Origin of the sequence: Methylobacterium terrae (assembly GCF_003173755.1) — a bacterium.
Taxonomy (GTDB): domain Bacteria; phylum Pseudomonadota; class Alphaproteobacteria; order Rhizobiales; family Beijerinckiaceae; genus Methylobacterium; species Methylobacterium terrae.
Window position 1 is genome coordinate 2,237,785 of the sequence record NZ_CP029553.1, and the last position, 56,767, is coordinate 2,294,551.

Annotated in this window: 47 protein-coding genes, 1 tRNA gene, 3 pseudogenes and 1 riboswitch (2 of these 52 running past the window's edge); of the genes and pseudogenes, 24 read left to right on the forward strand and 27 right to left on the reverse strand. The window is 71.6% G+C overall.

The window, feature by feature from the left end; all coding sequences use genetic code 11:
• Together fliK and DK419_RS10030 are read left to right on the forward strand one after the other, a co-directional pair.
• Nucleotides 1–1,623, forward strand: partial view of a flagellar hook-length control protein FliK gene (fliK, locus tag DK419_RS10025; RefSeq protein WP_109958952.1) — the 3' portion only. It extends 957 nt beyond the left edge of the window; the window shows 1,623 of its 2,580 coding nt (coding positions 958–2,580); its start codon lies beyond the left edge, outside the window; the stop codon is at nt 1,621–1,623.
• Nucleotides 1,577–2,179 (forward strand): transglycosylase SLT domain-containing protein, encoded by a 603-nt coding sequence (locus DK419_RS10030; protein ID WP_109958953.1) that lies wholly within the window; start codon nt 1,577–1,579, stop codon nt 2,177–2,179. The genes fliK and DK419_RS10030 overlap by 47 nt, the downstream gene beginning before the upstream one ends.
• A 234-nt stretch (nt 2,180–2,413) precedes the next feature.
• Here the strand turns inward: DK419_RS10030 and DK419_RS10035 are convergent, their stop codons facing one another.
• The 8 genes from DK419_RS10035 to motA form a co-directional block, all read right to left on the reverse strand.
• Entirely contained in the window at nt 2,414–3,133 is a 720-nt protein-coding gene (locus DK419_RS10035) for a response regulator transcription factor (RefSeq protein WP_109958954.1), read from the reverse strand.
• 435 nt (nt 3,134–3,568) lie between these two features.
• Complete coding sequence (locus DK419_RS10040) at nt 3,569–4,009, reverse strand: hypothetical protein (protein ID WP_109958955.1); 441 nt, start codon at nt 4,007–4,009, stop codon at nt 3,569–3,571.
• Complete coding sequence (gene flhB / locus DK419_RS10045; RefSeq protein WP_109958956.1) at nt 4,006–5,070, reverse strand: flagellar biosynthesis protein FlhB; 1,065 nt, start codon at nt 5,068–5,070, stop codon at nt 4,006–4,008. The genes DK419_RS10040 and flhB overlap by 4 nt, the downstream gene beginning before the upstream one ends.
• A gap of 77 nt (nt 5,071–5,147) precedes the next feature.
• Nucleotides 5,148–6,179, reverse strand: a complete 1,032-nt coding sequence (locus DK419_RS10050) for a flagellar motor switch protein FliG (protein ID WP_109958957.1) — start codon at nt 6,177–6,179, stop codon at nt 5,148–5,150.
• Nucleotides 6,180–6,189: 10 nt separating this feature from the next.
• The gene (fliN, locus tag DK419_RS10055; protein WP_109958958.1) at nt 6,190–6,543 is read right to left on the reverse strand and encodes a flagellar motor switch protein FliN; all 354 of its coding nucleotides are present in this window, start codon (nt 6,541–6,543) and stop codon (nt 6,190–6,192) included.
• 121 nt (nt 6,544–6,664) lie between these two features.
• Entirely contained in the window at nt 6,665–6,967 is a 303-nt protein-coding gene (locus tag DK419_RS10060) for a hypothetical protein (protein WP_109958959.1), read from the reverse strand.
• Nucleotides 6,951–7,886, reverse strand: a complete 936-nt coding sequence (locus tag DK419_RS10065; protein ID WP_109958960.1) for a flagellar motor switch protein FliM — start codon at nt 7,884–7,886, stop codon at nt 6,951–6,953. Before DK419_RS10065 ends, DK419_RS10060 begins: the two co-directional genes overlap by 17 nt.
• A gap of 71 nt (nt 7,887–7,957) precedes the next feature.
• Entirely contained in the window at nt 7,958–8,830 is an 873-nt protein-coding gene (motA, locus tag DK419_RS10070) for a flagellar motor stator protein MotA (protein ID WP_109958961.1), read from the reverse strand.
• A gap of 485 nt (nt 8,831–9,315) precedes the next feature.
• On the opposite strand from motA, the gene DK419_RS10075 reads away from it, so the two are divergent.
• On the forward strand, nt 9,316–11,094 hold the full coding sequence (locus tag DK419_RS10075) for a flagellin N-terminal helical domain-containing protein (RefSeq protein WP_109958962.1): 1,779 nt from the start codon (nt 9,316–9,318) through the stop codon (nt 11,092–11,094).
• A gap of 533 nt (nt 11,095–11,627) precedes the next feature.
• Nucleotides 11,628–13,403, forward strand: a complete 1,776-nt coding sequence (locus DK419_RS10080; RefSeq protein ID WP_109958963.1) for a flagellin N-terminal helical domain-containing protein — start codon at nt 11,628–11,630, stop codon at nt 13,401–13,403.
• A 106-nt stretch (nt 13,404–13,509) separates the two neighbouring features.
• On the opposite strand, the gene DK419_RS10085 is transcribed toward DK419_RS10080, so the two are convergent.
• From DK419_RS10085 to DK419_RS10105, 5 genes are all read right to left on the reverse strand, one after another.
• A complete protein-coding gene (locus DK419_RS10085; RefSeq protein ID WP_109958964.1) occupies nt 13,510–14,193 on the reverse strand; it encodes a response regulator transcription factor in 684 nt (227 codons plus the stop codon).
• Between the two features lie 442 nt (nt 14,194–14,635).
• The gene (locus tag DK419_RS10090) at nt 14,636–15,343 is read right to left on the reverse strand and encodes a glutathione S-transferase (RefSeq protein ID WP_109958965.1); all 708 of its coding nucleotides are present in this window, start codon (nt 15,341–15,343) and stop codon (nt 14,636–14,638) included.
• A 79-nt stretch (nt 15,344–15,422) separates the two neighbouring features.
• The gene (locus DK419_RS10095) at nt 15,423–16,139 is read right to left on the reverse strand and encodes a YidB family protein (protein ID WP_109958966.1); all 717 of its coding nucleotides are present in this window, start codon (nt 16,137–16,139) and stop codon (nt 15,423–15,425) included.
• 59 nt (nt 16,140–16,198) lie between these two features.
• Nucleotides 16,199–16,507, reverse strand: a complete 309-nt coding sequence (locus DK419_RS10100) for a hypothetical protein (RefSeq protein WP_109958967.1) — start codon at nt 16,505–16,507, stop codon at nt 16,199–16,201.
• A 285-nt stretch (nt 16,508–16,792) separates the two neighbouring features.
• Nucleotides 16,793–17,056, reverse strand: a complete 264-nt coding sequence (locus DK419_RS10105) for a hypothetical protein (RefSeq protein WP_109958968.1) — start codon at nt 17,054–17,056, stop codon at nt 16,793–16,795.
• A gap of 324 nt (nt 17,057–17,380) precedes the next feature.
• Between DK419_RS10105 and DK419_RS10110 the strand changes: the two genes are divergently transcribed.
• From DK419_RS10110 to DK419_RS10125, 4 genes are all read left to right on the forward strand, one after another.
• Nucleotides 17,381–17,776, forward strand: a complete 396-nt coding sequence (locus DK419_RS10110; protein ID WP_109958969.1) for a VOC family protein — start codon at nt 17,381–17,383, stop codon at nt 17,774–17,776.
• A gap of 92 nt (nt 17,777–17,868) precedes the next feature.
• Nucleotides 17,869–18,417 carry a Twin-arginine translocation pathway signal gene (locus tag DK419_RS10115; RefSeq protein ID WP_109958970.1) on the forward strand — a complete coding sequence of 183 codons (549 nt, stop codon included), beginning with the start codon at nt 17,869–17,871 and terminating at the stop codon, nt 18,415–18,417.
• Nucleotides 18,418–18,507: 90 nt separating this feature from the next.
• A complete protein-coding gene (locus DK419_RS10120; RefSeq protein WP_109958971.1) occupies nt 18,508–20,076 on the forward strand; it encodes a GMC family oxidoreductase in 1,569 nt (522 codons plus the stop codon).
• Nucleotides 20,076–20,456, forward strand: a complete 381-nt coding sequence (locus DK419_RS10125; RefSeq protein ID WP_109958972.1) for a hypothetical protein — start codon at nt 20,076–20,078, stop codon at nt 20,454–20,456. The genes DK419_RS10120 and DK419_RS10125 overlap by 1 nt, the downstream gene beginning before the upstream one ends.
• A gap of 186 nt (nt 20,457–20,642) precedes the next feature.
• Here the strand turns inward: DK419_RS10125 and DK419_RS10130 are convergent, their stop codons facing one another.
• A complete protein-coding gene (locus DK419_RS10130; RefSeq protein ID WP_425352646.1) occupies nt 20,643–20,993 on the reverse strand; it encodes a hypothetical protein in 351 nt (116 codons plus the stop codon).
• The gene (locus DK419_RS29800; protein ID WP_280953932.1) at nt 20,990–21,112 is read right to left on the reverse strand and encodes a hypothetical protein; all 123 of its coding nucleotides are present in this window, start codon (nt 21,110–21,112) and stop codon (nt 20,990–20,992) included. Before DK419_RS29800 ends, DK419_RS10130 begins: the two co-directional genes overlap by 4 nt.
• Nucleotides 21,113–21,343: 231 nt before the next feature.
• Between DK419_RS29800 and DK419_RS10135 the strand changes: the two genes are divergently transcribed.
• On the forward strand, nt 21,344–21,613 hold the full coding sequence (locus DK419_RS10135; RefSeq protein ID WP_109958973.1) for a DUF3297 family protein: 270 nt from the start codon (nt 21,344–21,346) through the stop codon (nt 21,611–21,613).
• Here the strand turns inward: DK419_RS10135 and DK419_RS10140 are convergent.
• Nucleotides 21,600–22,115, reverse strand: coding sequence for a VOC family protein (locus tag DK419_RS10140; RefSeq protein WP_425352647.1), 516 nt, complete (start codon nt 22,113–22,115; stop codon nt 21,600–21,602). The genes DK419_RS10135 and DK419_RS10140 overlap by 14 nt on opposite strands.
• Before the next feature lie 119 nt (nt 22,116–22,234).
• Between DK419_RS10140 and DK419_RS10145 the strand changes: the two genes are divergently transcribed.
• The 4 genes from DK419_RS10145 (at nt 22,235) to lexA (ending at nt 28,136) form a co-directional block, all read left to right on the forward strand.
• Nucleotides 22,235–23,278: a LysR family transcriptional regulator gene (locus tag DK419_RS10145; protein WP_109958974.1), complete on the forward strand. Its 1,044-nt coding sequence runs from the start codon at nt 22,235–22,237 to the stop codon at nt 23,276–23,278.
• The gene (locus DK419_RS10150; protein WP_109958975.1) at nt 23,275–24,327 is read left to right on the forward strand and encodes a PAS domain-containing protein; all 1,053 of its coding nucleotides are present in this window, start codon (nt 23,275–23,277) and stop codon (nt 24,325–24,327) included. Before DK419_RS10145 ends, DK419_RS10150 begins: the two co-directional genes overlap by 4 nt.
• A gap of 98 nt (nt 24,328–24,425) precedes the next feature.
• Nucleotides 24,426–27,236 carry an excinuclease ABC subunit UvrB gene (gene uvrB / locus DK419_RS10155; RefSeq protein ID WP_109958976.1) on the forward strand — a complete coding sequence of 937 codons (2,811 nt, stop codon included), beginning with the start codon at nt 24,426–24,428 and terminating at the stop codon, nt 27,234–27,236.
• A 162-nt stretch (nt 27,237–27,398) separates the two neighbouring features.
• Entirely contained in the window at nt 27,399–28,136 is a 738-nt protein-coding gene (gene lexA / locus DK419_RS10160) for a transcriptional repressor LexA (RefSeq protein WP_109958977.1), read from the forward strand.
• A 64-nt stretch (nt 28,137–28,200) separates the two neighbouring features.
• On the opposite strand, the gene DK419_RS10165 is transcribed toward lexA, so the two are convergent.
• Genes DK419_RS10165 through DK419_RS10175 form a run of 3 tightly spaced genes read right to left on the reverse strand, consistent with a single transcriptional unit; the run spans nt 28,201 to nt 33,130 of the window.
• Nucleotides 28,201–29,556 (reverse strand): NCS2 family permease, encoded by a 1,356-nt coding sequence (locus DK419_RS10165; RefSeq protein WP_109958978.1) that lies wholly within the window; start codon nt 29,554–29,556, stop codon nt 28,201–28,203.
• Entirely contained in the window at nt 29,547–32,309 is a 2,763-nt protein-coding gene (locus DK419_RS10170; RefSeq protein ID WP_109958979.1) for a molybdopterin-dependent oxidoreductase, read from the reverse strand. The genes DK419_RS10165 and DK419_RS10170 overlap by 10 nt, the downstream gene beginning before the upstream one ends.
• Entirely contained in the window at nt 32,306–33,130 is an 825-nt protein-coding gene (locus tag DK419_RS10175) for an FAD binding domain-containing protein (RefSeq protein WP_109958980.1), read from the reverse strand. The genes DK419_RS10170 and DK419_RS10175 overlap by 4 nt, the downstream gene beginning before the upstream one ends.
• Before the next feature lie 480 nt (nt 33,131–33,610).
• Here DK419_RS10175 and DK419_RS10180 point away from each other — a divergent pair, with 480 nt between their 5' ends.
• Both DK419_RS10180 and DK419_RS10185 read left to right on the forward strand, forming a co-directional pair.
• Complete coding sequence (locus tag DK419_RS10180; protein WP_109958981.1) at nt 33,611–34,396, forward strand: hypothetical protein; 786 nt, start codon at nt 33,611–33,613, stop codon at nt 34,394–34,396.
• A 25-nt stretch (nt 34,397–34,421) separates the two neighbouring features.
• Nucleotides 34,422–35,537, forward strand: coding sequence for a DMT family transporter (locus DK419_RS10185; protein WP_109958982.1), 1,116 nt, complete (start codon nt 34,422–34,424; stop codon nt 35,535–35,537).
• A gap of 336 nt (nt 35,538–35,873) precedes the next feature.
• Here DK419_RS10185 and DK419_RS10190 read toward each other — a convergent pair whose 3' ends face one another.
• The 3 genes and pseudogenes from DK419_RS10190 to DK419_RS10200 form a co-directional block, all read right to left on the reverse strand.
• Entirely contained in the window at nt 35,874–38,162 is a 2,289-nt protein-coding gene (locus DK419_RS10190; RefSeq protein ID WP_109958983.1) for a putative bifunctional diguanylate cyclase/phosphodiesterase, read from the reverse strand.
• A 650-nt stretch (nt 38,163–38,812) separates the two neighbouring features.
• Complete coding sequence (locus DK419_RS10195) at nt 38,813–40,237, reverse strand: PepSY domain-containing protein (protein ID WP_245442892.1); 1,425 nt, start codon at nt 40,235–40,237, stop codon at nt 38,813–38,815.
• A gap of 14 nt (nt 40,238–40,251) precedes the next feature.
• A pseudogene (locus DK419_RS10200) lies at nt 40,252–42,389 on the reverse strand (TonB-dependent receptor).
• Between the two features lie 264 nt (nt 42,390–42,653).
• Nucleotides 42,654–42,854: riboswitch (cobalamin riboswitch) on the reverse strand.
• A 239-nt stretch (nt 42,855–43,093) separates the two neighbouring features.
• Between DK419_RS10200 and DK419_RS10205 the strand changes: the two are divergent.
• From DK419_RS10205 to DK419_RS10215, 3 genes are all read left to right on the forward strand, one after another.
• Nucleotides 43,094–44,299, forward strand: coding sequence for an ABC transporter substrate-binding protein (locus DK419_RS10205; RefSeq protein WP_109958985.1), 1,206 nt, complete (start codon nt 43,094–43,096; stop codon nt 44,297–44,299).
• 65 nt (nt 44,300–44,364) lie between these two features.
• Nucleotides 44,365–45,192, forward strand: a complete 828-nt coding sequence (locus DK419_RS10210) for an aldo/keto reductase (RefSeq protein WP_109958986.1) — start codon at nt 44,365–44,367, stop codon at nt 45,190–45,192.
• A 72-nt stretch (nt 45,193–45,264) separates the two neighbouring features.
• On the forward strand, nt 45,265–45,708 hold the full coding sequence (locus tag DK419_RS10215; protein WP_109958987.1) for an acyl-CoA thioesterase: 444 nt from the start codon (nt 45,265–45,267) through the stop codon (nt 45,706–45,708).
• Nucleotides 45,709–45,727: 19 nt separating this feature from the next.
• Here the strand turns inward: DK419_RS10215 and otnK are convergent, their stop codons facing one another.
• From otnK to ltnD, 3 genes and pseudogenes are all read right to left on the reverse strand, one after another.
• Entirely contained in the window at nt 45,728–46,996 is a 1,269-nt protein-coding gene (gene otnK / locus DK419_RS10220; RefSeq protein WP_109958988.1) for a 3-oxo-tetronate kinase, read from the reverse strand.
• Nucleotides 46,993–47,774, reverse strand: a pseudogene (otnI, locus tag DK419_RS10225) (2-oxo-tetronate isomerase). Before otnI ends, otnK begins: the two are co-directional and overlap by 4 nt.
• Before the next feature lie 254 nt (nt 47,775–48,028).
• Entirely contained in the window at nt 48,029–48,940 is a 912-nt protein-coding gene (ltnD, locus tag DK419_RS10230) for an L-threonate dehydrogenase (RefSeq protein WP_109958989.1), read from the reverse strand.
• 194 nt (nt 48,941–49,134) lie between these two features.
• On the opposite strand from ltnD, the gene DK419_RS10235 reads away from it, so the two are divergent.
• The 3 genes from DK419_RS10235 to DK419_RS10245 are packed head-to-tail and all read left to right on the forward strand — an operon-like array spanning nt 49,135 to nt 51,374.
• Entirely contained in the window at nt 49,135–50,196 is a 1,062-nt protein-coding gene (locus tag DK419_RS10235; protein WP_109958990.1) for a LacI family DNA-binding transcriptional regulator, read from the forward strand.
• A 14-nt stretch (nt 50,197–50,210) separates the two neighbouring features.
• Nucleotides 50,211–50,873 (forward strand): 3-oxo-tetronate 4-phosphate decarboxylase, encoded by a 663-nt coding sequence (otnC, locus tag DK419_RS10240; RefSeq protein ID WP_109962227.1) that lies wholly within the window; start codon nt 50,211–50,213, stop codon nt 50,871–50,873.
• 33 nt (nt 50,874–50,906) lie between these two features.
• Nucleotides 50,907–51,374 carry a hypothetical protein gene (locus DK419_RS10245; protein ID WP_109958991.1) on the forward strand — a complete coding sequence of 156 codons (468 nt, stop codon included), beginning with the start codon at nt 50,907–50,909 and terminating at the stop codon, nt 51,372–51,374.
• A gap of 32 nt (nt 51,375–51,406) precedes the next feature.
• Here the strand turns inward: DK419_RS10245 and DK419_RS10250 are convergent.
• Nucleotides 51,407–51,482, reverse strand: a tRNA-Glu gene (locus DK419_RS10250).
• Between the two features lie 103 nt (nt 51,483–51,585).
• Between DK419_RS10250 and DK419_RS10255 the strand changes: the two genes are divergently transcribed.
• Together DK419_RS10255 and rpoH are read left to right on the forward strand one after the other, a co-directional pair.
• On the forward strand, nt 51,586–52,575 hold the full coding sequence (locus DK419_RS10255; RefSeq protein WP_245442893.1) for an RluA family pseudouridine synthase: 990 nt from the start codon (nt 51,586–51,588) through the stop codon (nt 52,573–52,575).
• A gap of 249 nt (nt 52,576–52,824) precedes the next feature.
• Nucleotides 52,825–53,715 carry an RNA polymerase sigma factor RpoH gene (gene rpoH / locus DK419_RS10260; protein ID WP_048447606.1) on the forward strand — a complete coding sequence of 297 codons (891 nt, stop codon included), beginning with the start codon at nt 52,825–52,827 and terminating at the stop codon, nt 53,713–53,715.
• A gap of 30 nt (nt 53,716–53,745) precedes the next feature.
• Here the strand turns inward: rpoH and DK419_RS10265 are convergent, their stop codons facing one another.
• Nucleotides 53,746–54,678 carry an AEC family transporter gene (locus DK419_RS10265; RefSeq protein WP_109958993.1) on the reverse strand — a complete coding sequence of 311 codons (933 nt, stop codon included), beginning with the start codon at nt 54,676–54,678 and terminating at the stop codon, nt 53,746–53,748.
• Between the two features lie 541 nt (nt 54,679–55,219).
• Between DK419_RS10265 and DK419_RS10270 the strand changes: the two are divergent.
• Nucleotides 55,220–56,767: pseudogene (locus DK419_RS10270) on the forward strand (methyl-accepting chemotaxis protein); it runs 139 nt beyond the window's last position.

A 56,767-nucleotide genomic window follows, 5' to 3' on the forward strand; every position in this document is an offset into this window, starting at 1 on the left:
GCCTCGTCGCTCGGCGTCTCCGGCCCCGCGGTGGCTGCCGGGCGCGCGACCCCGCCGGGGAATAGCCGTCTCGCGGCGGCGTCGAGTGCTGCCCCGCCGTCCCCGCTCGCCCCGAGCGAGGCCGACGGCGGCCCGGTTCGGCCCGGCGCGCAGCCCGCCGTACCGCTGCGGCAGCCTCTCCCCGCGCCGGCCCGCGTCGCGACGGCGTCCGGCCCCGCCGCTCCGGCAGGCGTCCCGTCATCCGGTCGCCCGGCCCCCGTCGATCCCGCGCCCTTGCCCGGGGACGCCCGGCTCCCGGCGGCGGCGGCCTCCGCCCGGCCGTCGCTGATCGCCTCGGGCGAGCCGGACGGCACCCCGGCCCCGGTCGTCGCGGCCCCTGCCGCACCGCTGCCGCAGCCTCTTGCCCGGCCGGCCTCCGCCGCCCCGGGAGCGGGCGCTGCTTCGCCGCTATCCCCGCCCGGTACGGGCGCGCCGGCACCAGGCCCGGCCATTCAGCACCTCTCGTCATCCGATCGCGCGGCCGCCCCCGAACGTCCATCCGGGGATGCAGGCTCGGCGGCCCCGGGCTCCGCCCCGCCATCCGCGATCGCCTCGGGCGAGCCGGACGGCGCCCCGGCTCGGGTCGCCGTGGTTCCCGCCGCGCCGGCGCCGCAGCCGCTTGCCCAGCAGCCGCTCGCCCAGCCGGCCCGCGCCACTCCGCTCCCGGCCGCCTCCCTATCCCAGCCGCCCGCCGCGGCGAGCGTGTCCCTGCCGGGCACGAGCCCGACGGCGTCGCCCCCCGCCGCTCCGGGTGAGCCCCCGTCTTCCGGTCGCGGCCCCGCCGTGACGCCGGACATCGCCGTCGACCGTCCGGCCCCCGCCGCGCCGGCACGCACGCCCGAGCCGCCGCACCGGAACGACGGCGAGCGCCCGGCCCCCTCGAACGCCAGGCTCCAGTCGGAGGCCAGGCTCCAGCCCGAGGCCAAGCCGGTCGCCCCCGGGGAACACCCGGCCGACGGGGCGGAGCCGGCCGCACCCGGGCCGGCCGCGACCGCCTCCGGGCTGGCCCCGGCGGCGCTGCCGCCCGCCACCCTGCGCCAGATCGCCGACGCGGTGACGGCCGGGGCCCCGCCGCCGCCGGATTCCGCCGCGATCCGGGCCGGAGCCTCCGCGGCGGCCCTCGCCGCCGCCGCCCAGGCGGAGGGGCCGGTGCGGCTCCTCACGCTGCAGCTGCGTCCGGCCGAGCTCGGCCAGGTACTGGTCCGGATGCGGCTCCAGGACGGTCGCCTCGAGATGAGCCTGCGCGCGGAGCGCGAGGAGACGGCCGAGCTCCTGCGGCGCGACGGCGGCCTCCTGACCGCTCTCGTGCGCGAGGCCGGCTACCAGCCCGACCTCGTCACGGTCCAGGTCGGCCGGGTGCCGGGCCAGGACGCGCCCGGCCAGACGTCGCCGGGACAGAGCGCCTCGCCGCAGGGCGGCCAATCCCCGTCGGCCTTCGCCGGCGGCCAGCAGCAGGGCGGCGCGACTCCGGATCAGCCGGCCCGCCGCACCCCCGACGCGCCTGAGGAAGGCGGGCGCCGGACCATGGAGCAGAGAGATGAAGCCCATCCTGGCGATCGCGACGGCGGCGGCCTGTACCTTTAGCGCCGTCGCCGGGGCCCACGCCGCTGCCACGGTCTCGGGCGCCGCCAAGGCGCCGCTGCCCGCGACCGGCAACGTCTGCGAGCAGCAGATGGCGCAGGCCGCCTCGCGCCACGGCGTGCCCCTCGGCATGCTCTACGCCGTCGGGCTGACCGAGAGCGGCAACCGCGGCTCGCTGCAGCCCTACGCGATGAACATCGGCGGCAAGGCCTATTTCGGCGCGAGCGCCGCCGACGTGGTGCGGCGCCTGGGCGAGGCGCAGGCCAGCGGCGTGCGCCTGGTCGATCTCGGCTGCATGCAGATCAACCATCACTACCACCGGGCGAAGTTCTCCTCGCTCGAGGCGATGATCGACCCGCGCCAGAACGTCGAGTACGCGACGACCTTCCTCAAGGAACTCAAGGCGCGTGAGGGCAGCTGGACCCTGGCGGTGGCGCGCTACCACGCCGGCCCGAACAACAACCCGGCGCAAAAGCAGTATGTCTGCCGGGTGATCGCCAACATGGTTGCCTCGGGCTTCGGCCAGTGGACGCCGGGAGCCAAGACGTTCTGCAAATGAGGACGTTCTGCAAGTGAAGCGCTGCGAGGCCCGCGAGGCGTTCCGGCCGGAGATCGGCCGCTGATCCGCCTGCGGGGCGCGACGGGGTCGTGTACGCGGCCTCGGATCTTCGGCCTCGCCGCATCGCCTGCGGCGAACCGGTCTCCGCGTCTGCGGACGATGCTCTACGCAGTCTGCTCGGATACGCGGCTAGACCGCGATCCGTTACGTCAGCCCGGCATGAAAACCGGTGGTTCAGCCCACGTAGGTGTAGCCGATGTAGCGCTTGGCCTCGATCGGGTCGTGGCCGAGCGCCTGTGCCAGCTTCTTGCGCAGCTTGCTGACGTGGCCCTCGACCACGCTCTCCTCGGCGCCGTCGCTGTAGACGCCGTAGACGCCGTTGAAGAGCTGGGTCTTGGTGACCCGCCGGCCGCGGTTGCGGACCAGGAATTCCAGGATGTGCCGCTCCCGCCGCGGCAGCGACAGGGGTACGCCGTCGATCTCGGGATCACGCCCGTCGAAGAACACCCTGAGCCGCTCGGGGACGGGGCCGGCCGGTGCGCCCGGCTGCTCCGCCGGCGGGGTGCCGGCCGGGTCGGCCGGGGCCGGCTCGCCGTTGACGCGGCGCCAGATCGCCTCGGCCCGGGCCAGGATCTCGCGGACGTGGACGGGCTTGGGCAGCACGTCGTCGATGCCGGCATCGAACAGCACCAGGGTCTGCTCGAGCGAGCGCGAATCGGCGAGCGCGATGATCGGGGCGCGGGATTGCCGGCGGATCGCGCTCGCGCAGCGGGCCCGCTCGTCGAAATCGCCGAGCAGGAAGCCCTGAACCGCGTCGAGGTCGCTGCGGGTCGCCGACTCGATCCAGCTCGTGAACTCTTCCGGCGAGAGCGGAAAGGAAGAAACTCCTTCCCGGTCGAACCCGGCCTTGAAGCCTGCATTCACCGATTTCCTGGCATCGACCAAGAAATACATCTGTCGTACCCTCATCGGGCGAGGCCGGATGGCGCCGCGAAGCACCGCCCGAACCTGCGTCCCGTCTTGCCCCGCCGGCGTGGAACCTTCGGCACTCCGCTGCGCGCAGTGCCCGGGCCGTTCCGAATTCCTGCGGTGTCCGATTTGCGCCGAAGGAAGTCATGTCCGGGTGATTGCGGCCGGTCAATGACGGCTGCACCGCAGCAAGCCCACGGTGCAGGACTTTTTTGCGAAACCGCCGAGGGTGTGTGCGCGGGGACGCGTTAGGCCGGGGTTAAGCGTGCCTCACGGACCATCCCGGGCACGGGCGCCGCTCGCGGCGGCGTCGGTGCGGGGAGCGTCTCGCGGGGTGCCCGGCCCCGCCGATTCGCCGGGAGGCGGAATTCGCCTGGGGTCGGGATTCGTCTGCGGCCGGGATTCGCCGGCCGCACCGGCTCAGGAGAGCCGGGCCTCCGAGAGGGCGCGGGCGAAGGCGTCGAGGCGCAGCGGCGGGCCGTCCTCGGCCAGGATGCGCTGGATCGCGACGCCGACGAAGCAGCCGTCGAGGACGAGCTTGAAGAACACCGTCACGGGCTTCGCGGCGAATTCCATGTCGAGCACCACCTGCATCGAGCGGCCCCAGTCGAGGCAGACGTCGGCGGCGTCGGCATAGGTCAGGGTGGCGTGCTTGAAGAACGGCTCGGCCGAGGAGGCGACGAGGTCGGCGATGTTGCCGTGGCGCTCGCCCCGCACCCAGCCGATCAGCACGCTGCCGTCGAGCAGGCAGAATTCCGAGATGAAGTCGCGGATCGCCGTCGCGAAGACCTCCTCGGCCGCCGCGATCACGTCGGCGGACACCATCCGGGCCTGCGCGAGATCGTGGTCGTGAGGGATCATCGTTGTCTCGCGAACAGGAAGAACAGGATCTGCGCGACCGCGCGGTAGAACTCCGCGGGAATCATCTGGTCGACCTGGACAGCATCGTACAGCGACCTTGCCAGAGGCTTGTCCTCGATGACGGCGATGCCGTTCTGCTCGGCGATCTCGCGGATGCGGAGCGCGATCAGGTCCTGGCCCTTGGCGAGCACGATCGGCGCCGGCCCCTCGGAGGGCTCGTAGCGGAGCGCCACCGCGAAGTGGGTCGGGTTGGCGATGACGACCGTGGCGCGGCTGACCTGGCCGAGCATGCGCTTGCGCGTGCGGTCCTGGGCGAGCGAGCGCAGGCGCGCCTTGACGCTCGGATCGCCCTCGACCTGCTTGTGCTCGTCCTTGATCTCCTGGCGCGACATCCGGAGCTGGCGCTGCCAGCGCAGGCGGGCCCAGACGAGGTCGCCCGCCACGATGACGATGGTGGCGATGCTCACGGCCGAGACCAGGCGGATCGCGGTCGTGAGGATCAGCTCGGGAAGCTGGCTCGGGTCGACGAACATGGCACTCACGGCTTTGCCCTGTTCCGAGCGCAGGAGCAGGAGGACGACGAGACTGACCGACGAGACTTTAAGGACGGCTTTCAGGAACTCGACCTGGCCGGAGCGGCCGAAGATCCGGCTCCAGCCCGAGGCCGGGGAGACGCGGTTCCACTTCGGGGCGATCCGGTCGGCGACGAGGCGCGGCACGTTCTGGCCGAGGGAGGCGACGAGCCCGAACCCCGCCAGCACCAGGAGGATCGGGGTCAGGAAGCGGGCGAGCGCGAACCCGGTGGCGTGCATCAGGGTCAGCGCGTCCTCTCCGCTCGCGAGCGAGAACCCGCCCGGATGGTCGAGGAACGAGGCGAGGTCGCGCGACAGGGCCGCCGCCTGCCCCCGCACCACCAGGCTGAGGCAGACCAGGAGGCCGAGGATCGAGGCGAAGACCGGCGCCTCGCGGGAGAACGGCACGTCGCCCTTCTCGATCGCGTCGCGCACCTTGCGCTCGGTGGCGGCCTCGGTCTTGCTCTCCTGGTCGGTCTCGTCAGACATGCGGGGCGGCGCGGGGCGCGCGCCCCGTCCAGGACGCGCCGCGGCCGGTCACCGCCCGGCTCCCGCCCCCGGCCGGCTCAGCGGATGAGCGCGTCATCCTCGCCTCCCGGGTTGATCTCGATCTCGCCGCGGCCGGCCATGTCCATGGCGAGGTCGGTGATGCTGCGGCGCGCCTCCATCACGTCGCGCTGGGCGGCCGGCTCGCCGCCGTTGAGCTCGTGCTCGACCATGCGGCGCACGCGCGCGGAGAGCGCGCTCAGCACCACGGTGCGGAACTCCGCGTCGGTGCCCTTGAGGGCCAGCACCAGGCGGTCGTTCGGCACCGCGTCGAACAAGGTGGTGCGCGCGCGCGGCTGCAGCTTGACGATGTCGTCGAAGGTGAAGAGCAGGCCCTTGAGGATCTCGACCGATTTCGGCCGCGCCTCGGCGAGGCTGGTCAGTGCCTCGTCCATCTGCTGGCGGTCCATCTTGTTGATGATGTCGGCCATCTTGGCGTGGGTGTCGGCGCCGGAATTGCGCGACCCGTTGATCAGGAAGTCCTCGTGCAGGGTGCGCTCGACCGCCTGCATCACCTCGTCGACCACCGGCTTGAAGGCGAGCATCCGCCGCATCACGGTGTTGCGCAGGGGAAGCGGCAGGTGCCCCATCACCTTGGCGGCGATGGCGGGCTTGACCCGCGACAGGATCAGGGCCGCGGTCTGCGGGTGCTCCTTGACGAGGTAGCTCGCCAGCACGCTCTCCTGCACGCCCGCCATCCGCTCCCAGACCGAGCGGTTGGCGTTGCCGCGGACCTCGGCCAGGATGTCGGCGACCTGGTCGGCCGGCAGCAGGCCGGTGAGGAGCTTCTCGACCTCCTGCACCGTGCCGACGAGGCTCGCGCCGCCGGCGAATTCCTCGGCGAAGCTCTCGACGACGCCGTCGACCTGGTCCGGGCTCACCGCCCCGAGCCGCGAGGCCGAGTGGGTGATCCGCTTGATCTCGTCCGGCTCGAAGTACTTCAGCAGGCGCCCGGCCGCGGGCTTGCCCATGGCCAGGAGCAGGGTCGCGACCTGGTCGACGGGCGCGAGCTGCCGGGAGGCGCCGCGCAGGGCCGGAGGGGGCGCCGCCATGTTCACGCGATCAGCCGTTCTGCGACGCGTCGGCCGGGCCGACCACCTCGGTCAGCGAGATGCCGAAGCGGGAATTGTCCTCCTCGACGATGACGATCTCGCCCCGGGCGATCACCCGGCCGTTGACCATCACGTCGACCGGCTCGCCGACCCGGTGGTCGAGGGGCACGATGGCGCCGCGGCCGAGCTTCATCAGGTTGGCGACCGGCATGGTGGCCGAGCCGAGCACCACCTGCACCAGGACCGGGATGCGCAGGATCGAATCGAGGTTGCGCCCGTCCTCGGCCGGCCGGGCCGCCTGCGCGGATCCCTGGCTCGGGAAGAGGGGGCCGGCCTCGGCGTCGGGAAAGGGGCTCGTGCTCATCGCGGGCTCGCGTGGAAGTCTCGAAATGTCCCTGGCGGTTCTAGGCGCTCAAGCTGATCCGAGGCTTGCGCCCGCCGATCCGGGGTTCGCGCAGCAGCGTCCCGGCCGCGCTCCCGGCGCCTCAGGCGCACGGGCCGCGGCCGGCGGCCCGCATCGCCTCGCGCCGGCCGGCCTCGAGGGCGTCGAGGGCGGCCTGCGCCTCCTCGATCTTGGCGCTCAGGGCCTCGAGCACCTGGCGGCCCTCGCCGGTGAAGCTGCGCACCGCCTCGCCGGCGCTGGCGAGCGCGTGGCCGGACGCCGCGACCGCCCGGCCGTACTCCGCCTGGGCGCGGTCGAGGCGCTTGAGCTTCAGGTAGAGCGGCAGCACGCAGGCATTGGTGCCGACCAGGGCGGCGAGCAGCACTCCGTCAACCAGCGACACCATGCTCCGTCCCTTCCTTGTCCTGGATGGCCTCGTCGATCCGCAGGACGTAGGCGCCCTGCGACTGCCCGGCACGGCACCAGAACAGCGGCTTGTCGTTGCCCTCGAGCTTGATCGGCGTCGCCGGCGTGGCGTCGAGGGGGATCACCTGGCCGACCGTGAGGCCGGCGATCTCGCCCAGCGTCAGGTGGCGCTCCTCGAGCACCGCGCGCAGGTGCACCGTGGTCTTCTGCACCTCGGCGGCGATCTGGCTCATCCAGCGCGGGTCGCGCCGGGCGCTGGTCTCGCCGGTCAGCACCTTGGCGAGGCTCGGCCGCAGCGGGTTGAGCACCGATTGCGGGATGACGATGAACATCTCGCCGCCGCGGTTGAGCGCCTGGAGCAGGAACTTGGCCTGAATCGCCTTGTTGCTGCGCCGGCCGATCACCGCGAACTCCATCCGGGTCTCGGTGCGCTCGAGGGTGAAGGCCGTCCTCGAGACGAGGCCGAACGAGGCTTCGAGCGCCCGGCCGACCTGCTCGAGGACCATCTGGGCGATGCGCAGCTCCATCGCCGAGAAGGCGCGCTCGTCGTCGACCGGCTGCTCCGAGCCGTCGCCGCCGAACAGCACCTCGACCATGGTGAAGATGAAGTCGCGGTCGAGGCCGACCAGGACGTGGCCGTCCCAGGCCGGGGCCTGGAAGATGCCCACCACCGCGTTCGCGTCGTAGGCGTCGAGGAACTCGCCGAAGCGCCCGCTCTCGACGCCGCTCAGCGAGTAGAGGACCGACGAGGCGGCGAGGTGCTTGAGGCCGTCGCCGCAGGCCGTGGCGAGCCGGTCGAAGATGAGCTGCAGCATCGGCAGCCGGTCCAGGGAGAGGCCGGCGGCCTCCTGGATGCGGGCGCGGATGTCGGCGGGGCTCGTGAGGATCGTCGGTTCCATCGTCTCGGATGCCAGGCCCTCAGGCCGCCTCGCGGGTGGTCGTGGTCATGCCGCTTCGCGGTTCGTCGCGGTCAGGCCGCCGCGCTGGCTTGGGCGCCCGGCACGGTGGCGGCCTCGACCTCGTCGATGGTCGGGCGGTCGGCGGCGGCGATGCCCTTGCGGCCGTGCTCGATCGCGACCTGCGGCAGGGCGCCGTTCATGTAGGCGATCAGGCTCTGCTTCACGATGGTGTAGACCGAGCACTGCTTCTCGCGCACCCCCTTCACCTTGATGGCGAGCGGCGCCAGCACGCCGTAGGAGGCGAACACCCCGAAGAAGGTGCCGACGAGCGCCGCGCCGATGAGGCCGCCGAGGATCTGCGGCGACTGGTCGAGCGCGCCCATCGCCTTCACGATGCCGAGCACCGCCGCGACGATCCCGAGCGCCGGCAGCGCCTCCGCCACCGTGTTGATCGCCGCGTAGGGCTTCAAGGCGTACTTCTTGTGCGTGCCGATCTCCTCCTCCATCAGCGCCTCGATCTCGTGCGAGCGGGCGCCGCCGATCAGGATCAGCCGGCAATAGTCGCAGATGAACAGGACCAGGCCCTGGTCCTTGGTCACGGTCGGGTAGTTCTTGAAGATCTCGGAATTCGCGGGATCGTCGAAATGGGTCTCGACCTCGTTGCGCGGCTTGGTCTTGATCTCGCGCAGGAGGGCGTGGAGCAGGCCGAGCAGCGACAGGAAGTCCTGCCGCTTCGGGCCCTTGCCGCTGAACGCCTCCATGGTCGCCTTGCCGGAATCGACCACGGTCTTCATCGGGTTGGCGATCACGAAGGTGCCGGCCGCCATGCCGCCGATGATGACGAACTCCCAGGGCTGCCAGATCACGATCAGGTGGCCGCCCATGGCCACGAAGCCGCCGAGCATGCAGCCGATGGCGATGACCAGGCCGACGATGATCCCCATGTCCCGCAACGCTCCGTCTTGACGGGGGATTGCTCTAAGGCCGGTGGCTTGCGCGGGGCTTTTTCGGCAGGCCCCCCGGCGCGGGTCCCGCTCCGGGGCGGGGCCGGGTCCGGCCGCGGGTTGTCCCGGGTTCGGCCTGCGGGGATTCCGGTTGGTTCTTCCGCGGGTTGCCCCGGGGTTGTCCCGCTTGTCCCCAGGGCATTCGGGCGCCGGAGGGCGGCTTAATCGCTTGATAAGGCGAGGATTGCGATAGTCCCTCCTGTCGACGGGGCCAGAAACGGCCGCCGAGGCAGGCGCAGCGGATGAGCTTTTGCAAGCTCAAGACATGATGTCGAACCGCTGACCCCGGTGAGAAGCCGGATGTGTAGTAACGCGCAGACGGACATGTGCTTTGCGGCTGCAGGCACAGGACCGTTCCTCTGCACCGGTGCGAGCCCGGAGACCATCGCACATTCCCGCCCACGCGCAAGACCGGAACGATCGCCGTGACCAGCCTGCTGACCAACAACGCCGCGATGACGGCCCTGACGACCCTCAAGTCGATCAACAGCCAGCTCGATACGACCAGCAACCGGGTCTCGACCGGCCAGCGCGTCTCGACCGCCTCCGACAACGCCGCCTACTGGTCGATCGCCACCACCGTGCGCACCGACAACGCCTCGCTCTCGGCGGTCAAGGACTCGCTCGGCCTCGGCTCCTCGGCCGTCGACACCGCCTATAACGGCCTCAACTCGATCATCACCGACCTCCAGAACATCCGCGGCAAGCTGCAGAGCGCGATGACCCCGGGCGTCGACCGCGCCAAGGTCCAGACCGAGATCGCCGCCATCCAGTCGAAGATGAAGGCCACCGCCGACTCGTCGAACTCGAGCGGCCAGAACTGGCTCTCGGTCGACTCGACCGCCACCAACACCAACTACCAGGCGACCCAGAAGGTCGTCGCCGGCTTCTCGCGCGGCTCGGACGGCACCATCACCTTCTCGATGGTCAACATCGACGTCAACTCGATCAAGCTCTACGACAAGAACGCCGGCTCCTCGGTGACGAAGCCCGCCACCGCGGCCCAGGTCGTCGGCTCGACCTCGCTCACCGGCACCGGCGCCTTCTCGCCCGGCGGCATCGCCGACTTCGCCACGCCGTCGGGCGGTCTGACCAAGCAGGTCAACTTCGTGATCGACCTCGGCGGCGGCGCCAGCGCGGCGATCCAGCTCGACAAGGACACCCTGAAGTCCACCGCCAAGGACCTGACCAAGGTCACCACCGACGAGATGCTGGCGGCGATCAACAACCAGATCGCGGCCTCGGGCGCGGCCAAGCTCACCGGAAAGGTCACCGCCGGCCTCGACACCTCCGGCCGCCTGAACTTCACCACCGTCGGCACCGGCACCGGCGCGACGCTCAAGATCGGCAACGCCAACACGACCGACACCACCAAGTTCGCCGCCTCCGACATCGGCTTCGGCACGACCTCGAACGCGCCGCTCCTGACCGCCGGCACGAACTACGCCGCGCTCGACATCTCGGGCGCCAACACCAAGGTGATCACCGTCAACGACGGCGGCGGCGTCAAGACCGTGACGCTGAACGCGGCGGCCTACACGGGGGCTGGCTCGGCGGTGAGCTCGGGCGCCGCCACGCTGAGCGGCGCGGACGCCGTGACCCTGATCAACTCCCAGCTCAAGACGCTCGGCAGCACCGCCACCGCGAGCTTTGCGGGCGGCAAGATCAGCTTCACGACCACGGGCGCCGGCACCGGCGCGGCGGTGACGGTCGCCGGCACCGACGTGACCAGCTTCGGCTTCACCTCCGGCCAGACGATCACCGGCACCAACGCCTCCGCCGGCGCCGGCACGGCCGCGACCACCACCACCGCCAAGGGCATCCTCGACACCAACACCGGCACCTACAACGCCTCGTTCGGCGGCGGCGGGTACTCGGTGACGAACTTCAACATCGCGAACCTCGTCGGCTCGGACGGCGACGCCGACGTGTCGAGCATCCTGACCATGGTCGACAAGGCGATCGCCAGCGTGACCGATGCCGGCACGAAGCTCGGCGCCAACAAGACGCAGATCGACGGGCAGAAGACCTTCGTCGACACGCTGATGAAGGCCAACGACCGCACCATCGGCATCCTGGTCGACGCCGACGTCGAGGAGGAGTCGACGAAGCTGAAGGCGCTGCAGACCCAGCAGCAGCTGGCGGTCCAGGCGCTCTCGATCGCCAACTCGGCCAGCCAGAACGTCCTCTCGCTCTTCCGCTGAGCGGGGGAGGGCGGTCCTCCCGGACCGCCTCTTGCATGGATCCACGAAGAAGGGCCGCGCTCGCTTCGAGCGCGGCCCTTCTCGCATTCCGGGTGTCCGCACCGGGATCGTCCGGTGCGGAAAGAACATGGTTAATACATCTTCACCGGTTTCCGCAATCGTCGAAGATCGGCCGGTCGCCTGTGCGTCGGCGTCGCGGATGGTTCCTGGCCGGTGATCGTCGCGATCGGGACAATTGCGACCCGGTTTGGTTAATCGCTTTGTAAGCCTACTCGGTCATTATCGCCGCATCGAGAAGCGCTTCCGGCAACCCTGCGGCGGCGCTTCCGGGAACAGGCCAGCGGGTGGGTCTCCGGCGAGATCCACGGACATGACGTCGGTCCGCTGATCCGGTGCGAGTCCGGAGGTGTGATGCGCGGCGGATGGATCCCTCCCGGGTTCGTCCCGGCCCCTCGGGGGCCGCCAGGCCGCGCCGGTGCGAGCCCGCTGACCCGGGCTCTCCTCTCGTCCCTCCTTTTTCGGAAGACAGATCCGTGACCAGCCTGCTGACCAACAACGCCGCGATGACGGCCCTGACGACCCTCAAGTCGATCAACACCCAGCTCGACATGACGAGCAACCGGGTCTCGACCGGCCAGCGCGTCTCGGCCGCCTCCGACAACGCCGCCTACTGGTCGATCGCCACCACCGTGCGCACCGACAACGCCTCGCTCTCGGCGGTCAAGGACTCGCTCGGCCTCGGCTCCTCGGCCGTCGACACCGCCTATAACGGCCTCAACTCGATCATCACCGACCTCCAGAACATCCGCGCCAAGCTGCAGAGCGCGCTGACCCCGGGCGTCGACCGCGCCAAGGTCCAGACCGAGATCGCCGCCATCCAGTCGAAGATGAAGGCCACCGCCGACTCGTCGAACGCCAGCGGCCAGAACTGGCTCTCGGTCGATTCGAGCCCGGCCAACACCAACTACCAGGCGAACCAGAAGGTCGTCGCCGGCTTCTCGCGCGGCTCGGACGGCACCATCACCTTCTCGATGGTCAACGTCGACGTCGCCTCGATCAAGCTCTACGACAAGAACGCCGGCACCACGGTGACGAAGCCCGCCACGGCGGCCCAGGTCGTCGGCTCGACCTCGCTCACCGGCACCGGCGCCTTCTCGGGCGGCACCGCCGACTTCGCCACCGCGACCGCCGGCAAGACCAACCAGGTCAACTTCGTGATCGACCTCGGCGGCGGCGCCAGCGCGGCGATCCAGCTCGACAAGGACACCCTGAAGTCCACCGCCAAGGACCTGACCAAGGTCACCACCGACGAGATGCTGGCGGCGATCAACAACCAGATCGCGGCCTCGGGTACGGCCAAGCTCGGCGGCAAGGTCACCGCCGGTCTCGACAATGCCGGCCGCCTGACCTTCGCCACCGTCGGCACCGGCACCGGCGCCACGCTCAAGATCGGCAACGCCAACCCGACCGACTCGACCAAGTTCGCCGCCGCCGACATCGGTTTCGGCGCGACCACGAACGCGCCGGTGCTCACCGCCGGCACGGCCTACGCGGCCCTCAACATCTCGGGCGCCAACACCAAGGTCCTGACCGTCGACGACGGCACCGGCAGCCCGGTCACCACCGTGACCCTGAACGCCGCCGCCTACACCAACGCCGGCTCGGCGGTGAGCTCGGGCGCCGCCACGCTGAGCGGCGCGGACGCCGTGACCCTGATCAACATCCAGCTCAAGGCCGCCGGCAGCACCGCCACCGCGAGCCTCACGGGCGGCAAGCTGGTGCTGACGAACACGGGGGCGGGCAGCAACGCCTCAGTGACGGCGAACGGCGCGGACGTGACCAGCTTCGGCTTCACCGCCAACCAGACGATCACCGGCACTAACGCCGCGGCCGGCGCCGGCACCGCCTCGACGACCACCACTGGCAAGGGCATCCTCGACACCACCTCCGGCACCTACACGGCGATCTCGGGCTCCTACTCGGTGGCGAACTTCAACATCGCGACGCTCGTCGGCTCGGCCGGCGACGCCGATGTGGCGAGCATCCTCAACATGGTCGACAAGGCGATCGCCAGCGTGACCGATGCCGGCACGAAGCTCGGCGCCAACAAGACGCAGATCGACGGGCAGAAGACCTTCGTCGACACGCTGATGAAGGCCAACGACCGCACCATCGGCATCCTGGTCGACGCCGATGTCGAGGAGGAGTCGACGAAGCTGAAGGCGCTGCAGACCCAGCAGCAGCTGGCGGTCCAGGCGCTCTCGATCGCCAACTCGGCCAGCCAGAACGTCCTCTCGCTCTTCCGCTAAGACGATCGACCGCCGCCGCCCCGGCGGCGGTCGCGCCGACGCGAGAAAGCCCCGGGCGGTGGACCGCCCGGGGCTTTCTTTCGTCTCGACCGGTCGGGGCGGGAACTCAGCCGACGAAGGTGTAGCCGGCCAGGCGCTTGGCCTCGATCGGGTCGTAGCCGAGGCGCATCCGCAGCTTCTTGCGCAGCTTGCTGATGTGGCCCTCGACCACGCTCTCGTCGACCGCCGTGTCGAGGTCGCCGTAGACCGCCTTGAAGATCTGGCCCTTGGTCACCGGCCGGCCGCGGTTGCGGGCAAGGTAGTCCAGGATGTCGCGCTCGCGCCGGGGCAGGAGCAGGCTCTGGCCGTCGATCTCGGGGTCGCGCCCGTCGGCGTGGACGGTGAGGCGCCCGCTGCGGTCGGGCGTGCTCGCGGGCTTGACCTCGCTGCGGTTGGTCCGGCGGCGGATCGCACCGGCCCGGGCGATGATCTCCCGCACGTGGACCGGCTTGCGCACCACGTCGTCGATGCCGGCGGTGAACAGGGCGAGGGTCTGCTCGAGGGAGCGGGTCTCGTTGAGGGCGATGATCGGCGCGCCCGACAGGCTGCGCAGCAGCCCGGTGAAGGCGGTGCGGTCGGCGCAGTCGCCGATCACGAAGCCCTGGATCGCCGCGAGATCCTGGGCCGGCGTCGTGTCGATCCAGGTCTGGACGTCCCGCACGTCCAGCCCCCGGGCCGCCACGCCTTCCGAATCGAAGCCCTCAACGTACTGAGCGGCCACGCTTTCCCGCTCGTCGACGACGATGTACACGCCAGCCCCCAAAGATTCTTGCAGAGATTTTTGGACGAGTTTCTTGGTTCCGCCGCCGGTCACGGCAGCGGGTCTGCTTATTTTCTGTATTTCAGAGAGGTGCCGGGACTTCGCGGTGGACTCGCGACATCTTTCGGCGCGCACGGTGAGGTGCGAGGTGGTGAACGATTTGTTAAAACGACTTTCGCGCCGAAATGGTTAATTTTTCGTTAACCGTGAGCCAAAGCTGTCCGTTTGCGGACACAGCCTGTGGCGCAGCGGCAACGCGTGAACCGCGAAACGCCGTTAGATCAATGGTTTGGCGGAACCGATCGCGGGCGATCGATCTGTTGCGGCCGAGCGACAGGTCGGCGCGCGCCGACGGCCTCCGCGCAACTGCATCTTCAAATTGTGTTCGCTCGAAAATGCACGCAAAAGCGCGGTCCCGCCGCGAGGCGCCGCCCTACCCGTCGAGCTCCGGGTAGCGCCGGAAGATCCCGTCCTCGTCGAAGGGGATGCGCCGCTCGCTCGCCAGGTAGGCGTTGATGCGCGGCCGGGCCGCCACGAGGCGATGCAGGGCGACGACCTTCGGGGTGGCGGCGAGCGCCCGCTCGGTCGCGAGCGGAAAGGCGTAGGCCAGGCCCTCGACGAGCTGGAACAGCGAGAGGTCGGCGTAGCTGAGGCGGTCGCCGACGAGGTGGCGCGGACCGGCAGGGTTCGTCGCCAGCACCCGTTCGAGCCAGCCGAGGAATTTCGGGATCCGGTTCTCGCGAAAATCCCGCGCCCGGCGGGCCGCCTCGGGCCTCTGCTCCTCGTAGTAGAGGCCGGAGGCGATCGGGTGGTGGCTGTCATGGGCCTCGGCCACCGCGTCCGCGATGGTGAGCTGGATCTGGTGGGTCCAGATCCGGTCGGCCTCGCTCTCGGCCACGAGGCCGAGGCGCGGCCCGAGATGGAGCAGGATCGCCGCGGTCTGGCCGATCACCAGGTCGCCGTCGCGCAGGTAGGGCGGCGCGAAGGGCGGGTGGGGCGGCCGGTCGAGGCCCGCCATCATTCCGTCGATGCCGTCCTCCCGGGCGACGTCGACGTAGTCGGCCCCGGCCTCCTCGAGGGCGAGGCGGACGAACTCGCCCCGTCCCTGGATCGCCGGCCAGTAATGGAGCTCGTAGGCCATCGGCGCGAAACCCCTGCTCGCGAAAGTCCTGCTCGCGACGCCGTCGCCCGGAAGAGAGGTCCGGGCGCCGGCGAAAGGCTCACCAGCCCCGCGTCTCGTCTCGGTTCGGGCGCCGCCCCTGCGGCGTCAGGCCGTCGATCACGCCGGGCAGAACCTGGGCGAGTTGGGCCAGCAGGTCGTCGCGGCCCAGGCCCGTCTGATGGCTGAGGGTGTCGATCGTGTCGGGCCCGAGGGCCTGGGCGAGCTGCTGCGGCTGGATCGGCCGGTTGTGGCCCGGGCCGATCCAGGATTCGATCAGCTCGCCGAGGCCGCCCTGGCGGAAGCGATCGATCAGGTGGTCGAGGCCGCCGCCGCCCGCGTCGTCGGGCTGCTCCCGGTCGAGGCGGGAATAGGGGCCGGCGCCCTGGTCGAACGGGTTCTGCGCCCCGCCGTCGCCGGGGGAGGGGGGCATGGTCCCGCCGCCGGGCCCGTCGAGCATGCCGGCGAGGTCGGAATACGGGTTGTCCGGATCCTCGCCGCGCCGGGAGCGGGGCGCCTCGTCGCGGGGATCGGGCGTGCCGTAGCCGTGCGGATCGGGGGCGTAGCCGTCCTCCGGCCCGCCCTGGGGCACCGGCCGGCGGCCGCCGCCGAAGATGTCGCCGAAGCCGCCGTTCATCGCCTTGGCGGCGAGCAGCATCAGCAGCGCCTTGACGAGGGGCGACATCGCGCCGGAGCCCCCTTGACCGCCCTCTCGGCGGCCCCCGCCCCCGAGGACGTTGCCGAGCACGGAACCGATGACCTGATCGAGCAGACCCATGGGGCGCCTCCCGTCGCGCGTGTGACGCCTGTTAACCGCGTGGCCCGGAAGCGGTTGCCTCAGCGGCGGTCGCCGGCCCCGTCGCCGCCGCCGGTGGCGCGGCGGTCCTTGGCGTCGAGTTGCTCGAGCGGGTTGGTGCGCGCGCGCGCGCCGCCGCTCAGGCCGGTATCGCCGGGCATCACCTTGGTGTCGGGCTTGATCGCCTGCGGCGGCGCGACGCCGGGGCTGGTGCCGCGCGCCTCGTCCGGCACGTCGGCCTGGGTCGGCTGGTCGCGGCGATCCGAGATCGCGAGGGCGGGCGCGGTGACGGCGGCCAGGACTAGGGCGGCGGGCAGGGTAGCGAGAACGAGGCGGGCGAGGGGGGCCATGGCGGTCTCCGACGAGTGTTGCTGCGGAGCAAATCGGCGGAAGCTCTGCGGTTCCGGCGCGTCTGCGACCGCGTCCACGACGGGAGAGGGACCGCCCGGGGGCGGTCCCTCTGGGTCGTTACAATCCCATCAGGGCGTTGGCGGTGCCGAACACCGTCATGGCGAGACCGCCGGCCAGGACACCGATCATGCCGTAGGACACGGCGCGCAGAAGTTTCATGTCGCTCATCGTCGAGATCTTCCGTATCGAAATCGTCACTTCAGGTTCGTCAGGATCTGCACCGGTCAGCAGCGGTGGCCGCCGGAGGTCTGTCCGTACTGCTTGACCGGGAAGTTCTGCTGGTTGGCGTTGCCTTCCGAGGCCGAGCTCATCGGGCAGGCGCCGTAGAACGGCACGCTGGTGTTGGCGGAGCCGATCGACCCTGTGGTCTCGACGTCGCGGGGAGAGAACGGGGCGGCGGAGGAGGTCGCGCTGAATGCCATGGCGGACGAGATCGGAGCGGCGCCAAGGACAATCGCGGTGACGACGGCGGCGATGCGGGTCTTCATCTGGTATTCAGGCTCCGTTGCGCTGTGCAGGCCGGGGTCGATGGCCTGCCTCTGTTGCGATGATCGGAATATAGGCGGCCGCGAACCGCCGCGATGTGCCCCCGCGCACGCGGCGGCGCGGAACAAGGATCGGTGCCGGGCCGTGGGCCGGACCTGCGCGCGCGGCCGTTTCGCTGCGTGAGGGGGGCGCGCGCCGCGGGCGCATCGGGGCGGGCGTCACATCCCGCTACCACCCGGGCCGCTTCCCTGGAGCTAGTCTAAGCGGCGACACCCGGGCGGCCGCGAGGCGCGGCGCCCCCGCACGCAACGAGGTTTCCGCTGCCGATGGCCAAGCCCGTCCACTCGATGATCCGCGTCCTCGACGAGGAGCGCTCCCGCGCCTACTACGCCCGCGCCTTCGGCCTGGAACTCGCCGAGCGCATCGGCTTCGACGGTTTCGCGCTCGTCTACCTGCGTCACCCCTCCTCGCCGTTCGAGCTGGAGCTGACGGTCAATTTCGACCGCACCGAGCCCTACGACCTCGGCAACGGCTACGGCCACCTCGCGGTGGTGGTCGACGACGTCGATGCCGAGCACGCCCGCTTCACCGAGGCGGGCCTGCCGGCGACCCCGGTCAAGGACTTCCAGCACCAGGGCAAGACGCTCGCCCGCTTCTTCTTCGCCACCGATCCGGACGGCTACAAGATCGAGGTGATCCAGAAGGGCGGCCGCTTCGGCTGACGCATCCCGGCCGGCCGGGAAGCGCGCGCAGACGCGCCCCGTGCCGGCGGCACGACGACCCCGACAAGAACCATGACCCGAGGAGACACCCGATGAGAGAAGTCGATCCGCGCACGCGGTTCAGCCGCCGCGGCTTCCTGCAGAGCGCCGCCGTCGCCGCGCCCGCCGCCGCCCTCGCCACCGGCGCCGGGCTCCCGATCTCCGAGGCGTGGGCCGAGAACGGGGCCGCCCTGGCGCCGGCCGAACTGAAGACCCTGGTGAAGATGGCGCGGGACATCTACCCGCACGACTTCCTCGGCGACGTCTACTACATCACGGCGATCAAGCCCTGGGACGGCAAGGCCGCCGCGGACCCCGCGGTGAAGACGCTGCTGACGCAAGGGGTGCGCCGCCTCGACGAGGATGCGCAGGCCCGCCACAAGGTCGCCTACGCGCAGATCGGCTGGGAGGCCGACCGCGTCGCCGTGCTCGAGGGCATCAGCCACACCGACTTCTTCAAGAAGATCCGCTCCGACCTTGTCGTCTCGCTCTACAACCAGCCGGAGCTGTGGCCGAAATTCGGCTACGAGGGCCCGTCGGCCGACAAGGGCGGCTACATCAACCGCGGCTTCAACGACATCGACTGGCTGCCGAAGGTCTGACCGGCCGCGCACGCCCGCAATATCGACCGTCAACACAAGAACAATCAATGAACAGCCGCGCCGGCCCGGCCGCGCGGACCGGAGGAAACCATGGCCACATTCGACCTGAACGACGACGGCCTCGTCGTCATCGTCGGCTCCGGCGCCGGCGGCGGCACGCTCGGCACGGAGCTCGCGCTCAAGGGCATCAAGACCGTCATCCTCGAGGCGGGCGCCCGCCACAACATGGAGGATTTCGTCAACGACGAGTGGGCGAGCTTCGCCCAGCTCGCCTGGACCGACATGCGCACCACCTCGGGCTCGTGGCGGGTGGCGCGGGACTTCCCCAACCTGCCGGCCTGGATCGTCAAGGCGGTGGGCGGCTCGACGGTGCACTGGGCCGGCGCCTCGTTGCGCTTCGAGGAGCACGAGTTCCGCATCCGCGACCATTACGGCGCGATTCCCGGCGCCAACCTCCTCGACTGGCCGCTCACCCGGGCCGAGCTCGACCCCTGGTACGAGAAGGCCGAGGACCGGATGGGCGTGACCCGCACCAACGGCATCCCGGGCCTGCCGGGCAACAACAACTTCAAGGTGATGGAGGCCGGCGCCCGCCGCGTCGGCTACAAGGAGGTCCATACCGGCCGCATGGCGATCAACAGCCAGGAGCGCCACGACCGCGGCGCGTGCCAGCAGATCGGCTTCTGCTTCCAGGGCTGCAAGTCCGGCGCGAAGTGGTCGACGCTGATCGCCGAGATCCCCCGCGGCGAGGAGAGCGGCAACCTGGAAGTCCGCCCGAACTGCATGGCCTTGCGCATCGAGCACGACGCGTCGGGCAAGGTGACGGGCGTGGTCTACGCCGATGAGACCGGCAAGCTCCAGCGCCAGAAGGCCCGCATCGTCGCGGTGGCCGGCAACTCGATCGAGAGCCCGCGGCTGCTCCTCAACAGCGCGTCCTCGCTGTTCCCCGACGGGCTCGCCAACTCGTCGGGCCAGGTCGGCCGCAACTACCTGCGCCACATGACCGGCAGCGTCTACGGCGTGTTCGAGAAGTCGGTGCACATGTATCGCGGCACCACCATGGCGGGCATCATCCGCGACGAGGCCCATCACGACCCCAAGCGCGGCTTTTCCGGCGGCTACGAGATGGAGACGGTGTCGCTCGGCGTGCCCTTCATGGCCGCCTTCCTCAATCCCGGCGCCTGGGGCCGGTCCTTCACCAGCGCCATGGAGCAGTATCCGCGCATGGCCGGGATGTGGCTCGTCGGCGAGGACCTGCCGCAGGAGACGAACCGCATCACCCTCGACCCCACCGTCAAGGACAAGCACGGCATGCCGGTGGCGAGCGTGCACTACGACGACCACCCCAACGACATCGCGATGCGCAACCATGCCTACCAGCGGGGCGCGGCGATCTACGAGGCGGTCGGCGCCACCGTCACCTACCCGGTCACGCCCTATCCGAGCACCCACAACATGGGCACCAACCGGATGAGCGCGAAGCCGCGGGACGGCGTGCTGAACAAGTTCGGCCAGACCCACGACGTCAAGAACCTGTTCGTCTCCGACGGCAGCCAGTTCACCAGTGGTGCGGCCTGCAACCCGACCCTGACCATCGTGGCGCTGGCGCTCCGCCAGGCCGACCACATCGCGGGCGCGATGCAGCGGCGGGACATCTGATGCGCACGGCAATCCTGATCCTGCTCGCGGCTCTCGCCCTCCCGGCCGCACCGGCACTCGCCCAAGGACCGCCTGCCCAGGGCTCGCCGACGCCGCCCGCGCCCTCGCGCCAGCCCGGCGGGGCCGCGGCCTATCCCGACAGCCCGGGCGGCCAGCCCTCGGCCGAGCGCGGCGGCCGCCCGGTCGCCACCGACCACGCCGCCTGCCCGAGCCCCGGCCCGTGCCCGGCGGCGCCGGGCCCCTCGGGGGCGGCGGATGCGAGCCGGACGCCGACGCCGAGCAGCTCGGTCGGCCAGGCCGGCCCGGTGCCGAGCACCGCCTATCCGGACGCCCCCGGCGGTTTGCCGGCGAGCCGGCCGGACGGCACGGCGCCGCGGTGAGCTTCCGGAACCGTCCGTCCGACGCCCTTGTAGTCATCCCGGGTGCCGCTGCGCGGCCTCGGGATGACGCGTGGCGTTCGAACCGCATCGGCGTCGTATCCTTGCGCGCTGCTTCGTCGTCTCCATCGAGGACCTGAGAACGGGGTCGCGAGCGAGACCGGAGGAGCCTCCGGCCGACCGCAGCCGTCACGCCCGCCCCTGCACCGGCAGGTCGGCGAGCATCGGCCTCGGCCGCTCGATGAGCGCCGCCGCCAGCATCGCCTCGAGCCGGATCAGGTCCTCGTCGGGCTCGGGGGTCCAGCCGCAGCCGCAGCGCGGCGCCGGGCCGTGCAGGGAGGCGATCTGGCGGTAGAGCGTGCCGACCGTGCGGGCGGCGGCCTCGAGCGCGGCCATCGGCGGCAGCGGGCCGCGCTCCAGGGCGTCCCAGAAAGCCAGCGTCAGGGCCCGCTCCAGGGCGTCCTGGCCCTGCGCCTCGGCCTCCGCCCGCAGGCGCTCGCGCCGGTGCAGGGTCGCCGCGTTCGTCTTCATCGTGGTCATCGCGCGCCCTCCGCCTCGCTGAACAGGCCGACCAGCCGCTCCCAGGACAGGCCGACCGGGGGCCATCCCTCGCGGATCAGCCCGGCATAGCCGTGAATCAGGATTAGCGCTCGCGCCATCGCGGCCTCCATCTCGGGTCGTGCCGGGGATCGGCCCGCCCTCCATGCAGCACGATGTCGTCATTCGCAAGATCATCGCGAAATATTGGAGGACTTCTATTTTAGATACTGCAATCTATATTGAGATCTGAGTTATGAAAATTCCAAGGTGCGGCGCAGGCCGGAGGCGGATTGGCAGCGGCGCCGGGAGCGGCTACCTGGGGCGCCGATTCATGCCCGGAGGCTTGCCCGATGACCGACACCCCGCCCGACCGCCTCAGCACCGACCCGCGCAGCCCCTTCCACGACGCCGCCCTGCTCGAGCGCGGTGTCGGCGTGCGCTTCAAGGGCGTCGAGAAGACCAACGTCGAGGAGTACTGCGTCAGCGAGGGCTGGGTGCGCCTCGCCGCCGGCAACGCCAAGGACCGCTTCGGCAACCCGATGACCGTGAAGCTGAAGGGCCCGGTCGAGCCGTATTTCCGCACCCCGGACGCGGCGCCCGAGGCGCCTACGGCCGAGTAGCGGCCGCCCGCAGCGACGCGAGGTCGAGGCGGCGGGTCACCATCCTGAGGCCGCCCGCCTCGTCCCGCGGCCACTCGTCCTCCGGCCGGTCCCGGTACAGTTCCACTCCGTTGCGGTCGGGATCGTCGAGGTAGAGCGCCTCGCTGACGCCGTGGTCGCTCGCCCCGGTGAGCGGGATGCCGGCGGCCTCGAGGCGCGCGAGCGCGTCCGCGAGGGCCGCCCGGGTCGGGTAGAGGATCGCCACGTGGTAGAGCCCGGTATGGCCGGGCGGGGGCGGGGTGCCGCCGGCGCTGTCCCAGGTGTTGAGCCCGATATGGTGGTGGTAGCCGCCGGCCGACACGAAGGCCGCCTGGGTGCCGTAGCGCTGCATCAGCGCGAAGCCGAGCACCCCGCAATAGAAGCCGAGCGCCCGGTCGAGGTCGGCCACCCGCAGGTGGACGTGGCCGATGCGGGTGCGGGGGTCGACCGGCGCGGTCATGGTCGCGGTGTTGGTCTCCTGCATGGTCTTCTGCTCGTCTCGTCCCCTGAGTCCGGCGGTCTGCGCAGACTGCACCGTTTGAGAATGTCCGGAAATCCGGCATCTCGTAGCATCACCTCACACGCTCGGAGTGAGATCGCGTCGTGCCCGACCGGCTGACCGGAATGCAGATCTTCGTGCGCGTCGCCGCCGCCGGCAGCCTGTCGGCCGCCGCGCGGGCGCTCGGCCTGTCGCAGAGCGGCGTCACCAAGCACGTCGCCGCCCTGGAGGACCGGCTCGGTGCGCGGCTCCTGCACCGCACCACCCGCCGCCTGACGCTGACCGAGGCCGGCCGGCGCTACCTCGAGGCCTGCGAGCGCATCCTCGCCGAGATCGACGAGGCCGAGGCGGCGGCCGGGGCCGAGGCGGAGGAGCCCCGCGGCACCCTGCGGCTCAACGTGCCGGTCTCGTTCGGGGTGCTGCACGTCGCCCCGGCGCTGGCCGAGTTCGGCCGGGCCCACCCGGCGCTCACCGTCGAGCTCGGCCTCAACGACCGCCCGGTCGACCTGATCGAGGAGGGCTGGGACCTGGCGCTCAGGATCGGCCACCTGCGGGATTCGAGCCTGGTCGCGCGGGCGCTCGCGCCGTGCCGGATGCGGGTCTGCGCCGCGCCGGCCTATCTCGCGGCGCGGGGCCGGCCGCGCCGCCCGGAGGATCTCGGCCAGCACAATTGCCTCGGCTACACCCTGGCGAGCAGCGACGGCTGGCGGTTCGAGGGCGTCACCGTGCCGGTCGAGGGATCGCTGCGGGCCTCGAACGGCGCCGCCCTGGCGGCGGCGGCCGAAGCCGGGCTCGGGGTGATCTACCAGCCGACCTTCCTGGTTGCCGACGCCCTGCGCCGGGGCAGCCTGGTGGCGCTCGACCTCGGGGGCATCCCGTCGCTGCCGATCCACGCGGTGATGCCCTCGCGACGCCGCCCGCCGGCCAAGGTCCGGGCGCTGGTCGAGTTCGTGGCGCGCCGCTTCGCCGACCCGCCCTGGGACCGCGACCTGCCGGCCCCGCTCGCGGCCGAGGACCCGCTGCCCGGGGAGCCCCGCGGCCAGGAGACTCGCGGCCAGGAGACGCGCGACCAGGAGACTCGCACCCGGGAACCGCGCACCTGCGAGCCGCCGGCCCGTCCGCGCGCGGAACCCGCGAGGCCGTCGTGAACCGGCATGTCCCCCCGTTCGCCGAGCCCTGCTTCGGCGGCTCCTTCCCGGACCGCGACTTCCTGCGCCTCATCGAGGCGCACGGCCTGACCGGCAGCTGGACCTGGACCTTCGCCACCGACGAGCAGGCCTGGTCGCCGGGCCTCTACCGGCTCCTCGGCTTCGAGCCGGGGGCCGTGCGGGCGGATTACGGCCTGTTTCTCAGCCTGGTCCATCCCGACGACCGGCCGCTCATCGTGGCCAATGTCCAGGTGATGCGGGACGGGCTGTTCAACGACCACACCGTCCGGGTGATCCGGCCGGACGGAACGATGCGGGTGCTGGCCTGCCGCGGTACCGCCTACGTCACCCCGGAGGGCCGGCCGCGGGCGGTGGCCGGAGTGGTGCTGGACGTGACCGACGCCGAGCGCCTGGCCGGCCTGCACCGGGAGGAGCAGCGGCGGCGGTGGGCCCTGTTCGAGCAGGCCCAGGCCTGGACGCACGCCTCGCCCTGCGGCACGCCGATGCGCATCGCCTCGCGGGAGCTCCTGAGCCTCACCGGCCTGTCGCAGCAGGATTTCCACGACGACTGGACCCGGATCCTGGTGCCGGAGGAGCGCGCGTGCGTCCTCGACCGGCTCCGGGGGCTGCTCGCCGCCGGGCGGCCCTTCGTGGTCGAGCAGCACCTGGCCCTCGAGGGCGGCGAGAGGGGCCGGTTCCGGGGCGTGTTCGTCCCCGTGCGCGACGCCGCGGGACGGATCGAGACCTGGGCCAGCCTGAATTCCCGGGTCGACGGGATCCGGCCGGTCCCGACCGGGCCGGCGCGGCGCAGCCTGGAGCAGGCGGTGGAGGGCGCCCATCTGCGCGCCGCCCGCGGCCTGCTCGACTGGTCGATGGCCGATCTCGCCGCCGCCAGCGGCCTCTCGCTCTCGACCATCCGGCGCCTGGAGGAGGAGGGCGAGGGGCAGGCGGCCCGCAGCCGCCACGCGGCGGTCACGGCCCTGCGCCGGGCCGGCATCGGCTTCGTGCTCGTCGAGGGCAACGCCCTCGCGGTCGCCCGATTGCGCTGAGCCGAAGGGGCTCCGGGAAGGGTGAAACGGGTTCGTCGCGCAGAGATGCGATGACACGCGCCCTTTCCGGCCCCGGCGGTGCTTGCCATATCAGGTCCATGCCCGCCCCGAAGAAGCCCCGCCTGTCGACCGGCAAGGCCTCGAAGCCCGAGCTGAAGCCGCTCGACCCGTTCCTCGCCGAGCTGCTGAACCCGGCGCTGAACCGCGACCGCCTGCCCGTCATCGAGCCGCCTCCGCCGCCCGAGCCGCCGAAGCGCGGCCGCCCGCGCAAGGACGCGGCCGCGGTCAAACCGGACGCCGAGCCGGACGCCAAGAGCGGCGCCAAGAGCAGCGCCAAGAGCGGCGCCAAACCCGTGCGCCGTGCCAAGCGCGGGCCGGATGCGGCCCCGGACGGCTTCGGCGAGGCGCCGCAGGCCGCCTTCGCGCACGGCACGGCGGCCGATGTCGAGCCGGCGCTCGCCCAGGCGCTCGGCCTGCGCGAGCCCGACGGCGAGGCGGTGGAGGAGCGCGGGTCGCTCGCGGCCGAGGGCGTCTCGGCGACGGTCGACGCGCTGACCAAGCTCCTCACCGAGGGCAACCCGCTGTTCAAGAACGGCGAGCTGTGGCGGCCGCACCGCCCGGAGCGGCCGCAGAAATCCGAGGGCGGCGTCCCGTTCCGGCTGAATTCCGAGTTCACCCCGGCCGGCGACCAGCCCCGCGCCATCGCCGAGCTCGTCGCCGGCGTGCAGGGCCAGGAGCGCGACCAGGTCCTGCTCGGCGTCACCGGCTCCGGCAAGACCTTCACCATGGCCAAGGTCATCGAGGAGACCCAGCGCCCGGCCCTGATCCTGGCTCCCAACAAGACCCTGGCGGCCCAGCTCTACGGCGAGTTCAAGAGCTTCTTCCCCGACAACGCCGTCGAGTATTTCGTCTCATACTACGACTACTACCAGCCCGAGGCCTACGTCGCCCGCTCCGACACCTTCATCGAGAAGGAATCGTCGATCAACGAGCAGATCGACCGGATGCGCCACTCCGCCACCCGGGCGCTCCTGGAGCGCGACGACGTCATCATCGTCGCCTCGGTGTCGTGCATCTACGGCATCGGCTCGGTCGAGACCTACACGGCGATGTCGTTCACGGTCAGCCTCGGCGAGAAGATCGAGCAGCGCCAGCTCGTCGCCGATCTCGTGGCGCTGCAATACAAGCGCATCCAGTCCGACTTCGCCCGCGGCACCTTCCGGGTGCGCGGCGACGTGATCGAGCTGTGGCCGGCCCACCTGGAGGATCGCGGCTGGCGCATCGGCCTGTTCGGCGACGAGATCGAGTCGATCTCCGAGTTCGACCCGCTCACCGGCAAGACGATCAACACGCTCAAGTTCGTCAAGGTCTACGCCAACAGCCACTACGTGACCCCGCGCCCGACCCTCCAGCAGGCGGTCAAGGGCATCAAGGACGAGCTGAAGTGGCGGGTCGAGGAGCTGACCCGGATGGGCCGCTTGATCGAGGCCCAGCGCCTGGAGCAGCGCTGCACCTTCGACCTCGAGATGATCGAGGCGACGGGGGCCTGCAACGGCATCGAGAACTATTCGCGGTATCTGACCGGCCGCAAGCCCGGCGAGCCGCCGCCCACCCTGTTCGAGTACCTGCCCGACAACGCCCTCGTCTTCACCGACGAGAGCCACGTCACGGTCTCGCAGATCGGCGGCATGTACCGGGGCGACTTCCGCCGCAAGGCGACGCTCGCCGAGTACGGCTTCCGGTTGCCCTCCTGCCTCGACAACCGCCCGTTGCGGTTCGAGGAATGGGACGCGATGCGCCCGCAATCGATCCACGTCTCGGCGACGCCGGCGAAGTGGGAGCTGGAGCAGACCGGCGGCGTCTTCGCCGAGCAGGTCATCCGCCCGACCGGCCTCGTCGATCCGGTCATCGAGGTGCGACCGGCGAGATCCCAGGTCGACGACCTCCTCGGCGAGGTGAAGGAGGTGGCCGCCGCGGGCTACCGGACGCTGGTGACGACGCTCACCAAGCGCATGGCCGAGGACCTGACCGAGTACCTGCACGAGAACGGCGTGCGGGTCCGCTACATGCACTCCGACATCGATACCCTGGAGCGCATCGAGATCATCCGCGACCTGCGCCTCGGCGCCTTCGACGTGCTGATCGGCATCAACCTCCTGCGCGAGGGCCTCGACATCCCGGAATGCGCCCTCGTCGGCATCCTGGACGCCGACAAGGAAGGATTCCTGCGCTCCGAGACCTCGCTGATCCAGACCATCGGGCGGGCCGCCCGCAACGCCGAGGCGCGCTGCATCCTCTACGCCGACCACGTCACCGGCTCGATGGAGCGGGCGATGGCGGAGACCGAGCGCCGGCGCAAGAAGCAGCTCGCCTACAACGAGGAGCACGGCATCACGCCCCAGAGCGTGAAGCGCAACATCTCGGACATCCTGGAGAGCGTCTACGAGCGCGACCACGTCCAGGTCGATACGGGGCTCGCCAAGTCCGCTGTCACGGTCGGCCACAACCTCAAGGCGGTGATGGCCGACCTCGAGAAGCGGATGCGGGCGGCGGCGGCCGACCTCGACTTCGAGGAGGCGGCGCGCCTGCGCGACGAGCTCAAGCGCCTCCAGGCGACCGAGCTCGCCATCGCCGACGACCCGATGGCCGAGCAGGCCGACGTCGAGCGCGAGGCCGGCCGCTTCGGCGCCAAGCGCAAGCGGCGCGGCCCCGAGCCGCTCGGCTACGGCCCCGGCGGCAAGGGCACCTCCGACGAGGGCACCCGCATCCGCGAGCCCGACCTCGACGAGATGGGCCCGGGCACCGACCGCGAGGTGCCGTTCTCCTACGCCGAGCGCCCGACCGGCCGCTCGACGCAGGGGTTTCCGGGCCAGCGGCCGAAATACAAGGGGCGCAAGGGGCGGGGCTGACGCCCCGTCCCGCCCGAATAGGCTCGATCTCTCCTCTCTGCCGGGGGCCGTTGCTGTGCTCTCGCGCGGATTTCGCCGACCCGCTTGCGGAACACTTGCGGAACGCTTACCATGTTCGCGATTTGTTTCCGGAGCGCGCCAGCGCGGGGATGAGAGTGTCACATGCTCACGCGTAAGCAGTTGGACCTGCTCCGCTTCATTCAGCAGAGAATGCGCGAGACGGGCGTGCCCCCGTCCTTCGACGAGATGAAGGACGCCCTCGACCTCAAGTCGAAATCGGGCATCCACCGCCTGATCACGGCGCTCGAGGAGCGCGGCTTCCTGCGCCGCCTGCCGAACCGGGCCCGGGCGATCGAGGTGATCCGCCTGCCCGACACGGTGACGGGGCCGGCGCAGGCCGCGCCGAGCGCCGAGGTGGTACGGTTCAACCCCAGCGTGGTCGAGGGCGGTCGCGCCCACGAGCCGAAGCGGCCCGCCGGCATCCCCGCGATGGCGACGGCATCGGACGAGAACGGCCAGTCGGTCAGCGTGCCGGTGATGGGCCGGATCGCCGCCGGTACGCCGATCTCGGCGATCCAGAGCCAGAGCCGCACGGTGGCGATGTCGCCGGACTTCCTCGCCAGCGGCGAGCACTACGCCCTGGAGGTGCGCGGCGACTCGATGATCGAGGCCGGCATCCTCGACGGCGACCTCGTGGTGATCCGCCGCCAGGAGACCGCCAATACCGGCGACATCATCGTGGCGCTGATCGACGACGAGGAGGCAACCCTCAAGCGCCTGCGCCGCCGCGGCTCGTCGATCGCGCTCGAAGCCGCCAACCCGGCCTACGAGACCCGCGTGCTCGGGCCCGACCGGGTGCGGATCCAGGGCCGGCTGGTGAGCCTGGTCCGGAAGTACTGAGGCGGGTCGAGAGGCGACGCCCGAACCCTCCCCCGCAGAGGGGAGGGTTCGGGCGGTGCGCCCTTCAATGCGCGCTGCCCGTCGCCACGAACTTGAACAGGAACACGCCTGCGATCACCCACACCACCGGCTTCACCTCCCGGAACCGCCCGGTGAGCAGCTTGATCACCGCGTAGGTGATGAAGCCGAAGGCGACGCCGTTGGCGATCGAGTAGGTGAAGGGCATCAGGAGCGCCGTGACGCAGGCCGGCAGCACCTCGGTCAGGTCGTCCCAGTCGAGGTCGACCAGCTCGTGCAGCATCAGGCAGGCGACGTAGAACAGGGCCGGGGCCGTGGCGTAGGCCGGGACCGAGCCGGCGAGCGGCGCGAAGAACAGGCAGGCGAGGAAGAGAACCGCCACCGTGGCGGCGGTGAGCCCGGTGCGGCCGCCCTCCTCGACGCCGGACGCGCTCTCGAGATACGCCGTGGTGCTCGAGGTGCCGAGCAGCGAGCCGACGAAGATCGACGAGGAATCGGCCATCAGGGCCTTGTCGAGGCGCTCCATCTTGCCTTGCGTGAGCAGCCCCGCCCGGTTGGCCACGCCCATCAGCGTGCCGGTGGCGTCGAACAACTCGACGAGGAAGAATACCAGGATCACGTTGAGGAGCCCGCCCGACAGGGCGCCGGTGATGTCGAGGGCGAACAGGGTCGGGGCGATCGAGGGCGGCAGCGAGGCGACGCCCTGGAAGTTGTTGTCGGCGACGACGAAGCTGAGGGCCGTGACGGTCAGGATGCCGGCCAGCAGCGCGCCGCGCACCTTGCGCACCGAGAGCACCGCGACGATCAGGAAGCCCAGCACCGCCAGCACCGCGCTCGGCTTGTGCAGGTCGCCGAGGGTGACGAAGGTCGCCGGGCTCGCCGCCACCACGCCGGCGCTCTTCAGCGCGATGATGGCGAGGAAGAGCCCGATGCCGACCGTGATGGCGATGCGCATCGATCGCGGGATGCCCTCGACGATGATCCGGCGCAGGCCGGTCAGCGTGACGGCCATGAAGAGGAGGCCGGAGATGAACACCGCGCCGAGCGCCGCCTGCCAGGTGTAGCCCATCTGGAGCACCACCACGTAGGCGAAGTAGGCGTTGAGCCCCATGCCCGGCGCCAGCGTGATCGGGTAGTTGGCGTAGAACGCCATCACCAGCGAGCCGATCGCCGCGACGAGGCAGGTCGCGACGAACACCGCGCCCTTCGGCATCCCGGCATCGCCCAGGATGTTGGGGTTGACGAAGATGATGTAGGCCATCGTCAGGAAGGTGGTCAGCCCGGCGAGCAGCTCCGTGCGCACGGTCGTGCCGTGGGCCGAGAGCGCGAAGGTGCGCTCCAGGACTCCTCCTCCGGAAGAACCATTCGGCCGGGTCAGGCCGTCGTCGCGCTTCAGGTCCATCGCTCCTCCTCGCCGCTGCTGATGGCGTCGCTGATCTGTCGGTAGATCCGGTCGGGCGCGAAGGGCGTCGCGGTCAGCCGCGCGCCGGTCGCGTCCCGGATTGCATTCCCCAGGGCCGCCGCCACGGGGTTGAACGGGCTCTCGCTCATCGACTTGGCGCCGAGCGGACCGATCCCGTCATGGGTGTCGGCGAAGATCACCTCGGTGCGGGGCACGTCGGCGATGGCCGGGATGTGGTAGGTGCGGAAGGACGGGGTCGCGACCCGGCCCTCGGCATCGATCGCCAGGTCCTCGAAGAGCGCGGCGCCGAGCGCCTGGGCGACGCCGCCCTCGATCTGGCCGCGGCACTGGACCGGGTTCATCACCCGCCCGGCATCGGCGGCGTGGACGCTCCTGAGGATCCTGACCTCGCCGGTCCCCGGCCGCACCGCGACCTGGAAGCCCTGGACGTTGAACGCCACCGAGCGCGGGCTGCCGTCGGCCCGGCCGAGGGCCTCCGCAGGGGCGAGGTCGGCGAGGGGGATCCGCGCCTCGCCCGCGACCACCGCATCCCCCTCGAGGCGGCAGGCGGCGGGGTCGGTCCCGAGGCGGGCGGCGGCGCGCTGCTTCAGCGTCGCGGCCAGGGACCCGGCGGCCCGCAACGTCGCCTGGCCCGCCACCACGATGCCGGTGCTGCCATAGGCGCCGGTATCGTGCGCCACCGCGTCGGTGTCGCCCTGGCGCAGGGCGATCCGGTCCGGCGTGGTGCCCAAGATCTCCGCGGCGATCTGGCCGTGCACCGTCGAGGTGCCGTTGCCGAACTCGACCGTGCCGACGCTCACGGTGTAGCGCCCGTCCTCCCGGAGCGCGATCCGGGCCTCGGCGAAGTGGCCGCGGGGCGGGATGGTGTCGATCATGGCGAGCGCCATGCCCGAGCCCGTGCGCCAGCCCGGCGGGCCCGCGGGGGGCGGCTCCGCGAGCGCCGCCGCGACCGCGTCGAGGCATTGATCGAGGCCGTAGCTGCCGTACCGGACGTCGTGCGGCTCCAGGCTCGTCGAGACCATCGGGTCGCCGGGCCGCACCGCGTTGCGGCGGCGCAGCTCGAACGGATCGAGCCCCAGGGCGCGGGCGAGCTCGTCCATGGCGGATTCGACCGCGAAGATGGTCTGGCTCAGGCCGTAGCCGCGAAACGCCCCCGCCGGCACGGTGTGGGTGTGGACGGCGGTGCCGTCGACGCGCTTGTTCGGGCAGCGATAGACCGCGATCACCTCGTTGCAGCCGTGATGCAGCACGCCGCCGGCATGGTTGCCGTAGGCGCCGGTATTCGAGAGCACCTCGAGGGCGATGGCCGTCAGCGTGCCGTCGGCGCGGGCGCCGAGGCGCACCCGCACCCGCATCGGGTGGCGGGTGGTGGCGGCGGTGAACTGCTCGGCGCGGGTCGTCTCGAAGCGCACCGGCCGGCCGGTGGCGAGGACGGCGAGCGCCACCAGGTCCTCGGTCAGCATCTCCTGCTTGCCGCCGAAGCCGCCGCCGACCCGGCCGCACGCGACCCGGACCTGATCACGGGGGAGATCGAACAGGGCGCAGAGGGCGTCGCGGGTGAGGAACGGCACCTGGGTGCTCGAGCGGATCACGAGCCGCCCGTCCGGGTCGCGCCAGCCAAGCGCCGCGTGGGTCTCGAGATGCGCGTGCTGGATCCGCTGCGAGCGGTAGGTGCCCTCGTGTACCACGTCCGCGGCGGCGAGGCCGACCGCGACGTCGCCGATCTCGCCGTGGGCCTCGGCGGCGAGGTTGGGGTGGGGGTGGAGCGGCGGCGCGTCCTCGCCGGTCGGCCGCGCGCCGTGCACCAGGGGCGCGTCGGGGGCGAGGGCCTGCTCGGGGTCGAGGCAGGCCGGCAGCACCTCGTACGCGACGACCAGCGCCCGGCACCCGGCCTCCGCCGCCGCCTCGCTCTCGGCGACCACCGCGGCGACGCGCTGGCCGACGAAGCGCAGGACCGGGTCGAGCACCCACGTGTCGGCGGCGTCGTCGGCCGGGTTCTCGTGCCGGCCGGTCGAGAACAGCCGGTCCGGCGCATCCGCGTGGGTGAGCACCCGCACCACGCCCGGCAGGGCGAGGGCCGCCGCGGCATCGATGCGCCGCACCCGGGCGTGCGCGTGCGGCGAGCGCAGCACCTTCAGGTGCAGGGCATCGGGCATGTCCAGGTCGAGGGTGTAGCGCGTCCGGCCGCTGACGATCGCCGCGCTGGCCGGGGCCGGCGGGCTGTGCGCGCAGGTCGAGGCCTCTCGCGGCGCGTCGACGGCGGCGATGCCTTCTCGCCCTTCGGCGATGCTCGCGATCGCGTCCGCGATCGACCGGTAGCCGGTGCAGCGGCAGAGGTTGCCCTTGAGCGCGGCCGGCAGGTCGCGGGCCTGGCCCTGGTCGAGGACGGCCGCGGTCATCACCATCCCGGGGGTGCAGAAGCCGCACTGGAACCCCTGCGCGGCGACGAAGGCGGCCTGCACCGGGTGCAGCCGCTCCGGCACGCCGTCGCCGGGCGCGCAAGGGCCGGCCAGGCCCTCGACCGTGGTGATCGTTCGCCCCGCCGCCCGGAAGGCCGGCACCAGGCAGGCATGCAGCGGCTCGCCGTCGAGATGGACCGTGCAGGCGCCGCAATCGCCCGCGTCGCAGCCCTTCTTGACGCCGAACCAGCCGAGTTCGCGCAGCAGCGTGCGCAGGCACTGGCCGGGGCGAGGCGCGACCTCGTGGGCGTGGCCGTTGACGGTGAGCCTCATGCGACCCCTCCCGCGATCTCGGCCCGGGCCTCCTCGGCGATGAGCCCGGTGACGTGGCGGCGCCAGTCCGGCGCGCCGTGGACGTCGTCGTACCAGAGCCCGTCCGGGATCGCCGCGGCGAGCGCCGCTGCGAGCTCGTCCGCCCCCGGCACGCCCCGAAGGTCGATCCGCACCGGGCGCCGGGTCGCGGCGGTCACCGTCAGGGCGAAGGCGCCCGACGGGTCGAGGGTGGCGATCACCAGGGCGCCGGAGCGGCCGTTGGGGCTCAAGGACAGGCGCCGGAAGGCGGTGCGCCGCCGCAGCGCCGCGGCCGGCAGGACGATCTCGCGCAGGATCTCGCCGGGCGCGAGCGCGGTCGCCTGCGGCCCGCGCACCAGGTCGCGGACCGGCAGGCGCCGCTCGCCGCCCGCGGGCGTCCAGATCAGGCCGGTCCCGTCGAGGGCGACCGCGAGGGCGATCATCGGGCCGGCGGGGAGGGCCAGGCAGAGATTGCCGCCGACCGTCGCGGCGTTCCAGACCTTGAACGAGCCGAGCAGCGCCCGGCAGCACCGCCCGATCAGCGGCGCCGCCGCGAAGGCGGCCGGCAGGTCGAGCCGGTCGAGGGCCGCGATGGTGCAGGTCGCGGCGATCCGGAGGCCCTCCGGCGCCAGCGCGTGCGGCTCCCAGCCGAGGGAGGGCAGGTCGATCAGCCGACCGATCCCGTCCTGCGGCTCGGAGTAGAGCCAGGTCCCGCCGGCGAGCCAGGCGTCGCCCGGTCGCCAGGCCGGCAGCGCGGCCCGGGCGCGGGGCACCACCACCTCCGTGATGCTGGTGAGGTCCATGACCCTCCCTCGTGCGGCCCCGGGATCGGGGCCGTGCGGCCCTCGGGTCGGGGCCGTGCCGCCCCGGGATGAGGCGGCCGCCAGCTTAAGGCAAGATCGCGTCCAGCGCGGCGGCAATCGTCGAGCCGGGCGGGGCGGCGACGCGGAATCGACCGCGGCGCCCGCCCGCCGCCGCGACGTTGAGCCGGCAAAAATGCAACTCTGCGCAGCCGTTAACTATTTGTTAGCAATTCGATTGACTTTAGCAAGTCGTTAACCCACTTATCGCGCATCCCGGACGATGAACAGGTCGCCGACATGCCCACTCTAGAAAAGTCTACTACCGGATATACGTTCGCGAGCGAGACGGGGGTGAAGGACATGCAGACGACGTATCCCAGCGGAACGGACCGTTCCGAGGGCGCGAGCCGGGCGATCAACTTGGAACTAACACGGAAAAAAGTCCTGAAGGCGAAGCCTGCCGCGAAGTTCAATCCAGAGTTGATTATCAAATCCTTCAATACCTGGGCGTTCAAGCGCGAGCAGCCGGGCAACGCCGAGCGGCTGGTGCCGATGGTCGAGGCGGCGGCCCGGGCCGGGCGCCCGCTCGAGTTCGTGCTGTACTGGGGCAAGGGCCCGCGCTCGGAGATCGCCCCGCCGGACCTCGCCTGCCTCGATTACCTCGGCCAGCTCGCCGAGCGGGTGCGCCAGGCCTACGCGCCGGGTGCGATCTTCCGCCTGATCTTCACCGACACCCACGCGTCGCTGAACGGGCATCCGGCCGAGGTGGTGAATGCCTATTTCGGCGCCATCGATGCCGCGGCGCAGGCCCGCGGATTCACCAGCACCCGGCTCAGCGACGTCGTCGCCTTCGCCCGCGAGATCGGCGCGGACACGGCCGGGGAGGAGCCCTCGGGCGAGGTCCTGGCGAGCCTGATCGCCTGCGCGGCCAAATGGTACCGCGGCGAGGGCTCCACCGAGCAGGGCGCCCTCGACTACCACCGCATGAACATGATCGAGAAGCGCGCCGTCGCGGCGGCCTTCCCGGAGGCGGTGTTCGTCACCTTCAACGGCAGCGAGTTCCGCGACCTGTTCCCGGCCACGATGCCGATCTTCTACATGTACTCCCTGCGCCGCGGCGTCGGGGTGAAGCCCTGGTTCATGGATGCCGAGTTCGCGGCCGCCAAGCTCTCGGATGACAAGTCCGAGGGCACCAAGGCCCGGGATGGCGACTCCTCGGGCGCCGAATCCACGGACGTGCACCCGGCCGAGCAGCCGGTCTCCTGACGCCACCTCCGCCGGAGACCGCCCCATGACGAGCGCTGCCGTTTCTCAGGCCGCCGGCCCGAAGCCGGCGGAGGCCGCCCGCCCCGCCGACAACGTCCCCCTGGGCATCGCGCTGATGATCGGCGCGACCGTGCTCCTGACCCTGTCGAACGCGTTCTCGAAGCACCTCGTCGCGCATTATCCGGTCGGCGAGGTGATGTTCCTGCGCTCCTCGATCGCCTTCGGGCTGGTCTGCGCCTTCATGCTGCCGGCGACGGGACTCGGGGTGTTCCGCACGAAGAAGCCCGGGGCCCACGTCGCCCGGGGCCTGTCGCAGGCGATCTCGCAGACGCTGACGGTGCTGGCGCTCGGGCTGATGCCGCTCGCCGGGGTGACGGCGATCGGCTTCTCGGCGCCGCTCTTCGCCGCCGTGGTGGCGATCCTCTGGCACAAGGAGGCCTCCGACCCGGTGCGCTGGGGCGTGCTGGTGGTGGGCTTCGTCGGCGTGCTGGTGGTGACCAATCCGGGCGCCGACTCGCTCCAGGTCGGGGCCTTGTTCGCGCTGGGCAACGCCGTGATGTACGGCACCGTCACGGTGGCGGTGCGCGGCATGGCCAAGACCGAGAAGGCCGGCACCCTGCTGATCTGGCAGATGGCCGTCATGGCGGCGGCGCATTCGGTGCTGCTGGTGTTCGGCTTCCGGCTGCCGAGCCTGCCCGACGCCGCCCTGTTCGGGCTGCTCGGGGCCTCGAATGTCGGCGCGCAGTATCTCTGGACCCGGGCGCTCGCCTCGGCGCCGGCCACCGCGGTCTCTCCGTTCTACTACCTGATGCTGGTCTGGGGCATGGGCCTCGGCTACCTCGCCTTCGGCGAGGTTCCGAACCTGCACCTCGTGATCGGCGGCGTGATCGTGGTCGCGGCCGGGGCGCTGCTCCTCTGGCACGAGACCTGGACGCGCCGGCGCAAGAGCGCGCCGCACGTCGAGGCGAACCAGGTCCAGGCGAACCAGGTCCAGGCGAACCAGGTCCAGGCGAACCAGGTTCAGGCGTCGTCTCGGGTCGACGCGCCCCGGCTCAACGTCCCCCCGCGGCTGTCCCGTCCGGCCGTCCTGCGGATGCACCGGCCCGAAACGATCGTTCTCGCCCGGGATTACGCGGGTTGAGCGTGGTTCGGTGGTCGCGCACGTGACCTCGCTTCACCCCTTCACCTGTCCAGGGTGGGGGGTGAACGCGATCTCGAGCAGGGAGCGGGCTGCCGGCAAACCTCCGTACCCGGCGCCTTGCCGGGGATCGAGGCCGGGGATCGAGGCCGGGGAGCCGATCGGAGCCGGATCGCCCTTGTCCGAACCCGAGAGGGCAGGGCGCGATCATCCGCCCTTCCGCCTCCGGGGGGATGAGGTCGCGGGTGCGATTTGGCCCCCATCCACCCCGAGCGTCGAACAGGCGCCGAGCCGCCCCGCGGGATGGGCGGACCTCCGTTCCCGGCCGGTCCCCGGCGGTCACGCCGCCAGGGTCTTGGCCCGCCGGTCCTCGGCACACCAGCGGCCGATGAGCGCCCGGGCCTCCTCGGCCGGCACCGGGCGGCTGAACAGGTAGCCCTGGACCTCGTCGCAGCCGAGGAGCGCCAGCACCCGGTGCTGGTCGGCGGTCTCGATTCCCTCGGCGGTGGTGCGCATGCCGAGCACCCGGGCGATGTCGATGACGGCGCGGACGATCGCGGTGTTCTGCGCGCCCGAGCCGAGCCCGGTGACGAAGCTGCGGTCGACCTTGATGCGGTCGAACGGGAAGCTCCTCAGGTAGTTGAGCGAGGAGTAGCCGGTGCCGAAATCGTCCATCGCGACCTGCAGGCCGAGCGCCTTGAGGTCGCGCAGGATCGCCAGCGTCGCCTCGCCGCTGTCGAGCAGCATCTGCTCGGTGATCTCGAGCTCGAGGCGGTGGGCCGGCAGGCCGGTCCGCTCCAGCACCCCGCGCACCATCCCGACGAGGTCGGGGCCCGAGAACTGCACCGGCGACAGGTTGACGGCGATCTTCAGCTGTCCCGGCCACGTCGCGGCCTGGCGGCAGGCCTCGGTCAGCGACCACTCGCCGATGGGGTGGATCAGGCCGCATTCCTCGGCGATCGAGATGAACAGCGAGGGCGGCACGTTGCCCCTGACCGGGTGGCGCCAGCGCGCCAGCGCCTCGAACCCGGCGATCTCGCCGGTCTTGAGGTCGACGGAGGGCTGGTAGTGCAGCTCGAGCTCGCCCCGCTCGATCGCCCGGCGCAGGTCGCCCTCGAGCTGGCGACGCTCCGCCAGCCCCTCGCTCATCTGCCGGTCGTAGAACCGGAAGGTGCCGCGCTTGCCCGCCTTGACGGCGTAGAGCGCGAGGTCGGCGGCGATCAGGAGGTCGTCGGCGGTTCCGCCGTCCCGCGGCCCCACCGCGATGCCGACGCTGACGCTGGAGCGGATCTGGTGGCTGCCGATCTCGAAGGGCGGCAGCACCGCCTCGGCGATGCGGCCGGCCAGCGCCTCGAGGGCGGCCCGGTCGCCGGCGCGGGGCACCAGCAGGGCGAACTCGTCGCCGCCGAGGCGCGCCAGCAGCTGGCCGGGCGCGAGCACGGCGGCGAGCCGGTCGCCCACCGCCTGCAGCAGGTGGTCGCCGACCTTGTGGCCGAGGGTGTCGTTAACGAGCTTGAAGCGGTCGAGGTCGAGGAACATCACCGCGTAGGCGGCGTCCGGCACCGCCCGCGCCGCCTCTACGGTCGCCTCGAGCGAGGCGCGGAACACCCGGCGGTTCGGCAGGTCGGTCAGGGGATCCTGCGAGGCCAGCCGCGCGACTCGGGCCTCGGCCTCGGAGCGCTTGGCCTCGATGCGCAGCAGCTTCTCGACCGCGATCCCGACGAGGAGAGTCAGCAGCGCCGCCACCACGGCGTCGATCCGCAGGGTGGAGCGCGAATCCTTGTAGATCTCGGCCTCCGGCACGCTGACGCTCACCCAGAGGGGATGCTCGCGCACCTTGCGGATCGTCACCAGCCGGGTCTCGGCCCCGTCGGGCATCTCGAGGGTGAAGGTGCCGGAACGGCCCGAGCGGATCTTCTGGTAGGTCTCGGTCCGGCCGAGATCGGCGCCGACCCCGAAGCCGCCGCCGACGCCGCCGCTCGAGCGCACCACCCCGTCGCTGCCGATGAGCGAGATCGAGGCCGGGGTGCCGAGGTCGATCTTGTCGTAGAACTTGGTCAGGTGGCTCGGGTTGAGCGAGGCCACCACCACGCCGCCGAAGCCCCCGTCCGGCCCGCGGAAGCGGCGGCTGATCTGCACCGAGACCCGCCCGCTCGCCCGCCCGATCACCGGGCGGCTGATGTAGAGGATGTCCTCGGGGCTCTCGATGTGGACGCGGAAATGGTCGCGGTCGCTGAGGTCGGTCGCCGGCGGCGGCTGAGGCCCGGCATTGGTCGCCCGCATCACCCCGTCCGGCCCGATGATCGCCACCTGCACGATGATCTCGCTCAGGAGATCGGTCGTGTTGACGATCGTTCCGTAATCCTCCCGGCCGGCGCGGTTCTCGATGCTGCGCCGCATGTACAGCAGCGACTTGTCGATCTCGCCGATCGACCGCAGGACGTTCTCCTCGAACACCATCGCGAAATTGTGCGTGGTGCGCTCGGAATCGTGGAGAGCGTCGCGCATGTCGGATTCGTGCTTGACCGCGACGCCGACCCACAGGAGCGCCACCACGATCAGGCCGAGGATCACCGGCCCGCGGCGCTCCGCCAGGAATCTCGGAAATTGCTTGAGGTACAGCGCCATCCCGGCTCGTCCAGCAGCTTTCGGTCACTAGAGTATGGAGCGCGAAAGTTATCGTTGTCTGAATGCCGACGTCCCATTGCGACGGATTCGCATGCCGTCACAGTGGCATAGCTTTGCCAGATCAGGGGTTCGACTGGCATGTTGCTTGATCGATCAGGTTGTGTCCTGATTGTATAGCCTGGTCCAGAGGTAGGCCTGTGAGCCTGGGAAGCGCCTTCCGGTCGTCAAGTCTTCCGAACACCGAAGCCGACGAAAGTCGATACACCCGAACGCAACCGATGGTAGTGGAAACTGCAGGGCCGTCGTCGCGGCCGTGGGTCGAACCCGCACCGCGGCGGGTCGTCACGTCTACGACTCATCCCGCGAGCCCAGTCGATCGTGCTCAACTCGATCATCGATCCGGCTTTCCACGCTCGACGATCCGGCGATCGGCCGCCGGGCATCCTGCCGCCGTCTTCGCGGCCGGTCGACCGGGAAACGACGACGTACTTGGTGAACTACGAGACGCTGGTGCACCCGAGAGAAGCGTCAGCGATGGTATTCGGCGAAGATGGCACGCTGAAAATCTCGCGCCCGTTGCCGGCCGTCCGGTTTCCAACATTTGTCGGGAGGCGCGGCCTCGGACCGATCGGCCGCGAAACCTGGCGCCATCAGGCGCGGCGGCGGCGTAACCGGCGCCAGCCGAGGACCACGCCGCTGCCCGAGACCACCAGGCCGAGGGCGCTGAGGACGCCGATCAGGCCGAGGCGCAAGGGCGGATGCTGCGCCAGCGGTCCCGCATCGAGGGTATGGAGGGCGTCGAACAGCCAGCGATTGGCCCGCCCGCTGCGATCGGTCCGGTCGAGGATCGCGCCGGTGGCGGGATCGAGGTGGAACCAGGTCGCGGCGGGATCGTCGAAGGCGAGGCGCAGCACCGGCAGGAGCGGGGCGCCGTGCCGATCGTACCAGTAGGAATCCGGGGCCTCGATCCGGGTCGCCGAGCGGAGCGCGGCGGCGGGCAGCATCGCCCGACCGGCCGCGACGACCGCCTCGGGCGCGAGCGCGGTGCCGCAGCACGGAGCGACGCGCCCGGGAGCCGCCGCGGTGACGAGCGGCCGGCCGCCGATCCAGGCGAAGTCGAGGGCGACGCTTCCCGCGGGCGCCCGCGCGAGCGCGGCGAGGCCGAGCGGAAACAGGGGGGCCGCCTGCCCGGCATAGGCCGCCCGCATGGCGGCGTCCGGCACGCGCGGCCCGAACCAGCCGCGCGGGTTCATCGACAGCCAGCCGCTGAGCACGAAGGTGACGACGGCGAGGCCCCCGGCCAGGCCCGCGAGGTGGTGCCAGGCGGCCCACCCGCGATGGGGCGTGAGGCGGTCGCGCATCAGCCGGACGAAGCCGAGCCCGTAGCCGCTGACCGCGCCGGCGAGCGCGATGCCGGAGACCCACAGCACCACGTCCTGCCACAGCCCCGCCCGCGCCCGCAGCGGCGTGAGGTAGATCCAGTGGGTCACGGCGCCGACCCAGTTCCACACCCGCTCGGCCCGGGTGGTGTCGAGGACGAGCTCGCCCGTGGCGACCGAGAGATAGAGCTCGGTGCCGGCGGGATCGCCGAGTGCCACGCGCCGGAACGGCCGCGCGGGATCGAAGCGCGCCGTCACGGTCCACTGGTCGCGGGTCACCGGTCCGAGATCGGCCACGGACCGGGCCGCCGGGTGAGTGGCGGCGAGCGCTTCCGCGCCCGCGGGGGTCAGGGGCGGGAAGGGCGCGCCGGTCTCCGCCGAGACGGCCCGGCGCGTCCCCTCGGCGCCGGTCATCCAGTAGGCGGGCTCGGAGCCCCGCATCGCCAGGGTGAGGCGGGCGGGGAAGCGCGCGAGGCCGGCCCGCTCCATCGCCTCCTGGGGCGTCAGCCGCACCGCGTCGAGGGCGAGCGGCGGCCGGGCCGCGATCCGCTCGGCCTCGGTGAGCGCCGGGAAGCCGACGCACAGCATCACCAGCCCGGAGACGAACCAGGCGGCGAAGACGAGGCCGGTGGCGATGCCGAGCCAGCGGTGGCCGAGATGCAGCCACCGCTTCAGCCGCTTGACCGCGCGTCTCACGGGCGAGGCCGGCATCAGAACGTGACGTGGTAGGCGAGCTCGACCGAGCGCGGGCGGCCGAGCAGCCAGGAATTGCTGTTGCCCGAGATCGCGTAGAGCTGGTCGGTGAGGTTGTAGCCGCGCAGCGACAGGCGCGAGGTCGGGGTCACCTGCCAGTCCAGGGTGGCGTTGAGCAGCGTGTAGGCCGGGCGCCGGAACGTGTTGGCGAAGTCGCTGAAGACCGGCCCGACGTCGTTGACGCCGAGCCGCGCCACCCAGCCCGGGGCGAAGGCAAAGCTGAGCCAGACGTTGGTGACGCGCTGGGGCACGTCGACCGGGACCCTGCCGGCGAACGAGACCAGGCCCGCATCCGTATTCTGCGAGAACGCGTCGTAGCGGGCCCGCAGCAGGGCGGTGTTGGCCTCGATGCGCCAGGCCTCCGACAGCTGGTAGGCGAAGGCGACCTCGACGCCGCGGGACGACTGGCTGCCGACCTGCGCGACCTCGGTCGGCCGGTCGAGGATCGGGGTCAGCAGGTTGTCCTTGCGGATGTGGTAGGCCGCGACCGTCCACTCGCCGCGCCCGCCGTCGAACAGGCCCTTGGCGCCGACCTCGACCTGGCTTCCCGTGGCGAGCTGGAACTGCGCCTGCGACACGCTGGTGGTGATCAGGCTGCCCAGCGGATCGGCGGCGGTGGCGTATTGCGCGTAGAGGGCGAGGTCGGGCGTCGGGGTGTAGACGGCGGCGACGCGAGTGCTCACCGAATCGAAGGTCTTCTCGAAGGCCGTTCCCGCGAGCGGCCGGCTCACCGCCACGGTCGGCGCGTCGTAGCGAACGCCCGTCACCAGGGCGAGCTGGGGCGACAGCTCCAGCCGGTCCTCGGCGAAGACCGAGGCCTGGCGGGTGCGCGAGACGATGTCGGTGCGGGTGCCCGCGAGGTTGATGAAGCGGCCTTGCGCGAAGGTGTACGGATCGACGAAGCTCTCGCCGCCGAACGGGGAATTGCTGTCGCGCCGGAAATCGATGTGGTTGACGTCGAAGCCGACCACCACCGAATTCCTGAACCCGAACAGGCTGCCGCGGAAGGTCGCGTCGAAGCGGTTGCCGATCTGCTCCTGGTGGTGGCGGATCTCGATGTAGTCGTCGCGCCGGATCAGGCCGGTGGCGGGCTGGTAGGTGTATTGCTCGACGTCGCGCCAGTGCCGCTCGGTCGAGAGGCGGTAGGCGGTGTTGCGGATCGTGATGTCGGGAGTGGGGCTCCACTCGGTCCGCAGCTGCGTCCAGTTGTCGAACCAGGCGATCTGCGAATCCCGGATGTTGTAGTTGGTGAAGCGCAGCCGGTCGGGCACCCGGCTGCCGACGAGGGGCGACCCCCAGTAGCGCGTCGGCTCGTTGTAGCCGAGGTCGTGGGAGAGCGTGACGCTGAGATCCGGGGTCGCCCGCCACGTCGCCGCGGCCGACAGCGCGATGTTGCGGAAGTCGCCGTCGGGCTTCACCCAGCCGTCCGCCCGGTTGCCGCTGAGGTTGATCCGGTAGGCCAGGTCCTCGCCGACCGGGCCGCCGGTATCGAGGGCGAGCCGCGCCACGCCGTCCGAGCCGATCGCCGCCCGGGCCTCGCCGACGGGGATGAAGACCGGCTTCTTCGGCACCACGTTGATGATGCCGCCGATCGCGCCCTCGCCGTAGAGCACCGAGGCCGGGCCGCGCAGGACCTCGATCCGCTCCGCCGACCAGGTGTCGAACGGGAACGTCACCGTGCCCGCCCCGACGTAGAGCCGCGTGCCGTCGTAGAGCTGCTGCACCGAGCCGGCGCCGGCGAAGCCCCGCGCCGTGAAGGCGAGGTTGCCGTTGCCCGGCGCCGCGATGCTGGTGATGCCCACGGCGTTCTGGGTCACCGCGTCGTCGACGGTGTTCTGGCCCCGGGCCCGGATGGTCTCGCCGCTGATGATGTCGAGGCTCGCCGGGGTCTCGAGCGGGGTGAGGCCGAGCCGGGACCCGGAGCGCGACGGCGTCGCGAGGTTGAGGCGGGGGCGGCGGCCTCACGGCTGCGGGTGCCCGCGACCTCGATGGCGTCGAGGGGCAGATCCTCCGCCGCGCCGGGCTTTGCGGCGAGCAGCGGGGCGGCGAGGGCGACGGCGAAGGTGGCGTGACGGGGGGCGCGGCGCGCGGGCATGATGGTTTCCGGAGCAGGCTGTCGCTCCGTCCCTAGCCGCTTCCATCGCATATGTAACGTTATAAAGTTACATATGTGCCCTCCGGGTCGACGCGCGCGGGGTCGGCCGCGCGCGAGGCGCACCGGATCGGCGGGTCGGAGGAGGGCGGCGGGCGGCATGGCGGGACGGCGCGAGGCTGTGGCACGTCACCGCGAACGAAAGCGGGGCGGAGGCCTACGCGCCCGCCTCGACACCCATCAGGACACCCCGCCCGACGTGCTCGCGTGTGACCACGGCTGACGGCAGGTCTCCTGGCTCACGGGTCGTCGCCTGCCATCGTCTTCCCAGGGACTTGTGACGGTCCCCAGTGACGTACGTGATGGAAGGCTCGCCGCTCACAGTTGCGGGGGCAGCCGCGGCATCGGGCGAGCCCTCACCGCGTTCCCTTTTGATCCCCGAAGGGAACCGTCGAGTCAGAGCTTAGCCGTTCGGTAACGAAGGAGCAATGGTGACGCCCATGGTCGCCCGCCCGTTTCTCGCGCCCGTGACCCTCCCCCCGCAGAGGGGGAAGGTTTCCGGCGTGGCTCGCACCGCACCCCAGCTTTCTCAACCACGCCGCGCGATCCGCATCGACGCCGCCCCGGACCCCTGACATACAAGACCGCGAGCCGGCCCGGCTGGGCCGCGTCTAAGATCTGACAAAGATTCCCTGGGAGGTTTCCTGATGCCGTTCCGCTGTTGGGCCGCCGGCCTCGCCCTGTCGCTGCTCGCAGGCACGTCCGTCTTCGCGCAGGACGCCAAGGCGCCGATCAAGATCGGGGTGCTCAGCGACATGAGCGGGCCCTTCGCCGACCAGGCCGGCACCGGCTCGGTCACCGCGGCGCAGCTCGCCGTCGAGGACTTCGCCAAGGAGGCCGGCGAGCTCAAGGTCGAGGTCGTCTCGGCCGACCACCAGAACAAGCCCGATATCGGGCTCGCCACCGCCCGCCGCTGGCTCGACCAGGACGGCGTCTCGACCATCGTCGACCTGCCGAACTCGGCGGTGGCGCTGGCGGTGTCGAACCTGATGCGCGAGCGGCACCGGGTGGCGCTGGCCTCGAGCGCGCTCACCTCCGACCTCACCGGCAAGGCCTGCGCGCCGACCACCGTGCAGTGGGTCTCGGATACCTGGGCGCAGGGTTCGGCCACCGCGCGGGCCATCGCCGGCCGCGGCGGCAAGTCGTGGTACTTCGTCACCGTCGACTACGCGCTCGGCCACGCGCTCGAGCGCGACGCCACCGTGGCCCTCAAGGCCGCGGGCGGCACCGTGAAGGGCTCGAGCAAGCACCCGCTCAATGCCGGCGACTTCGCCTCGCCGCTGCTCTCGGCGCAAGGGTCGGGCGCCCAGGTGCTGGCCCTCGCCGATACCGGCGCCGACATGATCAATGCCGTCAAACAGGCGGCGGAGTTCGGGGTGATGCCCGAGATGCGGCTCGCCGCCCTGTTCGTGCAGCTCTCCGACACCCACGCCCTCGGCCTCAAGGCGGCGCAGGGGCTGCAGCTCGCCTCCGCCTTCTACTGGGACCGCACCGACGGCACCCGCGCCTTCGCCAAGCGCTTCGCCGAGCGAATGAACGGCCGGATGCCGACCGAGAACCACGCCGGCGTCTATTCCTCGACGCTGGCCTACCTGCGGGCGGTGCGCGACACCGGCACGATCGAGGGCGAGAAGGTCGTCGCGGCGATGCGCGAGAAGCCGATCAACGATTCCCTGTTCGGCACCGTGACGGTGCGCCAGGACGGCCGCGCGGTGCACGACCTGTTCCTGTACGAGGTGAAGGCCCCGGCCGACAGCAAGGGCCCCTACGACTACTACAAGCTCCTCGACACCGTGCCGGGCGACCAGGCGTTCCGGCCGATGGCCGAGGGCGGCTGCCCGCTGGTGAAGTAGGGCGGCGGCTCGACATCGGCGGGGCCTGCTCCAGATCGGGTGTCGTTCCTTGCGAGGCCCTACCCATGTCCGACGCGTTCCTGACACTCAACGACGGGAAGCGCATCCCGCAGCTCGGCTTCGGGGTGTGGCGGCTCGAGAACGAGGAGGCCCCGGCGATCGTCGGGGCCGCCTTCGAGGCCGGCTACCGGCTGATCGACACCGCGGCGATGTACGGCAACGAGGCCGGGATCGGCCGCGCCGTCGCCGCCTCCGGCCTGCCGCGCGACGAGATCTTCGTCGCCACCAAGGTCTGGAACGACCGCCACGGCTACGACGAGACCCTGCGGGCCTGCGAGGAATCGCTGGCGCGCCTCGGCCTCGACCACGTCGACCTCTACCTCGTGCACTGGCCGGTGCCGCAAAACGGCGCGTACGTCGACACCTGGCGCGCCCTGATGCGCCTGCGCGAGGACGGCCGCGCCCGCTCGATCGGCGTGTGCAACTTCACGGTCGAGCACCTGAAGCGCGTCATCGACGCCACCGGCTCGACGCCGTCGGTCAACCAGGTCGAGCTGCATCCGCGCTTCCAGCAGAGCGCCCTGCGCCGGTTCCACCAGGAGGCCGGCATCGTCACCGAGGCCTGGGCGCCGCTCGGCCGCGGCGGCCTGCTCGACGATCCCGCGATCGTGGCCATCGCCGAGAAGCACGGCCGCACCCCGGCGCAGGTCGTGCTGCGCTGGCACCTCGATCTCGGCAACGTGGCGATCCCGAAATCGGCGAACCCGGCCCGCATCCGCGAGAACCGCGAGGTCGCAGGCTTCACCCTCGATGCCGACGACCGCGCCCGCATCGAGGCCCTCGACGATCCGGCGGGGCGGATGGGGCCGGATCCGGACACGTTCGGCGCCTGAGCGGCGCTTGATCGGCGGTGCCGGCGCCGCTTACGCTTCCGGTCCCGCCGATCCCTTTTCGAGAGACAGACCTTGAGCGGCCGCACGCCCCCCGAGACCCGCGCCGCCTACCGGCGCTTCGTGCCGATCACCACGCGCTGGGCCGACAACGACGTCTACGGCCACGTCAACAACGTGGTCTACTACGCCTTCTTCGACACCGCGGTGAACAGCGTGCTGATCGCCGAGGGCGCCCTCGACATTGCGAACAGCCCGGTGATCGGCCTCGTGGTCGAGACCGGCTGCCGCTACTTCCGCTCGATGGCGTTTCCCGACCGGGTCACCGCCGGGATCCGCGTCGCGCATCGCGGCACGTCGAGCGTGCGCTACGAGGTCGGGCTGTTTCGCAACGACGACGAGGACGCCGCGGCGCAAGGCCACTTCGTCCACGTCTACGTCGACCGGGCGACGCAGCGCCCGGTGCCGCTGCCCGACGACCTTCGCCGAGTGCTGGAGCCGCTCGCGGTCGGCGGGTGAGCGCGTCGCGGCGAGGGCGCTACGGCATCAGCCGCAGCGCGTCGGCGAAGAAGTCCGGCCCGCCGAAATTGCCCGACTTCAGCGCCAGCCACATGTCCCGGTCGGTGGTGCGCAGGACCGGCACGCCGGCGGCGATCTCGGGGCCGACGCGGAAGGCCGGCAGCCCGAGGCGGTCGACCACGGCGCCGGAGGTCTCGCCGCCGGCCACCACCAGCCGGCGCACCCCGTGGGCGACGAGCCCTTCGGCGATCCGCGCCATCGCGGCCTCGATGGCGTGGCCGGCGGCGTCGCGGCCGTAGCGGGCCTGCACCGCGGCCACGTCCTCCGGGCCGGCGCTGCTGGCGATCAGCACCGGGCCGTCGCCGATCCGCTCACCCGCCCAGGCGAGCGCCGCACCGGCCTCGTCCTCGCCGGAGAGGAGCCGCGCGGGGTCGAGGCGGCGCACCGGCATGACGGCCTCGGCCTTCGCGATCTGGCCGAGCGTCGCCTGCGAGCAACTGCCGGCGAGGCAGGCCGCCGGGCCGCCGATGGCGGGGCCGAGGTCGCCTTGCGCCGCCGCCGGGGCGACGCGGCCCGCCGCCACCAGCGCCCGGGCGAGCCCGAGCCCGAGGCCCGAGGCGCCGGTCGAGACTTTCCGGGTGAGCGCGGCAGCGCCCAGCACCGCGAGGTCGCGGTCGAGCACCGCGTCGGCGATGGCCGCGCCCGTGCCGCCTTCCGCGAGCGCGTCGAGCCGCGCGCTCACGGCCTCGGCGCCGCCCGCCACCGTCGCGAGGTCGACGAGACCGACCGGCGCGCGGCTCTGGCGCGCCAGCACCCGCACGAGGTTCGAATCCCGCATCGGGTTGAGCGGGTGGTCCTTGAGCGGGCTCTCGTGGAGCGGCACCGCGCCGACGAACAGGTGGCCGAGATAGACCGTGCGCGCCGTCTCCGGGAAGGCCGGGGTGACCAGCGCGATCGCCTCGCCGGCATCGGCGCGCAGCGCGTCGGTGACCGGGCCGATATTGCCGGCATCGGTCGAATCGAAGGTCGAGCAGACCTTGAACAGCAAGTGGCCGGCGCCGCGGGCGTTCAGCCACGCGGCGGCCTCGCGCGAGCGCGCCACCGCCTCCTCGGCGGGGATCGACCGGCTCTTGAGCGACACCACGACGGCGTCGACCTCCGGCAGCGCGAGATCGGCGGCCGGCACCCCGATGGTCTGGACCGTGCGCAGGCCCGCCTTGGTCAGGGTGTTGGCGAGGTCGGAGGCCCCCGTGTAGTCGTCGGCGATGCAGCCCAGCGCCAGGGTCATGCCCGTGCTCCCTTGTACGGCTGGAACCAGCCGAGCCCCTCGCGCGTGCCGGCCCGCGGGTTGTACTCGCAGCCGATGAAGCCGTCGTAGCCGAGGCGGTCGAGCTCGGCGAACAGGAACGCGTCGTTCATCTCGCCGCTGCCGGGCTCGTGGCGCTCCGGCACGCTCGCGGTCTGGACGTGGCCGACGATCGGCATCAGCGCCCGCAGCCGCATCGTCACGTCGCCGTGCAGGATCTGGCAGTGGTAGAGGTCGAATTGCAGCTTCAGGTTCGGCCGGCCGAGGTCCCGGATCAGGTCGGCGGCGTAGGCGAAATCGTCGAGGAAGTAGCCCGGCATGTTGCGGCCGTTGATCGGCTCGAGCACGAGGTCGAGGCCTTCCCTCCCCAGCCGCTCCGCCGTCCAGGCGACGGCGCGGCGGTAGGAATCCCGCGCCGTCGCATCGCTCCGGTCGGCCATGCCGGCCATCAGGTGCAGGCGCTTCACCCCCGTCGCGCGGGCGTAGGCCAGCGCCGTCTCGACGCCCCCCTTCAGCTCCTCGAAGCGCTCGGGCAGGGACGCGAGGCCGCGTTCGCCGGCCGCCCAGTCGCCGGGGGCAGGTTGAACAGGGCCTGGGTCAGGCCGTGCGCCTTCAGCCGCTCGCCGATCGCCTCGGGCGGGTGATCGTAGGGGAACAGGAACTCCACCGCCTCGAACCCGGCCTCGGCGGCCTGCGCGAAGCGGTCGAGGAACGGGACTTCGGTGAACATCAGGGTCAGGTTCGCGGCAAAGCGCGGCATGAGGATCCTCCCTTGATCAATGCCGGCGCCCTTGACGGGCGCGACGTCTCCAGAAGCGGTTCAGCTGCTCTCCGGCCCCCTCCCATCCGCGACCTCATCCTGAGGTGTCGGTCGATCATGGATCGACTGGCCTCGAAGGAGGGCTCCGGCAGTCTCCGAGATCCCTGGAGCCCTCCTTCGAGGCCCACTGACGTGGGCACCTCAGGATGGGGTTGCGGGTGGGATGGGACCGATAGTGTCCCGATCGACCGGCGTCAGCCCGTCCCGCTCGGCAGGGCGGTGCCGGTCACCTGCGCGTAGATCCGCGCCACCGACGCGTCGTCGTCGCGGCCCATGCCGGCGCCGGCGGCCATCAGGAACATCTGGAGCGCGGCGGCCGCCACCGGGACCGGGAACTTCTGGCTCCGCGCCATGTCCTGCACGATGCCGAGATCCTTCACGAAGATGTCGACGGCGCTGCGCGGGGCGTAGTCGCCGTCGAGCACGTGCGGCATCCGGTTCTCGAACATCCAGGAATTGCCGGCGGAGGCCGTGATCACCTCGTAGACCTTGCGGAGATCGAGGCCCTGGCGGGCCGCGAAGGTCATCGCCTCGCTCGCCGCGGCGATGTGCACGCCGGCGAGGAGCTGGTTGATCATCTTGAACGCCGCGCCCTGGCCGGCGGCGTCGCCGAGCTCGTAGAGCTTGGCCGCCATGGCGTCGAGGGCGGGCCGCGCCCGCGCGAAGGCCGCGGCGCTGCCGGAGGCCAGGATCGTGAGCTCGCCCTGCGCCGCGCGCTGGGCGCCGCCGCTGATCGGGGCGTCGAGGTAGTGCCGGCCGGTGGCCTCGAGCCGGCCGGCGAGCCGGCGGGCGACCTCCGGATCCATGGTGGCGCAGGAGACGAACACCGCGCCTGCCGGCATCGCCGCGGCGATGCCCTCGGATCCGAAAAGCACCGCCTCGGTCTGGGCCGCGTTGACGACGACGCAGACCACGATGTCCGCATCGGCGGCGGCCTGCGCCGGGCTCGCGGCGCCGCGTCCGCCCTCGGCGGCGAAGCGCGCGACGTTGTCGGGGGCGACGTCGCTGCCGGCGACGTCGAGGCCGGCCCGGCGCAGGGCCTGCGCCATCCCGTATCCCATCGAGCCGAGTCCGATCACCGCGACGCGGGCGGGGGTGTCGCTCATGCCGTTTCCTCCTGCGGGGCGCGTGCGCGGCCCGCCGCTGCGCGATCTGACGCCGCGCCGTCGTCCCCGGCTCTAGCACCGATTTGGCAGCGCTGCCAATCCGGACCATGGGTCCGTTGAGCCGGCCGGAGAACCGTGACATCGTGGCCGTCCCGAGCGCCGGTGACAAGGTGCCGGGTGGGAGGGGACGGCGAATGGACGACGGCGGCAACGAGGCCTTCGCGATCCGGGACGAGAGCCTGCGGGACGAGGCCTTTCGCGACGGCGCCGGCCGGCGCCCGATCACGCTCGCGGACGTCGCCCGCGAGGCGCGGGTCGGCGAGAGCACGGTGTCGCGGGTCCTGCGCAGCCACGGCTCGTTCTCGGAGAAGACCCGGGCCCGGGTCGAGGCGGCGGTGGCGCGCCTCGGCTACGTGCCGAACCGCATCGCCGGCACGCTCGCCTCGACCGGCTCGCGGCTGATCGGCATCGTCATCCCGTCGCTCACCAACATCGTCTTCCCGGACCTGCTGCGGGGCGCGACCGCGGCGCTCGATCAGGAGGGCTTCCAGTCGGTCATCGCCGTCACCGACTACGACCAGGACCGCGAGGAGGCGGTGGTCGGCTCTCTCCTGAGCTGGCGCCCGGCCGGGCTGATCGTCACCGGGCTCGAGCACAACCCGGGCACGCGGCGCCGGCTGCTCTCCAGCGGCGTGCGGGTGGCCGAGCTCCTCGACATCGACGGGCCGGGGCTCGACATCGTGGTCGGCTATTCCAACCGCGCCGCCGGCGAGGCGAGCGCCCGCCACCTCGCGGGCCGCGGCTACCGCCGCATCGGCTATGTCGGCCACGACCTCTCGAAGGACCGGCGCGCCGCCAAGCGCTACGCGGGCTTCCGCGAGGGGCTGGCCCAGGCCGGGCTCGCGCTCGCCGGGGAGGAGCGGGTGGCGAGCCCGTCCTCGGTCGAGGCCGGCCGCGAGGGGCTGGAGACCCTGCTCGCCCGGGTGCCGGACCTCGACGCGGCCTATTTCTCGAACGACGACATGGCGCTCGGCGGCTACTTCCACTGCCTCGCCCGCGGCGTCGCGGTGCCGGGCCGGCTCGCCCTGTTCGGCTATAACGGCCTCGATGTCGGCCGGCTGATGCCGCAGCCGCTCGCCACCATCCGCACCCCGCGGGTCGAGGCGGGCGCGACGGCGGCCCGGCTCCTCTGCACCGGGGCTCCGGCGACGGTGGTGGATCTCGGCTTCGAGCTGATTGAGGGAGCGACGGCGTGACGGACGTATCGACGATGAGCGAAACCTCCTTGCGCGAGGCGATCTGCCGCTTCGGGCGCTCGCTGTTCGAGCGCGGCCTGACGCCGGGCTCGTCCGGCAACATCTCGCTCAGGCTCGACGACGGCGGCTGGCTGGTGACGCCGACCAACGCCTCGCTCGGCTTCCTCGACCCGGCCCGGATCTCGCGCCTCGACCGCCAGGGGCGGCTCCTGTCGGGCGACAAGCCCACCAAGGAGATCCCGCTCCACGGCGCCCTCTACGACAGCCGGGCCTCGGCGAGGGCGATCGTCCATCTCCACTCGACCCACGCCGTCGCGGTCTCGATGCTGCCGGAGATCGACCCCCGTGCGGTGCTGCCGCCGCTGACCCCCTACAGCCTGATGCGGGCCGGCGCGGTGGCGCTGGTGCCGTATTACCGCCCCGGCGACCCGGCGGTGGCGGACGCGATCCGGGGGCTCGCCGGGCAATACTCCTCGGTGCTGCTCGCCAATCACGGGCCGGTGGTCGCCGGCGACGATCTGGAGGCGGCCGTCTTCGCCACCGAGGAACTGGAGGAGACCGCCAAGCTCTACCTGCTCCTGCGCAACCTCAACCCGCGCCACCTCACCCCGGCGCAGGTGCAGGACCTGGTGAGCCATTTCGGGCTGAGCCTGCCGGAGCACGGGCACGGGCATTGATCGTCCGCCGGGTCAGAACGAGGAGCCACTCCGATGATCGACGACGGTCACGCCTGGGAGCCCACCGACGAGACGCTCGTCGCGTCCCTCTCGGGCGGACGGGCCCTGATCGACTGGTTCGGGTGCTGCCCGAGTTTCCACGACGCCATCCTGGAACGCGTCGCCATCGCGGATGGTGACGCATCGCTCGCGCTCAGGGCGTTCCGGATGACGGATCAAACCGACGAGAACGGTTGCTTCATCCTCGATCGGCATGCGGACGTGATCATCCAGATGCGGTGCGTGACCGGGCTGCGCCTGACGGGCGACGCGGTGTCCATCATCTCGGCGCTGACGGTCCGGCGCCTCCCCGCGACTCCGGACCGGTCCGAATGGCCGACCTGTGACGGGCCGGCCGCGGGCGACATCGAGGTCGCGTTCGGCACCTCGATCGGCCTGACCGGATCGGTCTACGCGAAGACTGTCGAGTTCGAGCTTACACCTGCCGAAGAACCAGCGTAGCGCGCAGTAAGCTCGAAGAAACCTCCGGCCGGTGGCGCTCCCAAGGGGACTCGAACCCCTGTTTTCGCCGTGAGAGGGCGACGTCCTAGACCGCTAGACGATGGGAGCTGTCCCGGCGGGATGGCGGCGGTATAGCCATGGGCCTGGACGGGCACAAGCCCGAAATCGTATCCCGGCACCGTTTTCGAGTGATGCGGCGGGAGCGGTGGGTTTGAGCGAGGCAGAGGTGCGGGAGGGCGTGATCCCGGAAGGGGAGGGGAGCGAGCGGCTCGACCGGGCGCTGGCGCGGCTGTGGCCGGACCTGTCGCGCAGCCGCCTGCAGGCGCTGATCCGCGAGGGCCGGGTGACCCTGGAGGGGGCGCCCGCGGGCGATGCCTCCGCCAAGGTCGCGGGCGGCCAGCGCGTCGCCGTGGCGGTGCCGGCGCCGCGCCCGGCCGAGCCGGAGCCGGAGGCCCGCGACCTCGCCGTCGTCTACGAGGACGACGACCTGATCGTGATCGACAAGCCAGCGGGGCTCGTCGTGCATCCGGGCGCGGGCAACGACAGCGGCACGCTCGTCAACGCGCTCCTCGCCCATTGCGGCGCGAGCCTGTCGGGCATCGGCGGCGTCGCGCGGCCGGGCATCGTCCACCGCCTCGACAAGGACACGACCGGCCTGATGGTGGTGGCCAAGACCGACCTCGCCCATCAGGACCTCTCGGCGCAGTTCGCCGATCACGGCCGCACCGGGCCGCTGGAGCGGGCCTATCTCGCCCTGGTCTGGGGCGTGCCGGAGCCGGCCCAAGGGACGATCGACGCGGCGCTCGCCCGCTCGGAGCGCAACCGCGAGAAGATCGCGGTGGTGCGCGAGGGCCGCGGCCGCCACGCGATCACCCACTACCGCACCGAGGGTGTTCTCGGGCATCAGGAGCCGGTCGGGCTCGTGCGCTGCCGGCTCGAGACCGGGCGCACGCACCAGATCCGCGTGCACCTGGCGCATCGCGGCCATCCGCTGCTCGGGGACGCGGTCTACGGCGCGGCGTTCCGCACCAAGGCGAACCGCTTGGGTGCGGAGGAGCGCGCGGCGCTCGACGCCCTCGGCCGCCAGGCGCTGCACGCGGCGCTCCTCGGTTTTCGCCACCCCCGGACCGGCGAGGCGCTCCGGTTCGAGAGCCCGCCGCCGCCCGACATGGCCCGGCTGATCGCGGCACTGACGTCCTGAACGGGACGAAGAACCCTCCCCCGGACGTCTCATGGAAGGGGGGGGCGGTCCGCGCTCACCCTGCGTCAGTGCGGCACCGCACGCGGCAAACGGCCACGGCAGCACAAACCGGCGCTTCACGCGTTAGTCGCGACACCCGTCGCTACCGGGCCGGACCGCTCTCTGCTATGGTGGCAGATCGAACGGCCGGCCAACGGGAGGTCGTTCGCGCTCGCCCAGTCTTCGAAGGGGAGCTTCTAGGAGGTTGGAATGGCTGCTGCACTTCCCGTGCTCGCCAACGAAGGGGGCCTGTCGCGCTACCTCGACGAGATCCGCCGGTTCCCGATGCTGGAGCCGACGGAGGAATACATGCTCGCCAAGAGCTGGCGCGAGCATGGCGATCGCGACGCCGCCCACAAGCTCGTGACCTCCCACCTGCGCCTCGTGGCCAAGATCGCCATGGGCTATCGCGGCTACGGCCTGCCGATCGGCGAGGTGGTGTCCGAGGGAAATGTCGGCCTGATGCAGGCCGTCAAGCGCTTCGATCCCGACAAGGGCTTCCGCCTCGCCACCTATGCGATGTGGTGGATCAAGGCGGCGATTCAAGAATACATCCTGCGCTCGTGGTCGCTCGTGAAGATGGGCACGACCGCGAACCAGAAGAAGCTGTTCTTCAACCTGCGCAAGGCCAAGGGCCGCATCTCCGCCCTCGACGAGGGCGACCTGCGCCCCGACCAGGTCAAGCAGATCGCCACCCGGCTGGGCGTGCCCGAGCAGGACGTGATCGACATGAACCGCCGCCTCGGCGGCGACGCGTCGCTCAACGCCCCCTTGCGCGAGGAGGGCGAGGGCGAGTGGCAGGACTGGCTCGTCGACGACAGCCCGACCCAGGAGACCGTGCTCGCCCGCGAGGAGGAGGGGCAGAACCGCCTCGCCGCCCTCAAGGACGCGCTCGGCGTGCTCAACCCGCGCGAGCGCCGGATCTTCGAGGCCCGGCGGCTGGCCGACGACCCGATCACGCTGGAAGACCTCTCCAGCGAGTTCGGCGTCTCCCGCGAGCGGGTGCGGCAGATCGAGGTGCGGGCCTTCGAGAAGGTGCAGGACGCGGTCAAGCGCAACCTCGCTACCCGCGAGGCGCCGCGGGCCGGGGTGCCGGCCTGACGGGCCGGTGCCGGGCCGCGGCGCCCGGCGCTACCCGATTGGCATCCAGGCCGAGAGGCCGATCAGCACCAGCGGCATCACCGCGAGCGCCAGCACGGTCTGCATCGCCGTGATGCCGGCCATGAGCGGCGCGTCGCCGCCGAGCTGGCGCGCCAGGATGTAGGCCGAGGAGGCGGTGGGCAGGACCTGGAACAGCAGGGCCGTGGTGAGCGCCGGCCCGTTCAGGCCGAGGAGCGAGGCGACCGCCAGGGTCGCCGCCGGCATCGCCAGAAACTTCATCGCCGATGCCGACGCGACCGGCCGCAGCCAGGCCCGCGCGCCTCCGAACTCGAGCGCCGCGCCGACGCAGAGGAGGCCGATCGGCAGCGAGGCCGCGCCGAGCGTGCGCAGGGCGGGCTCCAGGCCCGGCGGCAGGCCCCAGCCGAGGAGCTGGACCGCCATCCCGGCGAGCGAGGACACGATCAGCGGGTTGGTGGCGAGCTGCCGGACGATGCCGCGGGCCGTCAGCCGCGCCGCGCCGTGGCGGGCGAAGACGAGCACGCACAGGATGTTGACCGTCGGCACGATCGCCGCGTTGCAGATCGCCGCGAGCGCGATGCCCTTCTGGCCGAACAGGCCGGCGGCGAGCGTGACGCCGACGTAGTTGTTGAAGCGCACGCTGCCCTGGAACACCGAGGTGAAGGCCGGCCCGTCGACCCGGAGCAGCGGCCGCACCGCCAGGACGAGGGCCGCCACGGCGAGGGTCGAGAGGATCAGGGTCAGGGCGAGCGCGCCGACCGGCACCGCCTCGACCCGCGCGGTGGCGAGGCCGTGGAAGAACAGGCTCGGCAAGAGCACGAAGTAGCCCAGCCGCTCCGCCTGCGGCCAGAAGCTCTCGGCGAGGAAGCGGCGGCGGCGCAGGGCGAAGCCGAGGGCGGTGAGGAGGACGACCGGCAGGAGGGCCAGCAGGACGGCGCCGGTCATGGGGCGGGGGTCAAGGCGAGGCTGCCTTCGGAGGGAGGGGCGATCGGGCGACGCGGCATCGCCGGCCGGATCCGGGAAGGGATGACGGCCCAGCTTAAGCCGTCGGCCCGGACCCTCCCACCCGCTTCGGAGGAGGGCGGCCATGCGTGCGGGGCTCCGACCGCGCAGTCGGCATTGTCGAGCGATGGGGTTCCCGGTCCGAGCATGTCGCCCGGGGGGCACGGCGTCGGCCCCCGGCGTGAGCGCCGAGGGGTCGCTTGGCGTACGGGCACCCCGTGCGGCGGGTTTCGCCCGCGCCGGTCGCGGGCATCGTTCGCGCGAGGCCGGCTCGATCCAGCCGGCGCTCCGCGCGATCGCCTCTGCTCGATTGTAAAATGAAGTTGTAGTCGTGAAGACCGAGATCCGTGGCGCAGGGCGAGAGGCGACGTTCCATAATACGCATTGGAGTATCTATGGTGCCCGCATCTTCGTTTTATACTCGATAAATTAATTAGATGTTAAGCAGGCTATTTTACCTTGCGTGAGCTGAAGGGATAGATTCATGCTGCGCCTGTCGAACCTCAAGATCCTGCACAAGATCTCCAGCATCATCGTTCTGATCGGCCTGATCGTCGGGGGTTGCATCTGGTACGCGCAGGCGCGCATGTCGACGATCGACGAGGCCTATAGCCTCTTCATGGTGCAGGAAGCCCGCGCCGTCGCGACGGCGCGCCGTACGAACCGCTACGCGTTCGAGCTCAACTACTGGGTCTACCGCATCATCGCCGAGACCGAGAACGATCAGGTGCTCGCGGCGGATGCGGGGTTCGCGGCGGCCATGCCCAAGATCGGGAGGACGCTCGAGGACCTGCGAGGGCAAGCGCCCACCTTCACGGCCCGCATCGACGCGCAGATCGTCCGGGTCGACCGCTTCGTCGAGAACGTCAAGGAGGTTCGCCGCCTCGGCCTCGCCAACCACAACGCCGAGGCCATCGCCCTCGTGCACCGCACCATCGATCCGACCTTCAACGCCATGGTCGAGGAAGGCAACGCGCTCGCCGACGACATCCGCGCCTACATGGAGAAGAACTCGACAAGCCTCACCGACCAGACCACAGCCACCCGCCGCAGCCTGATCGGCCTCGGCGCCATGGGCATTCTGGCCGGGCTCCTCGCGGCGACCGTGATCGCGGTCTCGGGCATCACGCGCCCGCTCGGCCGCCTCGTCGCGGTGCTGCAGCGCATGGCCGCCGGCGAGACGGCGGCCGAGATCCGGGAGGCGCGGCGACGAGATCGGCGCCGTCGGCCGGGCGGTCGAGGGCATCAAGGCCATGGTGGCGCAGAAGGCTGCCGAGCAGGCCGAGATCCGGCGCATCGCCGACGAGGCCGCCGCCCACGCGCGCAGGCGCACGATGATGGAGCTCGCCGACGGGTTCGAGCGCGCCGTGGGCGGCATCGTCGGCATCGTCTCGTCCTCGGCCACCGAGCTTCAGGCGACCGCCCGGCAGATGACCGCGACGGCGGCCGAGACCGCGTCGCAATCGACCGCGGTCGCGGCGGCGGCGGAGGAGGCGGCCGCCAATGTCGGCACGGTGGCCGCCGCCGCCGAGGAGCTGGGTGCGGCGGTGCAGGAGATCGGCCGGCAGGTCGCCGGCTCGTCCGGCCTCGCCCAGTCCGCCGTCGCCGAGGCCGACCAGACCTCGCGGCTCGTGCAGGAACTCGTCCAGGCCGCCGAGCAGATCGGGGCCATGGTCGGGATGATCTCCACCATCGCCGGCCAGACCAACCTGCTCGCGCTGAACGCCACGATCGAGGCGGCCCGGGCCGGAGCCGCCGGCCGCGGCTTCGCCGTCGTGGCGGCCGAGGTGAAGGATCTCGCCGCGCAGACGGCCCGGGCGACCGAGGAGATCGGCCAGCGCATCGGCCAGGTGCAGGGCGTGACCGGCCAGGCCGTCGGCGCCATCGGGGCCATCGCCGGGCGGATCCGGGAGATCAACGGCGTCGCGGCCTCCATCGCATCGGCGGTGGAGCAGCAGGGCGCGGCGACGCAGGAGATCGTCCGCAACGTGGCGCAGGCCGCGAGCGGCACCTCCGAGGTGACCGGCAACAT

Bases quoted from the DNA above. Each gene is read 5' to 3' on its own strand.
- DK419_RS10030 (WP_109958953.1), top strand. From the start codon at position 1,577: ATGAAGCCCATCCTGGCGATCGCGACGGCGGCGGCCTGTACCTTTAGC.
- DK419_RS10035 (WP_109958954.1), bottom strand. From the start codon at position 3,133: ATGTATTTCTTGGTCGATGCCAGGAAATCGGTGAATGCAGGCTTCAAG.
- DK419_RS10040 (WP_109958955.1), bottom strand. From the start codon at position 4,009: ATGATCCCTCACGACCACGATCTCGCGCAGGCCCGGATGGTGTCCGCC.
- flhB (WP_109958956.1), bottom strand. From the start codon at position 5,070: ATGTCTGACGAGACCGACCAGGAGAGCAAGACCGAGGCCGCCACCGAG.
- DK419_RS10050 (WP_109958957.1), bottom strand. From the start codon at position 6,179: ATGGCGGCGCCCCCTCCGGCCCTGCGCGGCGCCTCCCGGCAGCTCGCG.
- fliN (WP_109958958.1), bottom strand. From the start codon at position 6,543: ATGAGCACGAGCCCCTTTCCCGACGCCGAGGCCGGCCCCCTCTTCCCG.
- DK419_RS10060 (WP_109958959.1), bottom strand. From the start codon at position 6,967: ATGGTGTCGCTGGTTGACGGAGTGCTGCTCGCCGCCCTGGTCGGCACC.
- DK419_RS10065 (WP_109958960.1), bottom strand. From the start codon at position 7,886: ATGGAACCGACGATCCTCACGAGCCCCGCCGACATCCGCGCCCGCATC.
- motA (WP_109958961.1), bottom strand. From the start codon at position 8,830: ATGGGGATCATCGTCGGCCTGGTCATCGCCATCGGCTGCATGCTCGGC.
- DK419_RS10090 (WP_109958965.1), bottom strand. From the start codon at position 15,343: ATGGCCTACGAGCTCCATTACTGGCCGGCGATCCAGGGACGGGGCGAG.
- DK419_RS10095 (WP_109958966.1), bottom strand. From the start codon at position 16,139: ATGGGTCTGCTCGATCAGGTCATCGGTTCCGTGCTCGGCAACGTCCTC.
- DK419_RS10100 (WP_109958967.1), bottom strand. From the start codon at position 16,507: ATGGCCCCCCTCGCCCGCCTCGTTCTCGCTACCCTGCCCGCCGCCCTA.
- DK419_RS10105 (WP_109958968.1), bottom strand. From the start codon at position 17,056: ATGAAGACCCGCATCGCCGCCGTCGTCACCGCGATTGTCCTTGGCGCC.
- DK419_RS10110 (WP_109958969.1), top strand. From the start codon at position 17,381: ATGGCCAAGCCCGTCCACTCGATGATCCGCGTCCTCGACGAGGAGCGC.
- DK419_RS10115 (WP_109958970.1), top strand. From the start codon at position 17,869: ATGAGAGAAGTCGATCCGCGCACGCGGTTCAGCCGCCGCGGCTTCCTG.
- DK419_RS10120 (WP_109958971.1), top strand. From the start codon at position 18,508: ATGGCCACATTCGACCTGAACGACGACGGCCTCGTCGTCATCGTCGGC.
- DK419_RS10125 (WP_109958972.1), top strand. From the start codon at position 20,076: ATGCGCACGGCAATCCTGATCCTGCTCGCGGCTCTCGCCCTCCCGGCC.
- DK419_RS10130 (WP_425352646.1), bottom strand. From the start codon at position 20,993: ATGACCACGATGAAGACGAACGCGGCGACCCTGCACCGGCGCGAGCGC.
- DK419_RS29800 (WP_280953932.1), bottom strand. From the start codon at position 21,112: ATGGCGCGAGCGCTAATCCTGATTCACGGCTATGCCGGGCTGATCCGC.
- DK419_RS10135 (WP_109958973.1), top strand. From the start codon at position 21,344: ATGACCGACACCCCGCCCGACCGCCTCAGCACCGACCCGCGCAGCCCC.
- DK419_RS10140 (WP_425352647.1), bottom strand. From the start codon at position 22,115: ATGCAGGAGACCAACACCGCGACCATGACCGCGCCGGTCGACCCCCGC.
- uvrB (WP_109958976.1), top strand. From the start codon at position 24,426: ATGCCCGCCCCGAAGAAGCCCCGCCTGTCGACCGGCAAGGCCTCGAAG.
- lexA (WP_109958977.1), top strand. From the start codon at position 27,399: ATGCTCACGCGTAAGCAGTTGGACCTGCTCCGCTTCATTCAGCAGAGA.
- DK419_RS10165 (WP_109958978.1), bottom strand. From the start codon at position 29,556: ATGGACCTGAAGCGCGACGACGGCCTGACCCGGCCGAATGGTTCTTCC.
- DK419_RS10170 (WP_109958979.1), bottom strand. From the start codon at position 32,309: ATGAGGCTCACCGTCAACGGCCACGCCCACGAGGTCGCGCCTCGCCCC.
- DK419_RS10175 (WP_109958980.1), bottom strand. From the start codon at position 33,130: ATGGACCTCACCAGCATCACGGAGGTGGTGGTGCCCCGCGCCCGGGCC.
- DK419_RS10185 (WP_109958982.1), top strand. From the start codon at position 34,422: ATGACGAGCGCTGCCGTTTCTCAGGCCGCCGGCCCGAAGCCGGCGGAG.
- DK419_RS10190 (WP_109958983.1), bottom strand. From the start codon at position 38,162: ATGGCGCTGTACCTCAAGCAATTTCCGAGATTCCTGGCGGAGCGCCGC.
- DK419_RS10205 (WP_109958985.1), top strand. From the start codon at position 43,094: ATGCCGTTCCGCTGTTGGGCCGCCGGCCTCGCCCTGTCGCTGCTCGCA.
- DK419_RS10210 (WP_109958986.1), top strand. From the start codon at position 44,365: ATGTCCGACGCGTTCCTGACACTCAACGACGGGAAGCGCATCCCGCAG.
- otnK (WP_109958988.1), bottom strand. From the start codon at position 46,996: ATGACCCTGGCGCTGGGCTGCATCGCCGACGACTACACGGGGGCCTCC.
- ltnD (WP_109958989.1), bottom strand. From the start codon at position 48,940: ATGAGCGACACCCCCGCCCGCGTCGCGGTGATCGGACTCGGCTCGATG.
- DK419_RS10235 (WP_109958990.1), top strand. From the start codon at position 49,135: ATGGACGACGGCGGCAACGAGGCCTTCGCGATCCGGGACGAGAGCCTG.
- otnC (WP_109962227.1), top strand. From the start codon at position 50,211: ATGAGCGAAACCTCCTTGCGCGAGGCGATCTGCCGCTTCGGGCGCTCG.
- DK419_RS10245 (WP_109958991.1), top strand. From the start codon at position 50,907: ATGATCGACGACGGTCACGCCTGGGAGCCCACCGACGAGACGCTCGTC.
- rpoH (WP_048447606.1), top strand. From the start codon at position 52,825: ATGGCTGCTGCACTTCCCGTGCTCGCCAACGAAGGGGGCCTGTCGCGC.
- DK419_RS10265 (WP_109958993.1), bottom strand. From the start codon at position 54,678: ATGACCGGCGCCGTCCTGCTGGCCCTCCTGCCGGTCGTCCTCCTCACC.